Genomic DNA, 56,171 nt, shown 5'->3' on the forward strand with positions numbered 1-56,171 from the left:
CCAGTACTGACAATGCATATTGATAGCGCTCAAAGCGGCGTTTTTGCGCCAAATTGAATAGCGCAAAAGGCGTGTCTAACTGACCTGACTTTAACTCATCGTCCAGCGAATGTTTTTTATCCGCGAACTGTGCCACATCTGATGCCAACAACACATTATGGCTGTAATCCAGCATGTTGAGGTAGCGATCAAATATTTTGGCGGAAAACTGATCGTCCAATGCAAACTGACGATAGTGAGAGCGAGTAAAGCGCGATGTTACGCGCTCACTCACGGTTGCATGCTCTGGTTCCTGGCGCAGTTGAGGAAGTTGGTCAATGCGATAGGTCGTATCGGCTGCGTAACTCGCCCCCGCCAGTAACAAGCCTGCGATTGCTGTTAGTCTGACAAATTTGTTCATGCCTAGGTTGGCCTCCGTATCAGAACTGCAAGTGTTCTGCGCGCACAATCATCGCCAGACCGGAAGATAGCTGCACCCGTACGCCATCTTTAGCGATTTCTAATACGGTTGCGTCCATCGCGCTCTTACCTGCTCTGACTTTGATTTCTTGACCAATTTGCAGTTTAGAGATATCTGTGACCGGCACAGGGCGTGGCTGGTTCTCCTCGGCCTGTGGACGAGGTGGCCGAGCCTGTGGTGGGCGAGGTGACTGACGAGGCTTACGGTTCTCCACAGCAGCACCCGCTTCACGACGCGGCGCAGGTTTTTTACCTGCCGGACGTGGGCGACGTGGCTCTGGGGTTTCACCCGCAGCAATGGCAGCTTCGCGCTTTTTAGCTTGTTGTTCAGCACGTTGTGCCTGAACACGGGCTTTCGCCTCTTCCAGCTGTTTGCGGGCATGTTCGACATGTTGCTCTTCCAGCACCCCACAAGGGTTGCCGTCTAGATCAACACGTTCAGCACCGACTTTGACCCCATAAAGATAACGCCAGCTTGAGGTGTAGAGACGCAGCGCAGAACGCAATTGCGTTTTGCTTAAATTCTCTTCCCCCTGAACACGTTCGACCAGATCTTGAAAAATACCGATCTTCAGTGGACGTGCTTCGCCTTCGGCGGTGAAGCAAAGCGGGAACCGCTCAGCCAAAAAGGCTATGACTTCTTTACTACTGTTCAACTTAGGTTGATTTTCCATGAAATTTCCTGATTACAACGGGTTTGCCAACCAGCGCAGGCATGAACAGGCGTCATTATAATGACGCCATCAGCAATTGCCACGTTATACGTGTATCAACTTGCACTCTGTGTGACATATTTCGCACTGTCACAAAGCTCAAGATGCTCGCAAAGCCGTGCCACAACTGAGGTTAAGCCCAATTCGTCGTCTTCATCAAAGCGATCATAAACAATGCTGTCGATATCTAAAACGCCGATAACTTCACCCTTAACAGTGATTGGCAGCACAATTTCAGCATTACTTGCCGCATCACAAGCAATATGACCTGGGAATGCATGCACATCAGCGACCCGCTGAACGCGATTTTCTGTCACCGCCGTGCCACACACCCCCTTCCCGACAGGAATACGCACACAGGCGATCTTCCCCTGAAAAGGCCCAAGCACTAATTGTTTGCCATCGATCAAGTAAAATCCAGCCCAATTCAAACCATCCAGGCGCTCATAAAGTAAAGCGCTGACGTTAGCCAGGGTAGCAATAAAGTGGTTTTCACCTGCAATCAGGGAACTCATGTCACGTTTTAATTCCGCGTAGAATTCTGCTTTTTTCATTTAATAACCGTTAGAAACCCAAGAATAGCCAGCGGAAATTATTATGCTTGGCTTATATAAAATAATCATTAAATGCCCTTTGCCACAAGGTTATTCAACTGTAACAAAGCAAATGAGTTATCAACATTGATGATTTGGCCCTTTTTGCTCCTTGTTTTGCCCCCTTGCTCTGCTAACATCCGCGCTATTCTTTATAAGCCGGTGTCGGTGTCAGGGTTTTATATATGAAGGTACATGCCATTCAACGGCCACTCTCCACCGCACGGGCTCAGCGCTGCTGTCAGTGTGATGCTCTGTTTACCTTGCCACCACTCAATGGCAGGCAAACCGCCTATTGCCCACGTTGCAGTGCCAAAATTGCCAGTGGCCGCGATTGGTCACTGACCCGCCTGACCGCCATCGCGGTCGCTATGCTATTGCTGATGCCTTTTGCCTTCACCGAACCCCTAATCACCATTCGCCTGCTCGGCACCCGGATTGACGCCAGCTTGCTGGAGGGTATCTGGCAGATGAGCCGTCAGGGTCACCCCATCACCGCCAGCATGGTGGCTTTTTGTATTCTCGGTGCGCCCATTACCCTCACGGTGTCGATTCTTTATCTGCGTATCGGCAGCCGGATTGGCATGAACCTGCGCCCAATATTGCTGATGTTGGAGCGGTTAAAAGAGTGGGTGATGCTGGATATCTACCTGATTGGTATGGTAGTGGCCTGCATTAAGGTCAAAGAGTACGCTGATATCATGCCCGGTGGCGGACTGATAGCCTATCTGGCCCTGACCTTACTGACGATCCTGACTCTCGTACACCTGAATTTGGAGCAGTTATGGGAGCGGTTTTATCCGCAGCAACAGCCCCCTGGCCCGCGGGAAACACTACGTGTCTGCTTGTCATGCCACTACACGGGTCATCCTGATGCCCGTGGGCGCTGCCCGCGTTGCCATACGCCGTTGCGCCACCGCCGCCGTCACAGTATCCAAAAAACCTGGGCGGCGCTCATCGCCTCGATAGTATTACTGTTGCCTGCTAACCTACTCCCTATATCCATCGTTTATGCCAACGGCACTCGCATGGAGGATACTATCTTCTCGGGCGTGGTTTCTCTGGCCTCATCGGGTAACATGCCCATTGCCGCCGTGGTGTTTATCGCCAGCGTGCTGGTGCCCTTTACCAAAGTCATTGTCCTGATAACATTGCTGCTAAGCATTCATTTCAAGACAGAGCACAGCTTGAAAACCCGTATGCGCTTGCTGCGGCTAATTACCTGGATTGGCCGCTGGTCAATGCTAGATCTCTTTGTTATTGCGTTAATGATGTCGCTGATTAATCGTGATCAGCTCCTCTCCTTCACTATGGGGCCAGCAGCTTTCTATTTTGGGACTGCGGTCATTTTGACTATTCTTGCTGTCGAGTGGCTAGATAGCCGATTGATTTGGGATGCACATGCAACAGGAAACGCCGAGTACACCGACTGAGGCACAAATTAAGCATAAGCGCCGGATTTCGCCGTTCTGGTTGCTACCTTTTATTGCCCTGCTGATTGCCGGTTGGCTGGTCTATAACAACTGGCAAGAGCGCGGCACCGAAGTCACCATCGATTTCCAGTCTGCCGCCGGGATTGTGGCGGGGCGCACGCCGATTCGCTATCAGGGGGTGGAGGTTGGGATGGTGCAATCCATCAGTCTTGATGATGACCTGCGCAATATTAAAGTGACTGCCAGTATCAAAAACGATATGGAGGACTCACTGCGGGAGGGCACCCAGTTCTGGCTGGTGACACCGAAAGCCTCTTTAGCCGGGGTTTCGGGCTTAGATGCCCTGGTGGGCGGCAACTATATCGGCATGATGCCAGGAGAAGGTAAACCGCAGAGCCACTTTACCGCACTGGATACCCAACCCAAGTTTCGCCTAAATACTGGCGAGTTAATGATTCACCTTCATGCCCCTGATTTGGGGTCACTGAATAATGGTTCGCTGGTCTACTACCGTAAAATTCCGGTGGGTAAAGTGTACGATTACAACATCGCGCCTGATAATAACGGCGTGGTTATTGATGTGCTGATTGATCGCCGCTTCGCCAAACTGGTCAAAAATGATACCCGCTTCTGGAATGTCTCTGGTTTTAAAGGTGATTTCAGCCTAAGTGGTGCATCGGTGCAGATGGAGAGTCTGGCGGCACTGGTGAATGGCGCCATAGCCTTTGACTCGCCACCAAACAGCCAACATGCTAAACCGGATCAACCGTTCCAGCTTTACCCTGATTTAGCACATAGCCAACGCGGCGTGGCAATCACCCTTGATCTGCCCAACGGCAATAGCTTAAGTGCCGGGCGAACACCGCTGATCTATCAGGGTTTACAAGTGGGCACTCTGACCAAAATGACCCTCCAGCCGGACAGCAAAGTGACCGGTGAGCTGACCATCGATCCCTCTGTGGTGGATTTGATGCGCACGGGTAGCCGCATTGAGATGAATAGCCCGCGCATTACTCTCAGTGATACCAAATTAAGTGAGCTGTTGACCGGCAATACTCTGGAGCTTATCCCCGGTGAAGGCGAGCCACAAAAACACTTTACCGTGTTGCCCAGCAGCAAAAGCCTATTACAGCAACCCAATGTGCTGGAGCTGCAATTAACCGCGCCGCAGAGTTATGGCATTGATGTCGGTCAGCCGATTTCGCTGCATGGCATTAAAATCGGTCAAGTTATAACCCGCGAATTATCCGCCACTGGGGTGAACTTCACGGCGGCAATTGAAGCGAAATACCGCGACCTGGTGCATAAAGACAGTAAATTTGTGGTTAACAGCCGCCTTAATGTGCAGCTCGGTATTGATGGTATTAACATCCAAGGTGCCAGTGCGCAGGAGTGGATTGATGGCGGCATTCTGATACTGCCGGGCGGTAAAGGTGATCCGCTGAATAAGTATCCGCTCTATAGCAGTGTCGCCAAGGCCAGCGAGGGTATTTTGGGTAATAGCCCCGCCACCACGCTAACCTTAACCGCCACCAGTTTGCCAGATGTGCAAACCGGCTCCGTGGTGCTGTATCGCAAATTTCAGGTGGGGGAAATTACCGCTATCAGGCCGAAAACCAATGAGTTCGAGGTGGATGTTTATATTCAGCCAGAGTATCGCAAGCTACTCACCGATAAGAGTATCTTCTGGGCTGAAGGGGGGGCAAAAGTGCAGTTGAACGGCAGTGGTTTAACCGTGCAGGCGGCACCTCTCAGCCGCGCGTTAAAAGGGGCTATCAGCTTCGATAATCTGGAGGGGGTCACGCTGGACAAAGGCGCTAAACGCACCCTCTATAGCAACGAAACCGCCGCACGGGCGGTCGGCAGCCAGATTACATTGCGCACTTTTGATGCCAGTAAATTGGCGCCGGGTATGCCAATCCGCTATCTGGGCATCAATATTGGTCAGGTTGAATCGCTCAAGCTGATCCCCGAGCGCAATGAGGTTCTGGCTAAGGCGGTGCTCTACCCGGAATATGTGCAGAACTTTGCCCGAGGGGGGAGCCGCTTCGCCATTGTGTCGCCGGAGATCTCTGCCGCCGGGGTCAATAATCTCGATACTCTGTTCCAACCTTACATTAATGTCGAACCGGGCAAAGGCGATACGCTACGGATTTTTGAGCTGCAAACTGCCAGCATCACCGACTCTCGTTACCTTGATGGCCTCAGCATTATTCTCGATACCGCAGAAGCTGGCTCTCTACAGGTAGGAACACCGGTGCTATTCCGTGGGCTGGAAGTGGGCACCGTCACTGGCTTCAATTTGGGGGCAATGTCTGATCGCGTGCAAGTTTCGCTGCGCATTAGCCAGAAGTTCCAGCAGTTGGTGCGGCAAAACAGTGTCTTCTGGCTGGCATCCGGTTACAACCTTGAATTCGGCCTGACTGGCGGGGTGGTGAAAAGTGGTACTTTCCAGCAATTTATTCGCGGCGGTATTGCTTTCGCCACCCCACCGACCACCCCACTGGCACCGAAAGCCAGTGTGAACCAGCACTTCTTGCTCAACCCGGCGGAGCCGAAAGATTGGCGCAACTGGGGCACCGCAATCCCGCGCTTTTAAGGATCAATCAGGGCGGTTTGGCAAGAGCTGCCCTGATAATCAATGCCGCACACCTCTTGCACACATTGACGTAACCAGCGATGGGCCGGATCGGCATCCATACGTGGATGCCATAACATTGATACCGTAATGCTAGGTAAGGTTAGCGGCAGCGGGAAACTGAACATCCCACGGCGTAAATTTAGGCTATGGCGTTCGGGAACCGTCGCCACCAAGTCGGAATCTTTCGCCAATGCCAGTGCCGTGGATATACCATCAACCGAGGCCGCCAGCTCTCTTTCAAACCCCAACAGTTGCAACGCGTTATCAATCGCCCCTTTATGGCCCTGACGCCGTGAGATCATAATGTGCCCCTGCGCCACGTAGCGAGCGGTGGTAACCGCCCCGTCGCTCAAAACGTGCCCGGCCCGCACCACCCCAATAAAGCGGTCGTTAAATAGTGCCCGCGTGCGCAATTCAGGGCTGGCCTCCATGCTCACCACCCCCGTTTCCAAATCCACGATGCCATCGCGCAGTAGTGCGCTCTCTTTATTCAGTTTTTGCATAAAACGCAGCTGTACACCGAGTGCTTCCTGGCGTACCCGTGCCAGCAGCGCCGCACCGAAGTTTTCAACAAACCCATCACTGCTGCGCAGTGTAAAAACGCGCGCCAACTGAGTGAGATCCAGTCTCTGTGCCGGGCGTAGCACCGAGGTCGCATCCTGCACCAATTGGTTAACCTGTTCGCGCAGTTCGAGCGCTCTGGGGGTGGGTACTAACGCCCGTCCGGCCCTGACCAACAAGGGATCGCCCATCGTCTTGCGCAATCGTGCCAGCGCCCTACTCATCGCCGAAGGACTCAGCCCTAATCGCTGAGCTGCGCGCACCACACTCCCTTCTGCCAGCAGCACATTCAGGGTGATTAATAAATTCAGATCGGTTTTTTTCATCTATTCACTCTAGCACAATAAGATGGCGTCAGACGCATCAATAACCTGCAATCAGTGCGTCTTCCGCCACATTAGGGAATGGCATAGGCTGTGGATCTGCTCTTTCAGGGGTTAACTTATAAATGAAAAATGATACTAACAGCGTTGATATATCTATTGCCGATAACATAAGAGTCCGCAACGTCATCATCAGCCTGTCGCTGCCAATGCTGCTCTCCTCATTGGCTACCAGCATTGCCAATGTCGGATTACCCACCTTAACACGGGCTTTCAACGCCTCGTTTCAGGAAGCACAATGGGTGGTGTTGGCCTATTTACTGGCCATTACCACCTCAGCCATCACCATTGGTCGCATGGGCGATATCATCGATAAGCGCCTGCTGCTAAAAGCCGGGATTGGATTATTCACCCTCGCCTCGCTGGGCTGCGCACTGGCTCCCACTATTCCGCTGCTAATTGCCGCCCGGGTATTGCAGGGATTGGGGGCCGCCGCCATGATGACACTCACCCTGGCCTTGGTTGGCGAAACCATCAGTAAGGGGAAAACCGGGCGCGCCATGGGGATGCTTGGCACCCTCTCGGCCATCGGGACAGCTCTTGGGCCATCACTCGGTGGCGTGTTAATTGCTGGCTTCGGCTGGCCCGCCATGTTCCTGATAACCATCCCTTTTGGGCTATTGGCGTGGCTGCTGGTATCCCGCTATTTGCCGCTGCCGGTGGCCCCTTTACCGCAAGCCCCAAAGCCCCAATCCGGTTTTGATCCCCTCGGCATGTTGCTACTGGGCCTGACATTAGCGCTCTACGCCCTCTCCATGACCCTGGGCCACGGCACATTCACGGTTCTCAATTTTGCGCTATTCGTGGGGGCGGTAGTGGGTGTCGGACTCTTTGGCTGGGCCGAAAACAGAGCTGCCTATCCATTAATTCAGATCGCGATGTTACGTCATCCCGTGCTACGTGGCGGGCTTATCACCAGCGCGTTAGTCACCACCATCATGATGGCGACCCTAGTGGTGGGGCCATTCTATCTTTCACAAGCCTTAAATCTACCCGCTGAATGGGTCGGGTTAGCCATGTCCGGCGGCCCAGTGGTTGCGGCATTGTGCGGCGTGCCAGCGGGTTATCTGGTGGACCACTTTGGGGCGAAAGCCATGGTCATGGTCGGGCTATCGGCGCTCACCCTTGGGGCCATCGCCTTGACGATAATATCGCCTGCGGCGGGCGTGTGGGGTTATGTCGCACCGGTCTGCCTGATGACCGCGGGCTATGCCATCTTCCAGGCGGCGAATAATACCGTGATGATTAGCACTGTCGGGGCGGATCAGCGGGGCGTAATTTCCGGGATGTTGAACCTGGCCCGCAACCTTGGCTTGATGACTGGCGCATCAGTTATGGGGGCAATTTTCGCCTTTGCCAGCGCATCCCGTGATATTCAGTGGGCAACGGCTGCCGCAATCAGCAATGGTATGCAACTCACTTACGCCGTCGCCGCCCTATTAGGGGCGACAGGAATATGGGTCGCGGCAAAAAAATCAAAAAACAGATCTAATCAATAACCATTAGTGACATAAGAGAAACTTTCACATCCATTGCAATGCTGAATGGATTCAAATTCAGAATTTACGAGGAAAACATCAGTTAAGCTTAAATATAGGAGTGAATAAATTTACTGCGCGCTACCCGTCAAGAACAAAATAAATGATAAAAATAAGATGGATGCTCGATTTTTTGATTAAATTTAGACACTTTCCCAATCTTGCTGCTATTAATTAAATGTCTAGAATTTTTAATGATTAGTGCACATATATCAGTTGCGCCACGTTATTGGCCCAACGCCCTTCTAGAGTATCTGGCTGCAAATTAGATGATTAAGGAAGAAACAATGAAGAAACCCTTACTTATTATAGGTGTGATGCTCTTATTCCAGTCAGTTCCGTCAGTGGTCAGTGCGGGGACAGTCACCGGGACCTTGGGTATAAAATTAGAAATCATTCAGGGCTGTTATATCAATGACGGGACCAGCGGTGGAGGGCTGAGTAACTTAGGCATCGTAGACTTCAGCACTGTGCCAACGCTAAATACTCGCCTGACCAGAGCCTATAGCAGTACCACTTCGGGTGTACTGAATTTATATTGCAGTGCGGGCACCGCCTACAGTATCGGGATTGATAATGGCGCACACGCCTTGAGTACACAGCGCCGCTTAGCTGGCGGGACATCGGAATTTGTCAGCTACAATTTGTATAAGGATAACGCATACAGCGCCGCATGGGGCAGCTCAGGTAGCGCGGCATTGAGTGGCACCGCAACCTCCATCAGTACCGCCATTCCACTCACTATTTACACTGAGATCCCTGCTCAAGCGACCCCCAGTGTCAGCGTCTATACCGACACCGCCAACGTGACTGTCACTTGGTAGTGATGATGGCATTGGGCACCCAGCCGGATAATGTGCTGATCAATAAAGATAAAGCCGCACTGTTATGGCTGATTATCTGTTTGGCATTACTGCCAACTTATCCGGCTTACGCCAAAACCGCCAATATCACGGTGAGCGCCACCCTACTGCCCAGCTGTATTGTCGGCACCGTCGCCGGCGACCCCACCAATCTGGGGGGGACGCTGAATTTTGGCTCAGCCAGCATATTGAATAGCCAAATCGCCGTGACTGGGCAGGTCGGCAGTGGTGCCATCTCGATCCAATGTAGCAAAAGTACCCAATTCACCGTGTTACTCAGTGCCGGACAAAGCGGCAACGTCAACAGCCGTTATCTGACCGGAGGGCCTGCCAGCCAGCATGTGAATTACAACCTGTATACCGACGCTGCCCATAGCCAGATTTGGAATAACACGGTGGGGGTTTCGCAAGTGGCCACCGGGCAAGCTGTCACCCTCATTGTCTATGGGCTGATCCCCATACAGAGCACCCCTGCGGTCGGCATTTACACCGATACCATCCAAGTCACCGTCAATTGGTAGGGAGGAAGAGATATGGCACACCACTGCTTCAACCCTACTCTGATGAAATTCCTCGCGCTCACTCTATTCAGCCTATCAATGGCAAGCAGTTATGGCGAGGTTTTGAGCAAAAACTTCTCGGTAAAAGCCACGATACTACCGGGCTGCATTCTGGGGAGCGGAAATGCCGATAGTAGCAGTTTTGGCACCCTAAACTTTGGCAATATCTCTTCGCTATCCGCCCCGGTGAGTGTGGTCTCCAGCCAGAATGCCGGTTCGATAATCATTCAGTGCAGCGGCACCCCCAGCATCACCCTGGCACTCGACAGCGGCGTCAATACCACTGGCAGCATCTCAACCGGCCGGCGGCTGCTAAATAGCCTCACCGGCGAATACCTTTTTTATCAGATATTTCAGGATAGCGCCCACAGCATCATCTGGGGCAATGGCAGCAACGGCGGCGTGACAAAAGTGGTTACCGTGAACAGCAACAGCTCACCACTCGAAATCATGTTATATGCGCAACTGTTTGCCAGCAGCACACTGCCAACGGCGGGAACCTATAGCGATACCGTTTTAGTCACCGCCACTTATTAGTTTGTTATTTCTTAACTTTTTATTCCTGGCACGATGCCGACAAGGAGTTCACCATGACCCAATTAACATTGCTCTCATCAATGGTCGTACTTGCCACTGCTTTAGCCAGCAACCCGCTGTATGCCGCCTCTTCAGTGCTGATCTGGCCAGTTGATCCGGTGATCGCCAGCAGTGAAAAAGCCACGGCGTTATGGCTGGAGAACAAAGATAGCCAACCCGTCTATTTACAGATCCGCGTCTTAAGCTGGCAGCAAAAGGCGGGCAAGGACGATTACCACAGCCAATCGGCCATTATCGCCAGCCCACCGGTGGCGACGATTTTACCCGGAAAGCGCCAACTGATTCGCCTGATTAAAAACACCCAGGTCCCGGCGGGTCAAGAGCAAGCCTTCCGCATACTGGTAGATGAGATCCCCCGCAAAGATCCCAATGAGGACGCCCCCAGCCCGTCGCTAAATATGGGGCTGAAATTTCAAATGCGCTACTCCATCCCACTATTTATCTATGGCGACGGCTTGAAACCTGAAGATGCCAGCAACCCTGTGACATTTTTCCCGCTCAATCTCAGCCACGCATTCGTCAAACAGCAAGGTGAACAGTGGCTAGCGATTCGCAATCAGGGGCAAACCCATGCTCGAATTTCTCAAGTCAGCATACAAAATAAGAGCATCAATAATGGGTTGATGGGCTATGTGCTACCGGGCAATGAGATGCGTTTTCCTGCGCCGGGAGCCGCCACTGCGGGCCAGTTAACCGCATTGGTGAATAGCAATACCAAACCTATTGTTATTCCACATCAATAGCGGCCCTGAGCAGAGGGCTGCCATTGCTTTATGCACCACTAATGCATTGAAAAATAGGAATAACTGTATATACCTTAGGGTTTGGGATGACTATCAGATTTAGGCTATCGCCATTTTTGACATTGATGTATGGCTCAATGATATTCCCCGCATTAATGCCACCAACGGTAAGGGGGGATGATTTGCCGCCGCCGCCATCTGCCGCAGTGATGCCTGACACCACGCTATATCTTGAGCTAGTGGTGAATGGCCGCAACTTCGGTGAAGCCGTGCCTGTCGTGTATCGCGACGGGCGCTACTATCTGACGCCTGAACAATTGAAAGCCGTGGGCTTCCCCCTTGCCGAATCAAACACCGCTGAAGTGGCTATTGATGGCATGGATAAAGTGAAGGTCAAATATCAGGGTGATAAGCAGCAGCTACTGATTGATATTCCCAGCGGATGGCTACCTCAGCAGCAGGTAAAGGCTAAACTGACCGATGACTATAATTTAGCGAGAAGTAGCCTCGGCTTGCTATTTAACTACGATCTCTACGCCAGTCAGGGAAGCAGCCAGGGTCAAGCCAGCACTCTCTCGGCCTGGACGGAGCAACGCCTATTTAATCAGTTTGGCGTGCTCAGTAATACCGGGGTTTACCGCTCGACTTTGACGGATACCGATGACATCACCGTCGATAAAGGCTATGTCCGCTACGACACCCAGTGGCGCTTTAATGATGAGAGCTATTTGCTCAGCTACACCGCCGGAGATTTGATCACCGGCGCCCTCGCCTGGAGCAGTGCTGTGCGCATTGGCGGGCTGCAACTATCGCGCAATTTTGCTATCCGCCCAGATCTGGTGACTTACCCACTGCCGCAGTTCGCCGGCCAAGCGGCGATTCCCAGCACCGTCGACCTCTATATAGATAACTTTAGGACGCAATCTGCCACCGTTAACCCCGGCCCTTTTGTTATCGATAATGGGCCAAGAATCAATGGTGCCGGCCAGGCCACGATTGTCACCACCGATGCCTTAGGGCGACAAGTCAGCACCTCAATTCCATTCTATGTCGCCAGCGAGCTATTAAAACCCGGCTTATGGGATTTCAGTATTTCCAGTGGCATGTTGCGGCAAAATTACGGTATTCGCTCGAACGACTATGCTGATCCGGTCGCCAGCGCCGTAGTCCGTTATGGTGCCACCACCTGGATGACGTTGGAGGGCAGAACAGATATCGCGAAACAGCTCAATGTCGCGGGCGGCGGCATTGGCTTAGGTGTCGGGAATTACGGTGTGCTCAACGGCTCCTACAGCATCAGTCAGACGGGTAATGATGTGTTTGGCAGTGGTATCGCGCCGACTGAATTTAATACTGATAATGCACCATCCACCACGACAAACCGTTACGGTGGACAGGGTCATCAGCAGTCAGTCGGCTACAGCTATAGCAATTCAACTTTCAGTTTGAATGCCCAGCGCATTATACGCAGCGCCAATTATGGTGACCTGGCAAATTATAAAAGTGAATACCGGCTCAGTCGTCGTACCGATCAAATCACCGGCAGCCTAGGACTGGGGGCCTATGGCTCGATCGGCACTGGCTATTTTGATGTCCGTGACGCCTTAGGGGAGCGAACACGGTTAGTTAACCTGAGCTATAGCACCACTCTATTCGGCAATACCAGTTTCTATCTCTCGGTAAACCGTGAACTGGGCAGCCAAGGCTATAATGCACAGATGGTCTTTAGCTTGCCACTCGGTGAGTGGGGAGCCGGTAGCATCAGTAGTGTCCGTGATACCAATAACAGCTGGAGCCAAAGGGTCAACTACAGCCGCGCTACCCCCACAGACGGCGGGGTTGGCTGGAATATGGCCTATGCCAATGGTTCGGGTGCAAACAGCAGCTATCAACAAGCGGACTTGATCTGGCGAGCTCGCGCGATGGAGAGCCGAATTGGGGTGTATGGCGGTGAAGGTGATTATCGAGCCTGGGGTGAGGTTAGCGGTTCGCTGGTCATGATGAACCATGGCATCTATGCCAGTAATACCATTAATGACGCATTCGCCCTAGTATCAACCCATGGCTTTGGGCAAATTCCGGTGAGTTATGAAAACCAGCGCATCGGGATAACCAATGACAAAGGCTACTTATTAATTCCGAATGTCACCTCTTATTATCAGGCCAAATTCCAGATTGACCCAATGAGCCTACCCGCAGACGTCTCTATGCCAGAAGTTGAACGTCGTTTGGCGATTAGCGAACGTAGTGGCTATTTAATCGACTTCCCCATGCAACAAATCACTGCCGCGACACTGCATATTACCGATGCATCGGGTGCAGATTTACCGAAAGGCAGCCCGGTATATACCACGGATGTTAAACCCGTCAGTTATGTCGGCTGGGAGGGAATTACCTATATCGAGCAGGTTAATTCACAAAACAGATTGAAAATAACTCGCGCTGATAACGGAGCGAATTGCTATGTGCAATTCACCTTGAAAGCCAATACGGGAATACAGGATATCGGCACAGTGACGTGTAAATAAGCGCAAACAAGGAGACAAAATGATCAATAACAATATCAGAACTGACCACTCCCACTGTGTATCGATCATTATCACATTGCTGATACTGCTGACATCGCTTATCGCCCCTGTTGCGTGGGCGGACTCCTGCACCTTTGCACCGGGGGCCGTTAATTTACCCGACAGCTCTTCTGTTGCCGCCAATACCACAGTAGTCAATGCTCAGGGTAATACCGCCATGGCCTGTGCGGGTCTTGGGGTCAGCTTATTATCCTCTTACTCACTCTCCGCCAAAATAGCCAGTACCAGCAATAATTTGAATCTTAAAAACGCCGCCGGAGATCTTATCCCCTACTCTATTTACCGCACTGGATCTTTTAACCCAGCCCTGGGTATCAATGGCGTATTGGATTATAGCAGCGCAAATCTTCTGGTCGTTGGCCTGACAGGAATTACTGCTAATCTGCCCATCTATATTCGTACCGGAAACAATGGCGCAATCAACGTTAATATCAGTGCCGGTACCTATACCGATGTGATCAATTTGGCCTGGAGTTATAATATTTGTAAAGTCGCGGCGCTAGGGGCTTGTATTGGTGGTTATTGGACCGGCACTGGCACCGGGCCGGATGTATCATCAATCACGGTAACATTGGTGGTTAGCAAAAATTGCGCCATTAACATTGCTAATGATGTTAATTTCGGCGGCTTCGCCTTAGTGGGCCAATTCAACCCCATCAGCCAAACAATTACCCTCACCTGCACCAAAGGGTCAACCTTCAATACCTATGTCATTCCCGGTAATACCGCACAAAATAACTGGCAACGAATGAAGCAGGTGACAACCTCAAGCACGCCTGATTATTTACAATATCAGCTATATCAAGGGGTTTCTGGCACCACCCTGTGGAATGCAAGCTCAATGCAGACGGGAGCCGGCACCGGCACTCAGCAGCAAGTGCCATTTCGTGCCGTGATTAACCCCAATCAAATACAACGCACACCCGGTGACTATCAAGATGACGTTAGCCTGGTACTCATGTATTGATTTGATCACTCAATATACTTATCAATAGATTAGCGTTGAATTCAACTATTTTTCCCTATTTTTATTGATGAAGATAACTGGAAAAATAATTTGTAGATAAGAATATTCCGATTGAGCTGTACTAAATCTGTCCCTGTTATACAATCTGCGGGCTTAAATAGTAGCCGACAGATCTCTACCTAAGGAAAGCCGCGATTAAACAGGAGTGGGCATCATGACTGATTACGATAATCGGGAAAATTCAGCTGACATTAGCCTGTTAAACGAAATGAACAGCTTACGGGACATCATCGAAAATAACTCAGACTGGATCTGGGAAGTTGATGCTGCCGGCCGTTATACGTTTTCGTCAGCGAAATCTATTGAGCTTCTGGGTCGCCTTCCCCATGAAGTCATCGGCAAAACCCCATTCGATTTTATGCCAAAAGAGGAGGCGAGTCGGGTGGGCAAAATATTTGCTGAAATTGCGGCGGCCCGCATCCCTTTTGCCGGTTTACAGAACCGCAATATTCGCGCAGATGGCAGCGAAGTTCTGGTGGAAACCAGTGGTATCCCACTCTTTGACGACAACGGCGAATTCAAAGGTTACCGGGGTATTGATCGTTGTCTGAGCAATTTGCCTTATGACGCCGGTCAACGCTTATTTGAACTGGAATCTATCTATTCCAATGCCCCTGCGGGCCTCTGCTTTATCGATACCACACTGCGCTACCTGACGGTAAATCACTATCTTGCTGAATTATTGGGTAAAAACACGATAGAGGTAAATGGCGGCAAAGTCGCCGACTTCCTGCCCAGTATTGTCCCTATTCTGCAAAGCGCCCTGCTAAAAGCCTATTGCAATGACACCATCCCCGATGCTGAATTTCAGATGCTGGATAAGAAACGGGTATTTTTCATGCGGATCAAGGCCGCCCGCTACCCCAGTGGTCAAGTCAGTGGTCTTTCCGTCGCCATGATCGATATTTCGCCGTTGAAAGAGATGGAAGAAAAACTGCGCAGCAGCAAGCAACATTATCGCAACATGGTAGAACTGAACCCGCAAATTCCCTGGACCGCCTCCCCTGACGGTATGATTACCGATGTCAGCTCTCGCTTTGAGAAGATAACCGGCTTGACCCGCGATGAAGCGCTGGCCGACAAATGGCTGCGAACCATTCATATGGATGACCGTCACCCTACATTGATAAGTTGGGAGCACTCCCTACAAACACAAGATCCCCTGGACGTTGAGATTCGCTTCTGTCATGTGGAGAAAGGCTGGAACTGGATGCGCATTCGCGCAGTACCTAGTGTTGATGATAACGGCAAAGTGCAGTGTTGGTACGGCACGGCAGAAGATATCCATGAACGAAAATTGCTGGAGTTGAAGCTGATTAAGGCCAATCGCCGTCTGGAGATTCAAGCCAGAACAGATTCACTCACCAAATTACCTAATCGCCGAGAGTTCAAAAAAGTGCTGGCCCATGAGTTTATGCGGGCAAGGCGTTCAGACTCCCCATTAGCGATTTTAATGATTGATATCGATTACTTTAAAAACTTCAATGATTACTATGGTCATATCTCCGGTGATGCCTGCCTGCGGTTGGTGGCCAGAACATTACGTAAGTCATTGAAACGCAATACCGATATCGTCGCTCGCTATGGCGGAGAAGAGTTTGCGGCGATTCTGCCTGACACCGATCAGGAGGGGGCCAGTCTGGTTGCCGAGCATATTTTACAATCCATCCGCGCGATGGGCATTAAGCACAGTGACAGCAAATTCAGGAAAGTGACCATTAGCCTCGGGGTGACGGTCTATCAAGCCCACCAACATGCGGGAATTACCGATCAGGCTGACTTGATGCTAACCGCAGATCAAGCGCTCTACTACTCCAAAAAGAATGGCCGTAATCAATTTAATCTGGCCGAACTCCCTTGTTAATGAAATGCTACATTTTTTAACCCGACCCTCTGGCGCTTTTTTTTAGCTCAGCTATTCTCATTAGGGTGACCAATCTGGTCATACCTCATACCACTGAATGGGAAAGGAGTCTTTATGGTAAAAACTGTGGTGAAAATCAGAGATTTCGAAGTGGATGACGCAGTGTTATCTGCACCACTGGAGAAGGGTGAACATACCCTCAGTATCCCCTGTAAATCGGATCCTGATTTGTGTATGCAGCTTGATGGGTGGGATGAGCATACCAGTATTCCTGCAACGCTAGATGGTAAAGACCGACAGCTATACAAAAAACATTATGACCAAAACCAGGATGCCTGGGTAATGAAGGTAACTTGATTACTGCAATATGAAGAACCGTCACCCCATAGTTAAAACATATGAGTGGCGGTATCTTCTCTGGTCATTTGATAGTACTGGCAGGCCAATGATTATCAGTAAAAGCAGCTATCAGAACTTTTCCAGCACTTTGAACTGCATACAAATCAGCATCATATCCGGGGAAAACATCTCGTACTCCTCAAAAAAACGCTGCTGTGTCTTACGCCAATAAGTCAGCGTCCCATCGCCCTCACCTTCAGCCAAAGCATGAGCTTCATCCACCTGATCAAAGGTTTTCAATTCAACCTCGGTCAGCTCCACCGCACATACCGGTTCATTACGGCCATTAACGACCACAAACAGATCGCCCGCCTGCGGGACACCATCTTCATCTAATGCCGCGCAGGTCGCTGTTTTACTGCCGTTCAGTACTAACGCCAATAAATCATCTGCAACTTGCTCGGTATCACCGAAAGCCCAACGCTCAGCATCTTCATATTTTTGTGGGATTGTAGCCATAGTTTCATTATTCCTATTCGTAATATCATTGATGCAACGCATATTACACTTTATCGGCATCAACTAACGCTCGCATCAACATAATTTTTCGCTACTATAACTCAGTTGCGGCTGACCAACAGATCCCGCAGCGCCTTGCCAAACAATAATAGTGAAACCAGCTAAGGACTCTATGGTGACCAAACGCTTACAGACAAAACATTGGAAAATGTTTGTGGTACTACTGTGTATCTGCGGTGCACTCATGCTGCTACGGTGGGCATCGATGATCTTTGGCTGATTTCATCGCCATTAATGTTTGTCTTTAGGTAAAAATAGGCAGCCACACTTCGGGCAGACCAGCGCCGTATTTTTCTGTACTTTTTCTGAGCTCTGCTCAGAAGTTGCGTCGCAGTCTGGGCACTTAATTTTGACTTTAGCACTGCTCACCAGCTTTTTAACGCTATCAAAAAATGACATATGATCGCCTCTCTGTTGTACAACCTCGTTAGATTACGTTAACCAACGGCAATAAACCGTGGGGTAGTCAGCGTTTACTTAGATTACCTGTACCGGGCCCGTTTTTTATGACTGGAAGTCGCCGGTTTACGAAATACCACGGAAAGAGACAAGCAGGAGATGGAAAGAGACGGGGAGAACACATTCACCACGCAGCATGGCGGGCATGCTCGACGTAGTGAAGTGGTAGGCAGGTTATTGGAAACCGTTGGGTTGAGATCAGTGATTCCATAATTCTTGGATCAATCCTCTGACCCGAACCTTGGAAGCACCGGCAACCAGGCTGATAATACGGTTAGCGCTCAAAGTAGAAACGTCAGTATTCCATTCATCAAAAGAGTGATCTGCGTAACTATCGTTGAAAACTTTCTTTATCGAGGATTCAGCTTCGGACATCTCACTGAAACTCTTAGCGTTTATTAAGCACTGAGCAATGATTGAGACTTTTTTCATGTTTTATCCTTGATTATCGGTCGCATAGTGTAGCACAATTACGCTCCCTCTGCTCATATGCTGCTTAAATTGTTCTCATTTGAAGCTAACAGTTTGATAAAAAAGCAGATTCAATAGAATTCACTCCTTATTATCTATATCACTGCTGTACTCTTTGATGGCACACTGACACAACTCGACTTGATGTCATATAAACCGCGGCATCAAAGCCGATACGGCTCTATTTCTGCGACAATGCTTGCCACTGCTGCACTGATGGCCGCCGCCACTGGTAACTCGCATACTGACGAAGATACTCAGGCAACGGGTCACCATTCAGGGCCAGACGATTCAGCATCAATGCCAGATCGGTATCTGCAATACACCACTCATTGAATAGATATTTTCGGCCATCCGATAATAAAGGCTCTAACCCTGAAATAAGCTTATTCACTGCTTGTTGACCGCTCTCAGATAAAGGCGGCAACCTTAAACCGCCAAAAACGACCTCTGTCGAGCGCTCAGTTCGGATTGAGATAAAATCACTCCGTAACCATGCTTGTATTTCACGTGATCGAGCACGTTCTTGCCTATCTTGCGGATAAATTCGCGCATAATCTGGCGAAGGGAAACGCTCCTCCAAATATTCTGATATTGCCGAAGATTCAGATAACTGAAAATCGTCAATAACCAGTGTCGGCACCCGGCGTGTTATAGAGAGCCGGGTATAGCCTTCCTGCAAATTCTCCCCAGCGGACAGGTCAATCGCGCTTAATGTAAAAGGGAGCGCTTTTTCTGTCAGTGAGACAAATACTGACATCACATAAGGGCTGAAAAAATTGGCATCAGTGTACAAGGTAATAGTTTGCTGATTCATTGAGACTCCGGCGGGTCATCACTAAGAAGATTTACGTTAATCGGTTTTATGCTAACTGAATAGCAGCTTCCGTAAAAAAATCATCACCAGGAATAGCGCGATATTTTCATTGGAAAGCTGCGTCGTACTCTGGTATCGCAACTTTCCACGACCGAAACCCCATGAATAACGAAGATTAATCCTCAGGTTGCTGATCATCTAAAATCGTCAACAGGATATCAGCATCTGGTGTTGTTATATGCTTCCCTTCAAGGAAACCAGCGAGTTTTGCCGCTGCATTATGTTCATATACTTCATAACCATCAATTCGGTAGCCCGGCACGCCATCCAGACCACGAATATACTCATCACCATCGATATAGAACTCAATGACGCCGTTGGCATCTTCAATCTCATAACGTTTATCAAAAGGAAACTGTTTCATTGTTTATCCTAAAAACCTAATCCATACCTACATAATGCCAATTTATCACTATTTTAGGAAGCAACTGCCGTAGCTGCAATCAAGCCTGATTGATATTTAACCAAATAATAGAGTGCCTATTTCTTCAATATCAAACGAGAAGGCAATCTCTGCGATAAACACGCTATACTCATATAAATCCTATAAATAAGGAGAATATATGCTCATAGGATTTGTTTTACTGGTTAGTACCTGCGGGATGGATGCTTGCGAGGCTCTGCCTGTGACAGATGATATCTATACAACCCGCCACGAATGTATGGCCGTCGCTCTACGCCTCCATGAAAGAAGGCCAGATGTCGTATTAATCTGTGGTGAAGTATACCGCCAAGCGGGCAATGATGAGTCTCATTGATGCATGACAGGTTGCCACAGTCACTCCATTGGGCAAACAGTCAGATTCGCCAGTCGGCTGAAAATTCGTTATTATCCGCTCCCACTCTCCATCCGGGCAGCCTGATGTCTACAATTATTGATACCTTTATTGCCCCGCCGTGCCATGACAAAATAGAGACTCTCTATCAGGACGATCACCTGGTACTTATCAATAAACCCGCCGGGCTGCTCAGCCTCTCGGGAAAAAATCCGCAAAATATCGATTCGGTGCATCATCGGCTGGTACAGATATTCCCCGGCTGCACCCTGGTCCACCGCCTTGATTTCGGTACTTCCGGGCTGATGGTGATTGCGCGCAATAAGGCTATCAATGCCGCCCTGTGCCAACAGTTCAGTCAGCGCACAGTGACCAAGGTATACAGCGCACTGCTTTGCGGACATCTGGACGACAACCAAGGGGTGATAGATGCTGCGATTGCCAAAGACCCGGCGCTATTCCCACTGATGTCGATTTGCTCAATCCACGGCAAGCCCGCTCGTTCCCGCTATCGGGTCGTTGAGCGCTTCTATCACGAGCTGGAAGACCGGACGTTACTGCCGTTGACGCGAGTACAACTAACCCCGGAGACCGGGCGCACCCATCAACTACGCATCCACTGCCAGCAGTTGGGCCACCCTATTTGGGGCTGCGACCTGTATGGCGGCCGCCTGCTGCCAGGCACTGAGCGGACGCCACGGCTAATGCTGCACGCCAGTGAGTTGCATTTTGTTCATCCCATCAGCGAAGAGTGGATCAAAGCCCGTAATACCTGCCCGTTCTAAAAAGGTTAATTACCACATCAAATCATCGGGTACTTTAAAATCGGCATACGGATCTTCCCCATCTTGCTCTTCCTGACTAAGCGCACTATTTAATACAATACTGTTCGCATCTCGCTGCGCAATTTTATCGGCCACGCTCGCGGGGATAATAGCGTATTGACTCTCGCCACTGTTATCAACAACCAAGCGAGCAATGGCGAGTCGCCCACTAATCAACTGAGCTTGAGTAAGCTTATCCACAACTATTTTTTTAATTAAATTATTATCTGTGAAGTTAAAACCAATATCGCCTTTTGAAATGCTGATTCTATTCATTTCAATCAACTGCTTCACCTGAGCTTTATATTCTTTAGATAAAGCAGCTTGTTTTTGTTGTTCGCTTAGCTGTTTATCACGCTCAAGTTGCGCTTTTTTATTTTCTTCCACAGTCTCTCTTGCCTCACGAGCTTGCACTCGTGATTTTTTAGCCGTTCTTTGGACTTTGGCCATTTTTTTGCTGGTCACTAATCCCGCTTTTAGCATCTGCTCTTGTAAGGTGAGTTTTGTCATCTTCGTTTCTAACCCAGTTGAAAAATTTGTGGGATTATACCTGTAATTTTTAAGACTATACCAGATTGCAGGACCTGATCACTGTGTGGCTTGAGTTTGGAGGGGTCGTTCAGGGGCACTCCAGCGAGAAAGGAACAGATTTTCGTTTTGATGAGCGTCCACCTAACCCGCTCCCCATTAATTAACTTAACATGATGTTAGCAACGCCCGCTAAGAGCGAGGAGCGGGAGTTTGTAATTGTTCTCACAACGGGTTAAGGCATTATTAACATCACGATGTATTAATTAACGGGGTTAAGGTCATTTTTCCCTCATGAGTGAGGGGCAGACGGATCAGCAAAGAAGAGGACGGATTAGAGATGAGATAAATCTTCCAGAGACAAATCGCGCCTTAATGGATTGTGATACTGTTATTATTACGTGGAAGGAGACAGATTACCTTCATGTATGCAAATATCCCTTGTAAATTTTTATGATGGTACTGTGGCTATGTTTTCTGTTCCCTTTCCTGTTATTACTTTGTTTGCGCTATTGGTTTTAATAGTAATGGCGCTATTTCCTGAAAAAAATCGCCACAGCGGTACACTGCGTTTTCTTATCGCCTGCACAGTCCTTCTTTCTGTAAGCACTCTGCGCTGGGAATACCAGTCAGCCATGCTTAGGAACATTCAATCCGTCTTGGCAATACTTCTGCCCCCTCTCGCATGGCACAGTTTCATCTCAATGACTGAAACCAGTAAGCAGCGTCGCTGGGTATTGCTGCTTTTACCCCCAACCATTGCCTTATTGCTCAGGATGGTTTGGCCGGCGGCGACTGATTTCATCCTATTTATCATTTTTACAGGATACGGATGTGGCCTCTTTCGTATTGCATGGCAGGGGGAGCGTAACTTCACGCTGAACCGACTGACGGAGTCAACACAGACGGTAAAGATGGCTTTTTTCGCAGGCTGTTTTCTGTGTATATCTGCACTGACAGATCTTGCGGTTACATTGGACTTCAGCATCACCGGTGGAAAACAGGCTCCAGGTATGATTGTCATTTTCCAAATGACACTGCTTCCTCTCATCGCCGCGGCTATTGTCAGTGCGGGAAGGACAGCTATATCAGGAAATGATAAGCGGGAAGAAACGTCCCCCGAAAGTATTTTGGTACCCGCGGGAGAGTTTGAGGAGATTTATAGTAGACTCGAAAAACACGTTCGTGAAACAAAAATTTATCTTAATCCCGACCTAACACTGAGTATTCTGGCCAGAAAAACAGGTATACCAGCACGACATCTTTCAAGTGCAGTCAATTCTGTAAGTCAGTGCAATGTATCGCAGTGGATCAATGGCTTCAGGATTGAATGGGCAAAGGAACTGCTGTTAAGCACCCTGTTGCCCGTGACGGATATCATGCTGGAGTCTGGATTCACTACTAAATCAAATTTTAATCGTGAATTTCTGCGAGTTTCTGGTGTGTCACCTACCTTGTTCCGACAGAAGATGCAGCGTAATCAAGCGTAGAATTCAGGAATGCACTGATCTTACCAACCAGATTTTGATGAATATTCGATCTCTTGGCATTGAGGCCATCTTGGCAAACAACATCGTCACCAGGTGATTCTTCGTTTAGGATATTTTCAGCGCCGGGTTTACAAAGCTGCATGAAACTGAAATGTGTCGCGCCTTCAACGATCTCATATTGCCTCCTGTTTGGATTTATTTCGGAAGCGAGGTATCCAGACTCCTGTCCTGCGGGTAATTCTGCTAATCTGTCCGCCTGCGCAGCTAAAATCAGGACGGGAATATTAATAGCATTCAGGCTTTTAGGGGTAAAACCAGGTGCTAATCCTAGATCAAGAGAGACGACAGCCCGGATCCTTGCATCCCTGTTATTTGCGGATATTTTTTCCAGGGAAAGCGTTTCATTGATGCCAAGTTTTTCTGTTAACCGGCAATCGCCCCGTTTGGGATGGTTTTGACAATCGTGGATAAACAGGGAGGGCTTAAATCGCGCACCCGCTAGCGACATTACTGTCCATCCGCCAAGAGAATGCCCTAAAGCAGCAATACGTCCCTTGTCCGTTGCCCCGAAAAGTGCGGGAGAATCTATGACGAAATCAATAACCCGAGAAATATCGTGCGGACGTCGCCACAACTTTTTAGCATCTATCGGATTCTGATCAAAAGTAGTAGTGCCTGGATGATCCGGGGCGGCAACAATATATCCCTCTGCAGCCATCGCCGCAGCAATCCAGGACAGATTCCGCCAGTTTCCGTTATATCCGTGTGAAATAACCAAGAGAGGATGTACTCCAGGTAATGGTGGTGCATCGGGGTTCACCATAACGCCAACGAAAGCGGGATTACTTCCTATATTAACTGTTCTTCCCTCAGAAGAAGCTGGATACCACACAGTCAAATTTAGAGTTTCGGACTTTGGGTCGGATAGCGTTATCTGACGAAAGCCCGGAGATGCCTGCACTTGTATGCAGTAAAGGAATACAGACAATAAACAAAAAGCTCGTATGCACATCATAAATAATCCTGTAGCGATGAATTGTGCAACTTGTATATATCAGATTCGGTATCCAGGCGTCCTGGAACACGATTGAGGTCGTGAATTGGGTTTTTTCCGTCATTTTTCATGTACATCTCTGACATCAGGGTGCCTGAGTATTACTCCTATTGCGAATGACATGCTTACATATGGTGGCGGTGATAATGTCCGCTTTTGGCACCCAGTTGCCGTAGGTAAGGAATAAAGAGCAGCTTCGAGCGAAGAACGGACTTACTGACCATAAAGTATGTAGAGGCCACCATGCCACTATGAAAGTATGATTAAAATCAAATTGTGTCTGCCCAGATGGCCAGACCATAGGTACAAAATTATCTTTATAAAACCATCCTGCTAAGCAAAATACAGGCATTAATATGATTGAAGAAAAGTCAAATACAGCCGATAACGCATCTGTCTACTAATTATTGTATTTAACATGGGCAACGAACTTACACACAATAAAGGACGATATGAAATTAAATAAAACCGTCATCGTAGCTGTAATCTCTCTGGGGCTTACAGGGTGCGCTAATGTATTACCTCTTGATTACAAAGACTACACAGGAAGCGATGCTGCGACCTTGTATGTACTTAACCGTGAGGGAAATGTAGGCACCATCTATCTAGGTTCTTACACCTTCAACAGCAAAGATAATTGCTACGATATGTCTGATCGCTATGAACTTGACTCAAATATCTTTCAAGCTAAAGGTAATGTAGTGGTTAGTAAGATAAAACCCAATGTCCTATACTCTGTTTCACAGATCAAAAATGAAGGAGGGGGATATATTCGAAACTCTCATTCATCACTAATTCCGGAAGCAGGGAAGTACTATTATATAGCCTCGGGCAGCAAAGCCATTCAAGTCCCCGCAAACTTCACCCCGAACGCATCAGTAAACTCCGATGACGTAATCAAAAATCATGCTAAGAACCCAGTTAAGTATTGGAATGTAAAAAATATTTGCACCCGTCCATTCTGGAAAATTGGTTGATTCATAGAGTTATGACTCCCAGATGAGACTACTTTTGCGTTGGCAATTCAAGCCATCTATACCGTGGCCAGGATGAAAACAACACAGGGGTCAGAAGAGCCAAATGAGAAAATTTCATTTTTTATTCTTTCGCATCAAGCTGAAGACTGTTGCGCACCACCTTATCCAGAAATGATGCAGGTGCGAATCTGAGAATAAAATTCAATTTACCAGCCAGCGTTCCCGCCGTGTAGCGCACCTTCGGGCGTAAAGTCTGAGCAGCTTTAACCACCACGTCAGCCACGACCTCCGGACTTTCCGCTTCGGCCATTGCTTTGCTAACCACTTTCTCCAGCTTAGCCCGGATAAGGTCATATTCTTTAAGCCTGGTATCCGGCTCTAAATTATTGTTTTCAAACTGTGTTTTCATGTAGGCGGGTTCGATGACGGAAACTCTGATGCCCTGCGTACGCAGTTCATGATCCAGTGCTCCCGTATACCCTTCGACCGCATGCTTACTGGCAGCATAAAGTGCCACATACGGCAACGGAACGATCCCCAGTATCGAACCGATGTTAATGATGCGCCCACTGCCCTGACGGCGCATATGAGGGACAACTGCCCGCGTCAATCTGACTATGCCCAGAAAGTTTGTGTCGAAAATGCGCCTGGCCTGCTCGATAGAACTCTCTTCTGCAGCCGCCGGAGCAACCCCAAAGCCCGCATTATTCACCAGAATATCGATCCGCCCCTCTAGGCGCAGCAACTCATTAATGGCGGCCTCTACAGAGGCGTCGTCCGTCACATCAAGGGTTAATAATGGAAACGGATGTGTCCCCGCCAGAGATCCACGGCGGCTTGTGCCATATACCGTATAGCCCGCCGCTAAAAGTTTATGAGCAGACGCTTCGCCGATACCTGAGGAAGCGCCGGTAACCAGTGCTACACGTTTTTTTGTCATGCTGAATAAGACCTTCATGATTTGTTTGAGGTTTCACATCGCTGATGAGACGACATGCTGTAAGGAATTTATGTCGGATTGCCTCTCTGCAGAACCGCGGAAGATGGTTTTGCAGAGTGCACCTCATTAACTAAAGCGCTTTATATCGCTCTGCGGCTTCAGCTTGTTTGATGTCCGAAAGCAGAGCCTGACGCGCTGTATCCAGGGCATCCCAGCGGTCAGCATTATGTAAAGGTGGGATGGTGACGAGTTCACGGCGATCAAAACCAACCAGCGCTGCGTCAACTAATTCACCCACTGCCATCATTTTGGACGAGTTACTGATGTCGATACCCGCACGATCCCAAATTTCCGTGTAAGTACCGGCAGGGAGCACCGCCTGGATATAAATGCCCTTAGGCGACAGCTCCAGATCCATTCCCTGAGACAAGAAAAGGACAAAAGCTTTGGTTGCGCCGTAAACCGTCATTGCAAATTCCGGGGCGAGTCCGACGATGGAACTGATATTGACGATCGAACCATCTCCGGCCTTTACAAATCGTGGTGCCACGGCGCTGGCAAGTCTCGTCAGGGCGGTAACGTTAAGCGCGATAAGACGTTCTATCGACTCAGGCGTCTGCTCTGTAAAACTGCCGGACTGCGCGATACCCGCGTTATTGGTAAGAATGCCTATCCGCGCGTCTTCACGCAGGCGAGCTTCGACCGTCGTTAAATCCGCCGCTTGCGTGAGGTCAGCAGGAAGAACATCGACAAAAATACCATTTTCCTGTCGCAGACGATCTGCAAGTGTCTCTAACTTTGTTTTGTCGCGGGCGACCAGAACAAGGTCGTGTCCCCGGCGGGCGAACCGTTCAGCGTAAACAGCACCAATACCCGTTGATGCGCCTGTAATGAGAACTGAAGCTTTGCTCATAAGTTGATCTTCTTTATTAATGTGTAAACAGAATCCGCAATGTGCGATGCAGCTAGAACCGTGACATTCACCGATCTACTTGCTGACCGCGGTAAGCGACGGGTTATAGGGTTGAAATAGTGGTCGGTGCGTCATGTTTATTCGCCTGCTAATTGGTTGGCTAAGGTGCCAATGTAATGATGATGATCATAATCTATAAAGTCAACCGCTTTGATTATGGTCATCATCAATGTATACTTAGCCCTATATTTTGAGAGGGGCAGGAAAGCATGAAAGTGTCAAAAGAGCAGGTTCGGGAAAACCGAATGCGCATTGTTAAAACGGCCTCAGAACTTTTTCGTGAGCGCGGTTACGATGGCGTGGGAGTTGCGGAGCTCATGTCAGCGGCAGGTTTAACTCACGGAGGTTTCTACAAGCACTTTGGTTCCAAGGCTGATTTGATGTCAGAGGCGATGAGCTGCGGTTTTTCACAATCCGCAGAAAGTACTAAGGGTGTGGACCGGGAAAAATTTGTTGAATACTACCTCTCCCGCCAGCATCGCGACTCTATGGGAAAGGGGTGCGTGATGTCGGCACTCGGCACCGATACAGCACGTCTGTCTGAATCCATTAAGGCAACATTTGAGGCCGGAATTGAAACTCAGTTGGCCCTGTTAGCGAATGATAATGCAGCGAAAAGCGGGACACGTGCCGACCTAATTGACACCCTTGCACATCTTGTCGGCGCCCTGGTGCTGTCCCGCGCCTGCCCAGATAACTCCGCGCTGGCAGATGAGATTTTGGATGTTTGCCGCTCTCGTATTCTCAGTCAGGAAGTCCTTGAGGATTGAACTTCCCAGGCATCAGGGATTCATTAAATTATTTCACAAATTTTTATGTCACGTCTTAATAGCATGCTTTATAGGGCAGTATTCCGCCTTCATACCATTTATCAAACCCACGAATTTGACTCTTATGTGGCCCCATCAATCAAGAAAATCTGAGAAATCGATTTGCCCCACTTCAATAAGTCCAAGGTAAGATCTGTGATGTCCGCTGCTGGCCAAAGCAGACAGGCTGAAAAGCTGTCTTTATCTTGCTAAAAAGATCATTGAGGATCGCTTTAAGTGCTACCGCAAGGACCTGCCGCGCCCGGTTCCGCCGGGCTTGTCGAAGACAAAGAATGCAGAACAAAACCAGCCTTTTCCGGGTTCCGGTATTAGCGTTTGTTTTCAACATGTTCTAGCAGAAGATGGATAATCTCATCCTCCAAAGCAGGAGGAATTTCATGACCCATTCCCGCGATCAGCTCCAGCCTGGCGCCCGGAATAGTCACGCTGATATCGACCCCCGCCTCGGGTGGAAACAGCGGATCGGCAGTACCGTGGATCACAAGCGTTGGGACAGTGATGCTTCCTGTGTCACCACGAATATCCCCGGTATCGATTTAACGTGCCCTGCGCATTAGTAGCACTCGCCAGCAACTTTTTATCGGTGTGCTTATTGCTAATGAGGTAGATGCCCGCTGTTGTATGATCCTCTTTATAGCTCCGCTTGAGGGTCTTTTTGTCTGTTTTTTCAATCATTTTTTTCATTATCCTGGCTAAAAGCTAACTGCAGTGCGTACATGCGAATATCCTGCGGCCAGGTTGCGATGCAGGTGATAAAGCCTTGCTCATCATCGGCAAACAGGGCGCGCAGGCTTGCTTCATAATCCGTAAAGTCACCGGCGATCTCTTGTAAAAAGTTATAAGCCCGCTCATGGCGATTTCGCCTAATGTCATCCTTATTATGGGTTTTCATGGCTTGTTCGATAAGGCGGCGTATCGCGGCGGAAGCTCCGCTAGGCTGCGTTGCAAGCCAATCCCAATGGCGTGGTAGCAATGTAACTTCTTTTGGTAAAACGCCCAGCTTGGGTCTGCCACGAGATTTCACTACCGGAGTTTCTCTCAGTTCCGGGTATGCGTTCAGGGCGGTGATTTCGTCACCGTTGATGTCAATATCAAGGCGTTTTCCGTTCTGATCGTTAAAAATAAAAACGGGCTCATTACCTCTGTTCATGGCCTTTATCTGATGCAGAAGCTCACTCAGATTGCCATGGGCAATCCGGCGTTGTTGCTGAAAAGCGGTAAGACTATATGCAGGCATAGTACGATCTTTTTATCCGGGTAAAAATGGCATGATACACTGCTTTTAGATGTTTTTGAATTTTATCCGGGTAAAAAAAATAAGTGCTACCTATGCGCCGTTACATCATCGTACAGCGAGTTCAGTCCGCCAGAAAAGATGCGTTAACGTTAGCCACTATTTTTCCCAGATTATGCAATGAGTTAACAAAGTCAGACGTTACTTGCCGACTCGCTCACCAAAGCATTTGTTAAAGCATTGAAGGCAACGGATCTGGTTTATGACGTATCCCCCCCCCAGTTTTCACGAGATCCGCAGCCTGGCATCGCGGCTGTATGAAGCGGAATACGGCAAAGAATTTGCGCAGAAATTACTCGGTCACAAATCGATGAAAATGACTAATGTGTACCTGGATTCTCGCAAAAATGAGTGGGTAGAAATTTAGGCCGAGTATAGGATTTCGTGGAAATTTCGTGTATTTTCGTGGGTTGTAAAAAAACACTAATAAAATCAACAAATTAAAAAAAGACCGAATACGATTCCTATTTCAGAAAAAATTAAATAATTCCATTTAAAATCAAACAAATAAACTAAAAAACCTCAATAAAATACCTTCGTTTACCTTATTATTTCATCCTTTAAATTCATATAGTTATCAATAAATTCGGAACCATTCGGTAATAATTCGTATCGAAAAGATGATCGGGCATCAATAGTTATCATTTGATGAATGTTCTGCTTCTGATATGGCGCAGGTTGAGACCCCCCCCCCATTTTGCAAGTCCGGTTGATACGAAAATTACTAGCTACACACATGAATAGGGCGGGCATTTAAACCCAGCTTGTGTTTATGCTTTAACTCAATATGCATCACTACCCCAACAAATACGGACATCACTTGAAACGTTCGCTGACTATTCCTTTACAAAATGTTAGTATTTATCAAACGAAGAGTAATAGAGTATTTATGGATGAAATATAGAACAGATATTGATGGGCTTAGAGGGTTAGCGGTTATAATGGTCCTTCTGTTCCATACTGGATTTAGTGTATCTGGCGGATTTATAGGCGTTGATGTTTTTTTTGTTATCTCTGGTTTTTTAATAACTGGGATACTTTTGAATGCGGCGGAAAAGAAAAAGTTAAATGTTATAGAGTTTTATAAAAGGAGGATAATAAGATTATACCCTGCGCTATGCTTAACAATAATCCTAACCCTTACTGCTGGGTTTCTGATTTTTGACCCAGAACCATTATCCGAGTTAGCAAAATCAGCTTTATTTGCTGTTACTTCTATTTCAAATATATATTTCAAATCGAATGGTGGATACTTTGGTCTGAGTTCAGACCTAAAGCCTCTGTTGCATACATGGTCTCTTGGTGTAGAACAGCAGTTTTATCTTGTATGGCCCTTCGTCATTTTGACTGGTGCGCATTTTGGCAGGAAGGTCCTGTTTATTTCATTACTAATTATAACATTAGCATCCTTAGCCCTATCTCAGTATTATGTATCAATGAGTTCGCCTCGTGGCTATTTTTATATGCCAATGCGCATGTTTGAGCTTTCTCTTGGTGGCTTGCTTGTTTTTTCAAAGTCAAAAAATAACAGTGTGACCGCTAGTAACATTCTTTGTGCAGTTGGAATATTACTTATAATTTATAGCGCCATACAGTTCAGTGAACTCACACCTTTCCCTGGCATTAATGCGTTAATACCATGCGCTGGAGCTATGTTGTGCCTTTATTACGGCAATTCAAAATATTCAGGGAAAGTATTAAATAATAGGATTATGGTTTTTGTCGGAACAATATCATACTCACTATATCTGGTTCACTGGCCAGTGATAGTTTTTTATAAGTACTTAATATTCATAAGACCAAATACTTACGACAAAATTGCCATGATCGCAATATCATTCCTTATTGCTATCCCAATGTACTATTTTTGTGAAAGTGTTTGTCAAAAAATAAATCAAACAAAATCAAATGCAATACCTACTTTGATTCTTACCTTAATGTCTGTTTTTGCCATATCTATAAGTAGCAAATATATATATTCAAATTCTGGCCTACCTTGGCGAATCAATGAAAATTACAGAGAGATGGTTTATAATTCACCTAAATTCCATGAGAAATATTACGGTGGTGCTGGATACTTAATGGACCAGACTATTGGTAATTCAAATAGGAAGATAGTGGTAGCTGGCGACAGCTATGCACAACAACTATTGCATGGCATGGAAAAGTATATATCCGATGATGTTGAGATATTAGGCCAGTTCGCACATGGATGCATATTTGGTGAGGGAATTACAAGAATGCTTGATGGTAAGCCTAGGCAGGTTTGTATTGACTCTTATCAAAAAATGATCTCACTTCTTGATGGTAATAACTATCCGTTGATTATTTCTTTTTCTTGGGATTCATATTCTGATATGACCACAAGAAATAACGGAGATAAAATAAAATTCAAAAATGATGATGAATATTATTCATTCATGTATAAAAATCTTGAGGGTATAAAAAAACGCATTGGTGACAATCGGAAAATGATAATAGTTGGAAATCCTCCGTTAAACAACAATCACCCTAGTTATTCTATGTCTGGTTGCTTATTTAGACCTGAATACATAAAAACATCATGCATGTCCATGTCTGAATTTAAGCTATCTGACTCAAAACCGAATAAAGTAAATGAGTATTTACTAAGGTTTGCAAACAACAACCAAAATACTTATTTTATTAACCCTTCAGATGCCTTGTGCAATGATGGGAGTTGCAATGATATTATTGATAATAAAATTATATATTCAGACGGAGTACATCTATCTATATTTGGCTCTGACATTTTAATTAATAAATTTAAAGATAAGATAATGTCATTTCTAGATTAATTATCGTGTGCTGCCATGAGCAATAAAACCAAATCATGACAGCACATCATTTATTTTCCTGAGATGTCAGGTTTAATGTTTTTCGACAGGTGTTCTCCTATCTCTTATTCAGTTGCTTCTCTAGCTTAATATAATCAAATTGAATAATTTAGTATTAATCTGGCATGATCGGCCATTCAATATCTGGCGCTTTTGATATATCGATGCGGTTCAGTAAAACGCGGTAAGTTTTCCACGCTGTAAGCAGTGCTGATTCATCATCTGATGCCATGCTGGTATCTACCGCATCTTGCAGTGGTGCAATCTTCACCGCCGCTGTATTTAGTAATCGGGTTTTCTTTTCTTCCGCTTCCTGCGTTGCCGCGGCCTTTTGCAAGACTTTATCCGTTACCCACTTTGCGCCGCTCCACTTATCGTAATGGGTCTGCGGAGCCAGTAACGTCAATGTGTCCGGCAACTCGCCAATAAAGCTGATTTCTTCTGGTTGACCGGTTTCAGTGCTGTATGCAGTCTTGCCGCGCAAGTCGTCAACTATTTCCCATGCATTGCCAGTATCGTTTCGACGCACGGCCTTATCTGGTTCTGTGGGTAATACAGGCGAGTCAGCATAACCGCTAGCGGGCAAGCTAACGCCCAACGGTAGGTACTCATTATTGACGCCGATAAACTCTCGCGATTGGGTGTCTGCACTATAAACGGCAATCCAGCCAGCACGAATAGCGAGGCCATTTGCTCCAATCTGCGCGGCTGGGATATCTAGTGAATATTTAGTCATTATATGGCTCTCACAATGTAGTTGAATGCGATGTTTCTCATACGTGTTTCTGCTGCTGTGCGTGCAACACGAGAAGCATCGAAGGTAATACCACCAATATTTCCAGCGAGGGTAGACTGCTGCCCTAGTGCGTCATTTACCTCCATCGCGCCAAATGCGCCGGTTGCCGTAACCCCCGCAACTTGTTTACTGCCACCCATAAAAAAGTTGCCCGTGATGTTTTGCAATGCGTCAAGCTGCTGTGACAGCAATACTCGTCCCGCGTCTACCCCTCGTCCGTCGTCCCAGCCTCTAATGGCATTCCCGCGCATGTCGGGGAGTACACCAGATGGATAGACCAGTGCTAATTTCGGGTATGTGGCTGTGCTAAATGTGGAGCCGTTGCACTTTAACCAGCCAGTCGGCGCAGCGGATAATGGGTATGGAAGAGGTATTCCAATCGGAATTAAGCTTCCGTCACCCAAACCAAGGTTTACGAGAGCCTCCGCAACAGTAGCCCCGCCCGTCCCGCCGCCCGATATGGGCACCGGATTAGCAGAGTTCCAATCTTGATTAAAAGTAAATACCCTTGAACCTGCTGCCCCTACACACAATAGCTTATAAACTTTAAAGTTAGCCGCTGAACCAGTGTCTGGAGTCAACTCTAATCCCATTCTTGGGCCATTTATTGTAGAAATATAAATCACTCGAATACTAACGCGAGTGCCTGCGTTATAAGTCACTCCTTCAGGGGGGGTTACCCAAGTGTCATACCTTGTGACGTAATTAGCTCCCGATATGAACGCAAAGTTCTGCCAGTCAAAGTTCGCGATATCAGGCTGCATTGGCAATCCAATACCCATGGTGGTCAGGGTGAGATTCTTGAGTGTTGCAGCCACCGCCGCAGGGCCAGCCGCCGCGATTTCAGCAAGGTTATTAGCAGTCTGCAAATATGCACCTGGTTCCTCTTTCCGCCACACACCAATATCTAATGAGCCAGTGGGTTCTACGCCGGTGTTTTCTGATAATGCAATATAGCTATTGCCACCGTGGCTCACTCTCGCCCCTGCCTGGTAGGGGGCATCGGTAAACCAAATTAGCTGCCCAAGGTTTTGCAATTCCTGTAAGGCTAAATCTACCCGGTTATGCCACCAGTTTTCCCATTTGGCTTCTGGAGGATCTTCTGATGCACCCCCTGCCCAACCACGAGCAATCAGACCATCGCCGGGGCGTTCAAATTGTGCAGGCACACTGGCCCACGGCTGATTAAAGCTGTCATTTCTTGCCATATATTGGCTCCAATTAGATATAAGCGCCCATGCCGTATGGCTGCGCGTCGAAGGTGCCTTTATAGGCAAAGGGATGATGGTTAACGCGGATTAAGCTGGCTTTGACGCCTTGCGGTCGGGGGATTAAATCAAATAGCTGAATGAGCACTAAGACATTGGCAGGGATCGGTTTATCGACCCAGATAGTTTTCATGGTCATATCCTGCCCATCAATGATGGCGGAATTAACATCCAGAATGTAATCAACGGCGGTTTTGATTTCATCCAAGGTGGCGTTGGTGTTGTTTTTCTGGATCTTGGCTTTGATTAATACGCGATAGAGATAATCCGATACCGGAACTTTGCCGATTTGTTCATGCGGCGCTTTATACGGCGCGACATTATAGGGCTGTGCGCCGCCGGTACCGTTATAAGCAAATATCGATAAGTAATCGCTGCGGATGAGTGGCCGCTCAGTAAATCCGGCAATGCGGCCACAGATATCCAGTTGATCGCCCTCGGCATTATCAATATCCAACAGGTTATTGATTTTAGTGATCTGCTCTTCCAGTGCAGATTGGCTGATGTCCGGTAAAATACTGATCCATTCAAGCAGCTTCGGCGCGTTTTTATATTGCAGGTAAATCCGTGACAGCGCTTTTTTGCGGTGGTTATACATAAACCACCTCGATATTCTCAGTACTGAACACGCCGAGCTGATTAAAGGCTATTCTCACTGCACTCTCATTGATCTGTTCAACAGCAGTACCAACGGTAATCGCATTCACAAAACCATTACCGGCCACCAGATAATTGACTGGGGTAAATAAACGGCCCGCACCAATACTTTCACCAATTTTAAAGCCCAATTTAGAAAAGCCATTGGTCTGATCAAAACCGATAATGCTGTAATCGACAATCGCCTGTTTTATCTCTTCGTCAATAAATTCGCTATTACTGGCGATCTCAACCCGTACATAAACCGGTATTAGTTGGGGGCGAAAAAAGGTTACGGTGATCGGGTTACCTTTTGGGGTAACAGTATCCAACGAGATTTTATTAGGGAAAGTGTTATAACGGTTTAACCCACAGCCGGGGCTTTTATTGATGGCAATACTGTTAATAACATCCTCGATGCTGCCACCATCAACAAATATCGCCATTGAGTGACCGAGCACCCCATTCTCGTCGGCTTGATCCTCAAAATTTTCATAAATCCGCACTCGTTTAACATCATCAATATTGACCAGCGCCGCATAAATATTATCAATCTGATTGGAGCCAGGTAATGCCACTGATTCATTGCGCCGGATGCGAAATGCATTATTGGTTTCTATATCCAACCCCATTGACGCTGCAGTGTTATTTGTCACCGCCGTAATGCCGCCGATCGATGTGGCAATAATGGTCAGATTATGACTATTGGCCCCCTGCGCCCCTGCCAGCGTACAAGTGACATTCACCGTCGCATTCCCTGCCGCGTCAGTAATAACATCACCATCGGTCGCCCATAAGGTATTAGTCGCCCTATTTCTGATTAATGTTCCGGCATTGATCGGAGTAAAAGCGATACCGCTAAAATTAACGGTGGCAGTTGAATAGGTCGTACTTTTGCGTTTGATTCCAGCGAACGCAGCAATGCGGTCTAATTGTTGGTCAATCGCTGAGTTGGGATCGGCTGCGTGATAAGCATTAATTACCGCTTCATCCAAATTAGCTAATGCCTCACACCAGACCGCTATTGCCAGACCATCTGGCGATTCCGGGTTAATATTCCAGCCATCATCAATAGCAAGATAACGCTGACGCATAGTATCCAGATATTCACTCAGCGTGGTGCCGCTAGCCCCGTCACGATTAATGGTTGCCATTAGATAAGATCCTCAGTGAACAGGAAATCAAATGCGTCGTTATTAATATCAATCACCGCGGCAAATATCGTTATTTTGCGATTCTTCATATCGAGATCCATTTCAAAGCGGTTAATGGTCAGCACGCCTTTGGCCGCCAATAAGCGCTGTTTAATATTGGCTTCAGCAATATCGCGTGAGGTTTTGCCCAATATGCTTTGGAACCACGGCGTTCCCTCGGTGGCATCAAGAAAATACTCGCCAAGAAATAACCGTAGGCAGCAGATCATGGCTTGCCGGGTTTCTTCTTTGCCGCTAGCAAACTGGCTGCCGTGGGTAACAATGTCGCCATTTTGGAAATTGCGGATCACAGTGCCTCCGGAAACAAAAAGCCCCGGCATAAGCCTGGGCGATAATAGGTAGGATTCAATCAGGGTAATGAGCTATTGCGGCCCATCAGTGCGATCATTGCCGTGTTGCACGCCGCCATGGTCGTGATCGCCAACTTCCAGCTCGCCAATCGCCAAACCACCTTGAGTGACCTCAGTACGGCCATTAAGGGTGGTTTGCCCATTATTGGTAAATTCAGGGCCGCTATAACTCATGCCAGATTCGGTAAGCGCCAATGTGGTACCGCCAGCCGCCAAAGTCATTCCACTATCAGTGAGGTGAATACGCACCCCGCCACTTTTGTTACTTAAACCAATACCCTCGGTCGGCAAGCCCGCAATCGCGGTTTGTTGTGAGCGGTAACCGGGAGCAAAGAAAGCATCGGACGGATTAAACATCCGTGCATCCAGTGGTGCTACCGGCCCACCCTGACTAAGCCAATTGTCGATAGAACGCTGGCTAAAATGAATATAGCCCTCGGTACCCGTAGGTAATTCATGAAAAACCGTCCATTCGGCACTGCCAGAAAATTGCACTGGCACATGTTCGATAACGGGCAGTGTCTTAAATTGGCCGTCACCGATATGACGTTGAATGCCGCACTCCACCACTGCGCGTTGCAGATCGGCGTTATAGCTAATGACTTTGCCGGGCATGCCGATCATCAAGTCACGCACCATATCGCGCTTGAGCAGCATCATGGTGCTATACAGCGGATTGCTCTCAATCATCATTACCTCAGGGCATTCGCCATTGACTGATCAGCGTAGTTTTCCACGTGTCACCCCATAGAGTGCCTTCGTGGTAGGTACGCAGCACATTAAACTGGCCGGTTTGCTGTTGAATATTCGCCAAATTATTGAGGTCAGTGTTATACATGCCGCTGAAATTGATCGTCCAAAAGCTCGACGTGACATTAATCACATCAGCCGGCTGAATTTGATGATTCATTTTAACGTCAATTTCCATGGTGCTGAGATACCAACGCGGGACGCTTTCCATACCATTTTTAGCGGTGATCTCATGGGTCGCCCATTTTCTGGCGGCTCCCTCTCTGGCTAATAGCACCCTTGATGGCGTGATCATCCAGTAATATTTCCAGTCATCTTTTACGCTATCGAGAATATCGCGACACAAGCGGCCACCAGAATTATAGGAAGTGGCAAAACGCGGTAAGTCGGAAAAGTCACCAATCACTTCAACATCAAGCCCAAAAGCCGCGGCGACATCTTTGAGCATTTCAATGGCTGGCGTATTCGCGCCCCAGGTTTTAAATATCGTGGTATTCCATGCCAGCCCAATCGTGCGGCAATATAACCGCAGGCAGGTATTTACCCCCTCTTTGACCACTTCGACATTGTGAATACGTCCGCTGAATATCGTGCCGATGTTGTCGCCATAACCAGCTTTTAATACCAGGTTGCCATAACGTTTTTCTTTATCGTCATAGCGCTGGATCAAGGCGCGGGTGCGCGCTGAAATGCCGTATAGGGTGATTCTGGCAGTAGCATCGACATTCTGCGGGGTATTATCGACAGCAAAACGGATCTCTAATGGCGGCTGATAGGTAAGTTCATCACCACTCACCGGGGTAATGGTCAGTAAGTAATTGCGGCCAAAATAGCTACTCATTAGCGGGGTACCATGTCAGGCGATTATTAATACCAAGATTGGCAATAGTCGGGGTCTCCCCGGCTAATATCAGCACGCCAATATCGGTATTAAGTCCCGCCAATAAATTAACGCCAATATGCAAAGCACGCCCCAAAACTACCGGCTCGCCCTGTTCATAAATATCGACGCAGAAATAATTAAAACGGGTGAGCCAGTGCAAACGAAAAACCAGATAGTGATTATTTAATTGCACCCGGAAACGCTGCACCGCGTAACCATTATTTAATGGGATAACTTTCATTACGTGGCCTCGACAAAAACTTCACCAAATGAGTATTCACGTTGTCCCTGAGTGGCGGCACTATCGCCATAGGGTAAGTTGTCATTGGTTTCAGCAACGGTGTCGTAAATAATATTGAGCTGCAACAGTTCAACCACAATCTCTAACCCGCCTTCATTCTCTTTTTTCAATTGGGTACGGGTATTGGTGATCAGGCAGTTTTTATAGGCGGCCCCACGGCTGGCCACTAATTCGAACGGCGTATGTGAGCGCTGCAATTCACGCAATTGTTCGAGTAAATTTTGCGATCGGGTTGAGCGAGATTGTGATCCTAAGCTGCCGGAATACAAACTGGTGCCAACCGAAGCAGCCACCCCAGCCAGCGCCGCCGCCCGACCAGAAAGCAAACTGGCCGCCATACCAGTAGTGATACTGGCACCGGCCCCCAACAGCCCGGCAATACTGCTATCTTGCTGGGCCAGTAGTTCACGAAACCAGTTATCCGACACACCGATAATCATGGTTAGCGCCAGCGCGCGGGTAACCGCGTTATCGTGTGCGGTATTCGCATCTTCCAATGGGAACTCACTCACATCAGTGCGCAACTCGCTCGACTCTTCCAGTAATGCATCAAAATAGAGGTTGCCTATCTTTGGTCGGTTACGGGTAAATAATCCGGTAATAGCCATCAGTAGTGCTCCGTATGCATCATGTCACGTGCTTGCTGGGCCAGTTGGGTTGTAGCCTGTAGCACTCCGTCACGGATGGATTCACTATCACCGCCCACGCTACCCACATGGATAATATTGTGTTGTTCCAGCCTGACATCGCCACGGGGCGCGGATGCAGCAACTGATGGCATGGGGGTAGTTTGGCGGTCGCTATAGCCTTGAATCTCTTCCCATGAACGTTTTGGCTGAGCGTAATTTGATGAAGGTAGTGAGGCCCACACACCGCCCAATCCGCTAGTCGCATCAGCAAAATTTCCGTTCGTCACATTTTCTAACTGACCGGCACGTTGAATAAGAAACAGCGCGGCGAGATCCTGACTACGTGGTGAAAAGTCGGTCAGATTAAGCGCTTTGGCGGCATTATCCCAAGAGCCGCTGGTGAACTGATAGCGCCCGGCAGCTGAGGTTTTATTTTTAGTGCCGTCCGTTTGGGTGAAATCTTTTAATTGCCGTGGGTGGTCACTGTTGTCATAGAATTGGTCGCCGCCAAACATCGTGTTATAGCCAGAATTGGCATAACTGGCAGTTCCCTCGGCTTTGGATAACACATCCAGGTACTGGCGAACATTGGGATCGTCTACAAGATCATTTAATGAGTTCTGCTGGTTTCTTGCATTGTTATTCTGATTCAGTAGTTTTAATCGCTCAAGCTCTGATAATTCAGCGCTATTTCCCTGAATCCCTCCATATTGTTTCCCTTCCCGCATTGCCTGAACTCGATCGTAAACCTCAACACCGGATGCAGTTGTTATATATGCACCCGCCATTCCTAGTGTTTTAGATAATAATCCACCACCACCTCCTCCTCCGCCACCTACTGGAGGTTTACCACCTCCTGGCAATATGCCGCCGACAAATTTTAATGCGCCAGCGGTACCGGCCAGACCGGCAGCAGTCAGAATCGCTTTTGAGACTTCGGGATTTTCTTTAATAAACTGATTAATACTTTCTAATAACGCATTGATAATTGGCAGTAAGTCACCACCCATTGAACGGGCCAGATTGTCAAAGTTAGTCGCCAGATCCGCCATCTCTTTATTAAACTCATTGGCTGAGTCAATAAGTTTGGGATCGAGCGGTTTATATAACTCTGCAAAATTTTTCAGTGAGGCATTAAGCCCCTTGCTGCCGCCTTCCAGTAAGCGGGTGAAGGGATCATTATCACCGCTGCCAATTCCACTGCGCAGATTTCGCCGCTGGTCATTATCCATTTTGCCGTAAGCATCTATAAGATACTTGAGCGAGTCCATACCGGTTTTATTGGCAAACTCTGTCGGGTTAAAGGCGCCATTCCAATAGGCTTTATCGCCTAACTCCCCTTGCCTGGCCCGTTGTTGCAGGTCAGGGATTTTTTGCACAATCTGATTAGCCGCATCCGGGCTGAGGCCAAGACTACGCATCGCGTAACGTAAGCCGTCAATCTGCTTGACGGTAAAATTGGTAATCTTACTCAGCCTGTCCATTTCTAATACTGAAGCAGATAAATCAGCAGTCAGGGCTTTTAAGCCAACACCGGTACCGGCTGCAGCGGCCAGTTGCAATATGCCGTCTTTAATTCCTTTAACGGCATCATTGGCGGTTTGAAAGCTCTTTGCATCTGTTTCCAGGCCAAGGGAAACCAATAGAGAATCAATTGTCTCTGACATGGAAACCTCATATTTTAGGTGTAAAAAAACCCGCACAATGGCGGGTCTAGTATGTACTTAAAATGTACTACTTTGGCAGTTAAAAACTGATCAATAATATTTAGATAAAATACTAGGCATGATTTTTTGTCTTTTTCATCATGTTTTCATCTACTGTAGGAATGAACTTATTATGCGTTTCAATTAGATATCTAGTAGCACTTTCTCTATTTGCCTCATAATTAAGTTGTTTTTGGAAGAAGTTCAATCTTGCCCTTGCCATATTAATAAGCTCAGACCAAGTATATATCCATACAGTAATGTTGCCTTTGTCATGTATAAGACCTCGCGCGCGACCATCCTGAGTTGCTTCTTCTACTGCAAATGCATCGAATTCATTTGATACTGCAATGAATGTCCAGCTTGTATTTGCTTTATCAAAGCGAGGATCTGTAGCAACAGTAAACGCATAACTTTTTATTTGTGCAATTACTGAAGAATCAATCTTTTTAGAAGAACGTTTTAGTTCTACCACAAGATGGTCAAGTTTCCCTTCACTTGGTTTTCGAGCCTTATTTAACATCAGGTCAACTCTTCCCGAAGAACCATCAGGCCTAAGTACTTTAGAATCATCACTACATCTGGTACCAAGTAGATCCAAATGTTTATTCAACACCTCATTTAAATTCTCTTCACTTCCTGTTAAATGAAAGTCTTCCCGGAATATCCATGCTTCTTTCTCAAGAATTTTATGAAGTTGATCTCTCTCTAAGAGTTTGTCTTTAGTTTCAGTATCAAAAAGTAGCTGTTCTAACCCCTTAATAAAATCTAAACGATTCGCGACTGCTTTAGATGCACTAATGATTGTAGATAGTGTGGTTTTTTCCAGTAGAGAAGCCAATTCATCTTGTTCTTGTTTTTTTAAGCCTAGAACTTCACTAATAATTTTTTGAACCGAATCAGGATTATCTTTAATTGCTTGTTTTAGCAGCTTAAATGTGAATTGTTTTGTCTTTTTGTCTGCTTTTTCAAATTTACTCAGATAGCTTTGTACATTAACAGCTAATATGTCGAATACTTTTCTTTCCGCATCTTCTACAGGATTAAATTGTAACTCATCATTATATGGGTAAATGTCTTCTCTTTTCCACTCTTCAACAATTCTACTTTTATCAATGAGAGTTTTTTGTAGGAAATGTTCTCTTGCTTTATCAATTATAATTTCAACAACATGCCTTGTGTTAATATCTAACTCAGTTGTTTCCAAAACACCGCCATCATTAAGTTCACTAAAATATGAGGACGATGCATAAATAGAAAAATCACAGTTAGGTGCTTTGACTCTTTGAGCTAATTTATATTCACCAAGAGAAAATCCATTTTCATCACAGAAATTAATGACTCTCTCAGCTTTTTTATGCCACTCTATTATAGATATCTTTAATTCCACCTTCTTTCCATTATCTAAAGAGACATCACCAAGATTATATTCTGTAATGTTTTTTTGTGCTAATGAAGGTGATATATCAATGTTATTGATAAATAATTTTTTCTTCGGATACTTTGTTAAAAAGAAACAGAATATTTTTGCCAAGTTTTCTTTTACATCAGGATTTAATAATACTGATGCTTCAGGAATGGGGTTTAAAATTGTAACTATCGTTCCTGATTGTCCTTTTGCGATAATAGGGACTGAAGGTAAAACCTGAGCTATAGAGTTAACATCCCCTTTAATAACATACTCAATAACATTAGAGTTGTTGTTAAACTTCGTTTGCCACTCGACTCGCTCACCAATTGCGTACGCTTTAAATCTCCCCCTCCCTTTCTCTCCATGCAAAATTTTATTACCGAGCTTTTTGGCCTGTTTCTTCCATGATCCCCCTAACCCACCAAAAAAATCTTTTAGCTTCGCTGGATCAATACCTGTACCAGCATCATGTACCTCAATACTTTCTAGAGCACCTAAGCCATTTTCTCTAGTGAATACTTTAACAATATCAGACGACGCATCAAAACCATTCCAGACAATCTCTGCTAATGCATTATAAGGGTTATCTTTAGATACCACTTGTAAGAAATCTGTTTTTGCTTCCACAGTTATGATGCTCATTATTATCCCTATGCATGCATAAATTTTTGTATAGCAACATAATATACGCATGCTCAAAGAATGGTTATCTGGAAATTTGAACAGTTACATTACAATACTGTATTTAAATGGGTCTTCCCCTGTTGTGGTGGCTGAGGGCATTATAGTGGCAGTCTTGATTTTCTGAGGAGCCTGCCATGGACGAAAAGTCCCTCTATGCACACATTCTCAACCTGTCCGCGCCGTGGCAGGTCAAATCAGTTTCTCTCGATGAAAATGCCGGTTCTGTGACAGTTACTGTCGGCATCGCTGAACATACTCAGTTAACCTGTCCGACCTGTGGTAAATCCTGCCCTATACATGACCATCGACACCGTAAATGGCGTCACCTCGATACTTGCCAGTTCACCACGCTGGTTGAAGCTGATGTCCCACGCATTGACTGCCCTGAACACGGTTGCCAGACACTGCCCGTCCCCTGGGCTGGACCCGGTAGCAGGTACACGTTGTTGTTCGAGTTTTTTGTCCTCTCATGGCTGAAAATCAGCACGGTAGATGCCGTCAGAAAGCAGCTTAAGCTGAGCTGGAATGCCGTAGACGGTATCATGGTGCGTGCCGTTAAACGGGGCCTGTCCCGGATAAAAAGGCCTTTATCGGCCCGCCACCTCTGCGTGGACGAAGTGGCCTTCAAAAAAGGCCATAAGTACGTCACCGTTATCTCTGACCGGCAAGGCCGGGCTCTGAAACTGACAGATGACCGCGGCGTTGAGAGCCTTGCTAGCTATCTGCGTAGCCTGAGCGATCACCAGTTGGATGAGATAAAAACGTTGTCGATGGACATGAACATGGCCTATATCAGCGCAGCCCGGATCCATCTTCCCAATGCCGTGGATAAAATCGCCTTCGACCACTTCCATGTGGCAAAAACGCTCTGCGGCGTTGTTGATAAAACACGAATGACGGAAATGAAACGCATCTCGTCGTTAGACAGGAAAGGGGCTCATCGCTCGCGTTATCTGTGGTTTTACGGTAAACAAAATCGACACGGAGGCAGGGCGGAACGGTTGGAAGTAGCACGTCTGGTATTACCCGAAACTAGCCAGTGTTGGGTAATGAAAGAACTTGCCCGCGACCTTTGGCACAGGCGTTATGACAGGCATAGCCGCAGGCTGTGGCAAGAATGGATGTTAATGGCAAAGAATAGCGGGATCCCTCTCATGGCAAGCGTTGCCCGCATGGTGGCAAAGCGTCTTTACGGGATCCTAAATGCAATGAAACACCGAGTATCGAACGGTAATGCGGAGTCTCTAAACAGCAAAATACGCCTGCTCAGGATCAAGTCACGAGGCTTTAGGAATAAAGAACGGTTCAAACTGGGTGTGCTGTTCCACTACGGAAAGCTGAACATGGCGTTCTGAGTCTCCCACCATGATCGGGGAAGACCCATTTAAATACAGTATATGCATGTGGGTTTACCTGCAAATAGATTCCATCTATCAAATAACCACACAAAAGGTAGATACCTTTAACCTATTGAGTAATTAACTATTCCTGCTTTTATTCGCAGCCTCCATAATCTCATCCAACACATCATGCATCAGTTGCACATCATCAATGGTGTAAGTGCCATCCAGCATATCTGACCACCTTGCCAGCGGCGGGCAGTGTTGCCCGGCACCGGCGCAAGGTCGCCATAAAAACCAGTCTACGCGGGAGGGTGCTGCGGATTGTTTTCCGCGTTTCTTCCCTCCTCTTTTTTGAGTTGCCAAAAAGGGCCGATGTTTTCCCGCAGTACCAGTCCCAGCAATACTAGATAATTATGGGCTTCATCTTGAAACAGGTTTTCCCCCACTGGGACGTTATCGGATTGGCGAACGATACTACCGCACTTAAAACACAGTTCTTTCAAGCGGTTTAAGCTCATTGTATCGACAGAAGCTAAACTGGCTGCCATACCCATTGCGGTGACATTGGGATTGATCGCCGGTAACAAACCAGACTTAGCGGCGATTTGCAGCATTTCGACCTGATCTCTGGCCGGTGATGTTGCCCCGCGAAAAAGGGTGTCACCGATCACGACTTCAATTTGACGCCCCATAATTAGGTTTCCTCTGAGTCAGCAAATTCAAAAATAAATTGTTCATCCGACACACCACTTTTCCCCGCGCGGGTGGCTGAGCCTCGGTTAGTCATGATACCGTCGAATCCAGCAAAGCGTTCATCGGTACCGGTTTGCGAAAAGGTAAAGGTGGCATCAATACCGGATTTCTCCACCGTTAATAACTGGCGTGCCTGCACCGAGCCGGGGATCAGGTTGATGGTCAATCGCTTGGCGCGGGTTTTATTGTCCAGCCGTACTGACGTGCCACCGATACCGCGTTTCAGCGCGGCACGAGGTTCTAAATCTTCAATGGTGATCGGTGGGTCGGTATCACCAAAATCATCAATCGGGATACCAAAGACGGTGAGGTTAGAGCCATCAGCGCCGTATCTGTGCATGGTCATAAGGGATTACTCCACGGTGGCATTGATTTCAGCGATATGACCGGCACGGCCTAAAATCACTAACAGGGTGGTTAACGGGTAAACGCGCTTTTTGCGTTGGTCTGAGGTCAGCGCAAGGACATCCTCAGGACGCGAACGAATGACAAAACCAAAATCAGCCACTTTCGTCACGCCATCGTCAGGATCAACATAAGAGCCGGTACCCAGCACCCCGTTATTGAAAAAGCGTTTGCAGGTAGTGGCAACCGTAGACAGCAATCCGTCATAGTCACGTGGTGTCAGTGCACGTTTGGTGCCGACATTAGCAATGTAGTTGTAGCCATCCACCTGAATATGGTTTTTCAACACATCCAAATTGACAACATCATCAATAAATTCGCCATAGGAAGACATCGATTTACTGTTGATCACCCGGCTGTTATCAATTTGCCCGGCCAGTTCAATTTTGGTGAAAAATACCGCGTTCTTGGCTTTTAAGGCATTGTAGGCACTGGTGGCCATATCATCGCCCATCACACCCGGTAACACCTGATACTCGCCGGTAATAGCAGTGTTTAACCCTGTTGGTCTGAATTTATGGAACGCCGCGGCCAATTGCACCATGGCATAGGCTTGGGTCGGGTCAGTAGTGACGGACTCAGCGGTTTTATAACCCGCAAACACATGGCGGTTACCTTTACTTTTGAGCAGTGACACCACATCCTCCACCTTGTTCTGGTCAGCAATATCGTTAGCGCTAAATGTCCACCAGACCGGATGACTATTGGCATCAGACCAATCGGCCAACTGGAGAATAATGTCATTGCTGGTTAAGTCGCTTGTTTTAAAGAAGTAGTGATAACGCCAAATGCGGTCAGTGGCGCTATTGACAGTTTCCAACAGCGAATTTTCAACATTCTTCATCCAGACGGTGATTTGTGGCGGTTTGGGAATTTGCGCAAAGTAGCGAGTCGCAATATGATAAATCGGGCTGTCAGTCTGGAAATCAGCACCGAGTTCTGGCAGCGATGCATAGTCGCGGAATGAGTCTGCATCAAACTTTGCCGCTTCTGCTAAGTCTGACGGATCAGCAAAGGTCAGCGCACTGGAAAAATCACCGTAGCCCAACCCTGCCGCCGTCAGAATAAGATTGACGGGGATAATATTATCAACCGGATAAGCCATAAGAGCAGTCTCTTTCTCTAATTTGAATGTCAAACCCTGCGGCACGTAATAGCGCGTAGGATGCGGTTTTCTCAATGAATAAATGGATGTCAGCCTGATAGCGCGGCTGAAGTCCGGCTTGTAACAGTCCGGTGAGATTTCGGAAATTGCTGGAGAAACGCCAGGCGATTTTGTGACGGAACAGATAATCACTGACGGGCATCAGAAAATTGGCATTGGCTAAATGCATAGCGGCAGTTGCCGCACCGCTATTGAGCAAATTCACCGACAGCAAAAACTCCATTGAGGTACAGGCTGTTTCTTGCAAATCTTGCCACTCCTCCCCCAGCGCCGGATCAGTTTCAGCAATCGCTGGGATAAATTCTCGCTTGCGCCGTGTTTGCCCATAGGCCCGAACAGGCACTGGGTTATAGGTGGCATATAAGCTATTACCTATCGGTGGGTTACGGCCTTGATCGGCTAATACAACACGGTCGAGGGGGACTGCAGCGGCGAGTGAAATAAGTTCCTGAAATACCGGATACATCTCTTCAATGGTTTCCATCAGCCCGCACCTCGATAACGTTCAACCAATGCACGGCAAAAGTTACGCCAAGGCCGGTTATCACAGGAAACAACTCGCCATTGTCGCATTGCCAGCCCATCACTGAATTCCAGCAAGTCGCTAAATTTCCCCTCGTCATCAGGCCAGAGATAATGCACACCATCGTTAATGTGCACCACTCGCAGATCCTGCGGGTTAGCCGTGCCGCCCATGCCGATCAACATTTGAATATCTTTCCATTTTGCTGATTGGACATTCACCTTCTGCAATTCGGTGACCTGCGGTTCTCCCTGCTGCCAAATACCTCCGAGGCCGCTATAGTCACCGGCAACCGGTCGAATTAACCGAATGCCGCCCTCGATAGGCGAATTAAAGGTGGCATCAATATGTCCGTGCATATCCAAGCCATTACCGAACATGATTAATCCTCCACGATATGAGTCAGTGCGCCTTTTAAATCACCATGCCTGATAAGCGGTGTTGCCGAGCCTTTAGCTGCTACAGTGGCATCAGCATTTTTGGGTTGAATACCGGCTTCGATCGCCTCCTGGCAATAACCCACCGCACGCGCACCAATCTGATCCAGCATTTGGAATGCCGTGATTTCGCCACGAGTGACCTGCGCCGTCAGCACACGAAAGGCTTTTTTGATGTTGTCCTGATTTTGTCGCAGTGGAACCCGCAGAAATGAGCGCTCTGGAATACGCCCGTCAGCGGAACCAAATTCCTGTACCGCACCAATCACCACAATAGGCGCACCATCTTCATACACTCCCGCCCCCTCAGGTAGCCCCACCAGCACTCGACGTTTTGCTGTGACTCGGTCATGGATCTGGCGCAATTTCTGCGCCAGTTTATTCCCACCCCGTACTTCGGCCCGCAGTTTCATACCATCATGCCTCCGGTACCGGCCCTGCGACGTAAACGCAAAAAATCCACGCCGTAGGTGGTCAGTGGTAAATCACCATTGATATTGAGATCATCAGCGGTCACCGTAGGAACGGCAAAAGAAGTCGATTCATCACCCACTGATTTTGATGAGATGGCATAAGCCGCCCCAACATCACCACTGATAGCCCTTTTGCGCATTACCAGCCGGTGGGCAGCAAAGGCAAACAGGCCACGTTTTTTGATTGATGCCGGACGGGCATGATATTTCAGCCAACGTTGGCCGGTTTCCGAGTCGCCCTCCTCCAATGCCTGAATAACTTCCCGCTCAGGCCACAAGGTGATATCGCTGAATTCCGGATAATACTCACGAAAATCAGCCACAATTTGTGCCGTAATATCCACATCGCCCCCTAAAGCAAAAACCCGTCACGCGGACGGGTCATCAATGTTATCGGTATCATCCGCTGAGGTTTCCGGCTCGGTAGTATCGCTCTGTACCAACTCGGCTTTTTTGCTATCAATCGCCTTTTGCAAGGTTGGTGCTTTGGCTGCCGAGGGGGCTTTTTTACCGAATAAGTTTTCATATTCATCGCGCACAGCGGTGATATCCAGCTCACTATCATCAATATGCCTATTAAGCGGCGCATCGAATTGTTCGGCGCGCATCATGCCTGCCTGAGTAAATAAGTGGCGAGTAAAGTTGCCATTCACCGCCGCTGAATGTCCAACAGCAATAGTGATGCGCTGGCCGGTTTCCTCATCGGTCACCGTCAGCGGTGATGTGTGCAAGTTAGTGAGTTCAAACATGATTAAACCCCATCGACATAGTGAGCGGCTTTAGGAATACGCCATTCCGTGCCACCGGTACGTAAAATGGCTGGCACTTTGAAATTAACGTTGTCTGGTGTAGCTGGATCTAAGAAACGTAACGGCATCACGTCATGGCCTTTCACCACCCGCATATCTTTTTTGTACACCATCAGACGATCTTTACCCGCCGCCCCAGCACCAGCCAGCAAGATATCATCGTCAAAATCCATATCTTTGAAGTTGGTCCGCAGGAATTCCAACAATGTGACGTTTGAGGCGTTATGGGTCGAGAGCAAGGTACGCATCAGTAATTGATGTTGTTCCGAGGGCAAAATGAAACCATTTGGTCGGTGAACCGTGACGGTGTTTTTTAGATATACCTGGTTATAGGCGGCACCAAAGAAATCAATGATCGGCTGGGTACCGTTGGTGGGGATATCGGCGACCAATTCGGCCAAGGTCGCCGGAGCCGCCTCAATGCCCACATTGGAGCTGGTATACAGCCCTTCCCCAATGTCATTGTGACCTAATAAGTAAATCTTATTCAGACCTTGCTCAACCACGTCACGTACCGCCTGACCACGTTCAGCATCAAGATTGACGTTATTGAGCATGGCAAAACCGATTTCCTCAATGGAATAGGTGTAACCCAATGCAGCAGTTTTGATCTCATGAAAGCCCTGATTCATGGCGATATCTACCGTCGGCACATCGGTCGAGTTCGGGCCAAATATCTGTAACTCACCACGGGCATCAATCGAGCGGAACGCCACCACTTTTACCCAGTCGGGCGCACTGTTATCCAGCGGCAGCAATGTGCTGTACTTAAACTGCGGATATTCCAGCCGGTAAATTTCAGATTCAATATGGGCGGCCTGTTGCACCAGAAAAGAGAGCGCCGATACTGGGCTGACGTCAAATACACTTCGTTTCATACATGTTTTCCTTTAATTTTACTCGCCGCTATCGGGCGCTGGGGTAGGAACGCCGGTTGACGCTAAAATGCCATCAACGCGAATTTCGCCCACTTCACCGGCCACTACATCATCAACCCAACGGACAAAATCCAACTCAACCCCAGCACTGCCTGCGGTTAACCGCCCCTGATTCACACCTGTCGCCGTAATCACAGTTACGGTGTCACCCGCACTGGCGCCATCAACGCACAAGGCAAACATCGGCCCACGGCGCAGTAACGACGCCACATGATCGACCTCATAACCCACTTCATAATCTGGCGGATTAGTGGGCACGCTGTTGCTGAATACCGCCATCGAACGCACGGTAAAACCGATAATCTGTGCGGCGGTAGTGGTCGGCGTGACAGGTGCACAAGAACGCGCGCCCACCCCACGGATCACTGCCCGACCAAATGACACCATTTTGGTTTCCACTCGACGTGAGACCACTTCACAGACATCCGTGGTTGAAATTTGGCCCTCGTAGGCTTTACCGCGCCATTTGGTGAATTCACTCTGAGCAATCGCCATTATTTATTCTCCGTTTGTTTGCCATAACGTTTGTCCAGCCAGCTTTGGCGCACACTGTCACGAGTCGTCTGTGCATCGCCGGTTTTGACTTTCTTCATATCGCGGCCCAAATTGATGATGGAGTCATTCACCTCGTTTTTATCAACCGGATCATCGTCATCCTCGTTTTCCCGCCGCTCTTCTTCGGCATCAAAATAAGCGGCCAGATAAGCATCCGGCGCTTTATCCCATGAGGGGTATTTGCGGCATTTGATCCCGGCACTATCCAGCGCGGCACGTTTGATTTTTAGCGGGTCTACCGCGTCACAGCTAAATTCTGTACCTGCAATTTTGATAGCAGAGTCACGCGCCGCCACCACATCGGCCAGCCGTTTCGAAATCGCATCCTCAGACGACTTTTCTTTTAATGCCGCGATTTCTTCATCTTTGGCATCGGCTTTGGCTTCGGCCTCCTCTTTTTTCTGTTCAGCTTCATCCTTGGCGGCTTCGGCTTTTTCCTGCCCTTCCTCTGCGTCGCTAACACGTTTTTTTAGCGCATCCATCGATGATTGGATCAGCTGCTGGGTCGCTTCGTCAGCCACCTCTACGCGCACGCCGGAATCCAGCACAACTTTATACATGGGGGTTACTCCCTTGGGTTTACGGTCAAATAACCGCGCCAGGTGCCCGGCTCTGGCCTGATCACACAGTGCGATATGGTTGATGGTGATGGTGTATTGAATAAATTCGTAGGCAGTACCGCAGGGCGCGATACCGGGGGCATAACGGTATTCAGAGGTGTAACCGGCAGACAATTCCTCTTTATTTTGGTTGATAGCATCAATGGCGTACTGATCTTTAATCAGCAGATCGACCACCACATAATCAGGGTCATCAATATCTTGTCGCCCCGGCGAAATGGCATGCCCTGCGGTAACCTGCTTAAAAGTTTGGGCATTCACCAAATCATCAGGGTGATCAATGGTGACGTCTTTATTGTCATAACTGGCTAGACTGACCGGATCAAACACCTCAGCCGGTGGCCGGTACACATTGACGATTTGACCGGGTGGCCTGTCTTTTAATCCCAGTTCGGAGGCGAGATATTGCTGCACACCGACGCGAGCAACCCGCCCGGGGACTTTTAAATAGCCCTCAGGGGTCATTTCTCGTTGGGAATTAATCGGAAAGGACACGCGGTCACGAACGGTGATCCGCATAATATATCCTGTTAGTAATCAAGCCCCTTGATTTGGGGAATGGCATGACAGCGACAGCCGATATGTGCTCTGCCGGGGAATAATCCGCTTTCGCCGTGATAAGTCGCACCCCGCGACCAAAGATAAATACCTGCGCCATAACCCACATCAGTGCGGGAAATTTCAAAGCATTTGATTTTGGCTCGCGGATACTTACCGGCGGGATTACCGGACACACGTACATCTTGCGAGGTAGACCAACGAAAACGGTTAATTCCCGCGCCTACCTGCCGAGTGTGAGTAATATCACTGCGGATTTTGGCGGTTTGGTCGCGGGAAATAAGATGCGCACGCTGATAGCTGGCTCCGGTCACTTGCTGGATATTTCTGACCATGGTGCTGAGCGAGTCACCGCGCATGATGCTATCCATCACTTCCCGCTGAATATCATCGAAATAATCTGAGGACAGTGATTTTATCAACGCGACATTACTTTCGACCGAGGCGTCGAAATAATCCACTAATGACTCATTGACCATTAGTGAGGTCATATCAATACCAATAGCGCGATTAATTTGTTCAACGAATACCGCAGAACTTTCAGATTCTGCCCGACTCGCCACTTGCTGGGCTAGTCGCTCAGCCTGACGGCCCATCACAGAACTATTAAATTTGTCGGCAGCCTGCCTGATTGACTCTTTGATGATATCGACCAGATAACTGTCGGCGGTGTAATTACGGCGTAGAACCGGTGTTAATACTTCATCTATCGACTGCGCCATCAACCGAACCATTTCACGTAACTGAGCACGATAATAACGTTCGGTTTCATCTGTCTGTTTAACTGGCCTGAATTGTGCCCTCCGGCGCGTCGGCTGGTTTTTTATCATCGCCTGGAGTGTTGCCAAGCCGGAATTGATAATCACCTTGCCGTTCGGCTGATTCGTCATCTTCAAGTCGGGTGATGTCATCTTCTTGAATACCATAAACCCCTTGCTCCATCAGCTTACGGGCCACCTGCGACGGCAATACTACTTTTTGCTGAAGGCGAATATCATCGGCCTGCGCATCTGCCAGTCGTTGGGCAGAAATCTCGCTATCGGTCGGTTGCGACAGTGGCGCAAAGGTAAAATCCAACCCATCGGGCATGGTACCCAGCGTCGAACGCACCAGCACCTCATCCAGTTTTTTCAAAAATGGGCGGTATTTCGCTTCCTGATCCCCCTTGATGGTGCTGAAATAATTGTTCTGGTCGCCTTGCCCGGAATCCCCTAATCCTTTGGCTTGCACGCCGAATATGCGTGTCATCGGAATACCGGATGCGCCCGCCGTCCACTCCATTAGTACCGCCAACACTTCTCCCAAGCCGCCGAATGAGATTTGCTTGCGATCAAAGCTCTCTTTGGAATCCAGCAGCGCCAGCCGAAATAGCGATTTCATCATGCCAAAAGTGTTGTAGCGTTTGGCTATGGCTTCATCCATATCGCCAGATGCTAAGTCAGTGGCTAAATTTTCTTTGCTGATGATGTCGATATTGGCTTCCAGAATTAGCGAAGAAATCCCCCCTTTGGCGGCGACGGCATCTTTCACATCCTCAAGACAGCGCCTCAAACGGCTATCATCCCAACCACCGTTAATCATACGTAACCGCATCGGCAAGGCAGCACCGGGCGCACGCACAAAATGGCTGAAATGGATCTTCTGCTGACCGCCGTTTACCAGGTAGTAATCCGGCTGCATAAAGTTCTCAGCCAGTGGGTTAGAAACGTTGTATTGCTGCCCATTGATCAGCATGCGGTCCAGTACCAGCAAGCGCTTAAGTGAGCCTTTTTTAATATTCTTTAATTCCAATTCATGAGACAGGTCTTGGTCGGTCAGCATCAATACCCCCGCCCCGCCATACAATCCGGCCCATTTAAAGGACTCTTGGGTGACCCCTTGAATATTGAACTGGTTTTCAGCATTGCGTAGTGCGGTAGCATCATCTGACGGAAATGAGCGCCATTCGCGAGTGGCATCATCAACCGGAATATCAATAATCGAACGGGCAATCCAGTTTTCGGTATAAGCCGCCTCCAACTCGGCAAAATCTTGCATCGCGCCATACACAAAGCGGCTATACATACGCCGGTCACGGTCGGTACCCATGCCAGTCATCACATTCGACAAACCATCAGCAGTCAGGCGAATGCGGGGTTTACCGCCAAAATCCAGTTTTTCACTCATCGTTAAACCCACTTGTCATAACTGATGCTGCCACCAGCAATTAATTCGATTTCTATCGAATCCATAATTGTGTCGAGGATGTCATCGTTTTTATGGCTGTCATCCGCTGAGAAATCAGCGCATTCCGTCAGTGCAGGCATGATCCAATCAGTCGAGGCGGCCACTGCACCATCCCAGTAATAAACCTGCGGGATTTTTTGGCCGTCGTCGGTCATCAGTGCCGGAAGATAGACACAGCCAGTTTTCATTTGCGGAATGGTATTCAGGCAGCGGATCAGCTTGTTTTGGCCCGAACCGCGGGGAATAGTTAAAATGGGAATACTTTTACGTTTTACCAGTGTAGTAATCAGACCTTGTCCGGCTTGCTTATCCTCAATTCCCATATGGCGTAATGGCGCAGGGCGTTTCGGATTATAGGGTCGCCACTTTTCCCATAAGTCTTGTGCGGTGGTCAGCAAGTCCTCTGGGTCCCACCGCCCACGTACGCTGTCGATAATATAGAGATTGCCATCAACCCCCATCCCCACCAGCGTAAAGACGGTGTAGTCATTGTAATCTTCAATTTTGCCAGAATTGGTATCGACATAAACGGCGCGATGAGTCAGCGGGGGTAAATGGGTGTAGCGTTTAAACCAGTCGGTATCAATTAATCCGCCAGTCAATGCGCGTGGGCGCTGCATATATTGCGACATGAAAGTGTATTCGTCGCTTTCCCACAACCGCAGCAAATCACCGACATATTCGTTTACTGGCCAGTAAGACCAATAACGCACCCCGCCGACCACCACGCTTTCACTATTTTTAACCGAAAACCAACACTGCGAGCGCCACGGTTCCGGCAATGCATCTATATATTCTTCACTGACCAGCGCCGGAATAGTGATGTGGTGAAAATCCACCCCCATCTTGCCGGACAGCATAAATCCGGTGGCGTCGTCGGTATGAAGCCGCTGCTGGATAGAAACGAACGGTGTGGGATGCTCTTTACTCTTATCACCGCGCCGTGAGCGGATGGTGTTCACCAAGATACGGTTAGCGCTGGCCCGTTTGGTGGCCGAAAACATATCTTCGGGTTTATTGTAATCATCCAGCCCAACAAAGCCGGAAAAATCAGGGCCGGGGAACCCCGCACGACCACCGGTTAATTGCCCACCGCTGGAGCGAGAAACCGTCTGCCCTACCATTCGGCCCCGACTATTAACAATTTCCCACTCTTCCGCCTGATTAATACCAAAGCGGCAAGGCCACAGTGATTGATACTCAGGGCTGGCGATAATATCGCGGGTGCGGCGGCTATTGCGTTTTACCAGTGTGTCAGCAAACGACACATTGAGATTTCGAAAGCGCCGTAACTGGCCAGTCTGTACCAACATATTGATATAGGCTGGCAGATGAACCGAAATAAACTCGGTTTTAGTGCCACCTGGCGGCACGTTCACAATCAGGTTGCGCGGTTGCAGTCGGTTATTGACCAAATCATCCAGCTTTGCGGCCATCATTTTATGATGCCAGTTCACCAGTAACCGGTCACTTTGCAGCAGCTCAAACCAAATGCGAGTGAAATTAAGAAAAGATTTTTCCGATCGGGATTTCAGGGCGACACGCGACGGGAAATCCAGATTTTCCCATTCGAGAATATCGCTCATGTGGTGATCCTGCTATCGCGCCATGTTTGGGTGATTTATCGCCATTATTCCCCTTGCACTTTTTGCCTGATAGGGACAAAATGACGTTTGTGATTACATATGTCATTACGTGAGTGAGGTTCAAATATGGGTAACATTAATATTCGCATTGATGATGACTTAAAAGATCGTTCTTATGCGGTACTGGAAAAACTGGGCGTCACCCCCTCTGATTTGCTGCGCCAGACACTGGAATACGTGGCACAAAGTGGCAAACTGCCCTTTAAATCCGTGTTGCTGACCGATGAAGATCAAGCACTGGTCGCCATAGTCAGAGAACGTTTAGCCAATCCACAACCGGTCAGGGTGTCACTGGATGACTTATAATCTTGATTTTGATCGCCGGGCGCTGAAGGAATGGCATAAGCTCGGCGATACTGTACGTCAGCAATTTAAGAAAAAGTTGCTCGAAGTGATTAAAAATCCACGCGTTGAAGCCAATAAACTGCGCGACTTACCTGATTGCTACAAAATAAAACTACGCAGCGCCGGATACCGCCTGATTTATCAGGTGCAAGACGAAAAAATCACGGTTTTTGTGGTTGCCGTGGGTAAACGGGATCGTGAAGAAGCCTACAGTGAAGCTGGCAAGCGCGTTTGATTGTCAGTATTCAATCCAACCCCGGCAATTTACCCTCTAACATCTGCTGCGCTTTCACATAATCTTCTGGCGTGTAATTCACCTGGTTAATGGCACCACCATCAGGGCCACTTATCTCGGTTTTATTTTTCAGCATACCCAAATGCTGGCCCACCATTTTCAATGCCTCATCCTGATTACGGGTAATCACCTCTAAACCAAACTTGCCCTGCTTAACTCCGGCATAAAGGCGGCGTGCCGAAATCGATAAATCCCGCGAATCATGAAAATGCGCCCTGCCTTGCCCCTCACCATTGCAACGTGGGCAATCTGGATTGGGATCGAGCGTACTGTCAAAACCGTAACCGCCATCATCCAATGGCGCAGGTTTTCCGTTATTGGTTCTTTTCTCTGACTCTTCCTGATATTCCTGCTCGTTAATCCACTGGTATTTATTTTCAATCCCCCAGCAGTGACGACAACATAAACGACGAAACTCTGAAATTTCGTTAGCGTTGGCCGTGGCAATATCCCACCACCAATTTAAAACAGCGTCTTGCGTGATGTGCGTCCGTTGTTCTCTGGCTTCCATAGCATCGCGTATGGCTTTGTTTACCGATACATGGCGATACAACCGACGAGCAGCGGCAGCACCAGTTAATCCCTCGCATTTATATCCGGCCCGTTTATAAGCAGCGGTCTTA

The 56,171-nt window shown here is 48.0% G+C and carries 62 protein-coding genes and 1 pseudogene (2 of these 63 running past the window's edge); 22 read left to right on the top strand and 41 right to left on the bottom strand.

Annotation, left to right across the window (positions count from 1 at the left end):
* The 3 genes from prc to FFE93_RS11350 all read right to left on the bottom strand — a co-directional run.
* Nucleotides 1-400 carry the 5' portion of a carboxy terminal-processing peptidase gene (gene prc / locus FFE93_RS11340; protein ID WP_138775135.1) on the bottom strand. 1,667 nt of this gene lie to the left of the window's left edge, so 400 of the gene's 2,067 nt are visible here — the first part of the coding sequence; it begins with the start codon at nt 398-400; its stop codon lies beyond the left edge, outside the window.
* A 19-nt stretch (nt 401-419) separates the two neighbouring features.
* Nucleotides 420-1,133, bottom strand: coding sequence for an RNA chaperone ProQ (proQ, locus tag FFE93_RS11345; RefSeq protein ID WP_005272404.1), 714 nt, complete (start codon nt 1,131-1,133; stop codon nt 420-422).
* Nucleotides 1,134-1,228: 95 nt separating this feature from the next.
* Nucleotides 1,229-1,726 carry a GAF domain-containing protein gene (locus FFE93_RS11350; protein WP_138775136.1) on the bottom strand — a complete coding sequence of 166 codons (498 nt, stop codon included), beginning with the start codon at nt 1,724-1,726 and terminating at the stop codon, nt 1,229-1,231.
* Nucleotides 1,727-1,950: 224 nt separating this feature from the next.
* On the opposite strand from FFE93_RS11350, the gene yebS reads away from it, so the two are divergent.
* A complete protein-coding gene (gene yebS, locus FFE93_RS11355) occupies nt 1,951-3,198 on the top strand; it encodes a membrane integrity lipid transport subunit YebS (RefSeq protein WP_005272409.1) in 1,248 nt (415 codons plus the stop codon).
* Complete coding sequence (locus FFE93_RS11360) at nt 3,167-5,797, top strand: PqiB family protein (protein WP_138775137.1); 2,631 nt, start codon at nt 3,167-3,169, stop codon at nt 5,795-5,797. The genes yebS and FFE93_RS11360 overlap by 32 nt, the downstream gene beginning before the upstream one ends.
* Here FFE93_RS11360 and FFE93_RS11365 read toward each other — a convergent pair.
* Nucleotides 5,794-6,726 carry a LysR family transcriptional regulator gene (locus FFE93_RS11365; protein ID WP_049602852.1) on the bottom strand — a complete coding sequence of 311 codons (933 nt, stop codon included), beginning with the start codon at nt 6,724-6,726 and terminating at the stop codon, nt 5,794-5,796. The two genes, FFE93_RS11360 and FFE93_RS11365, sit on opposite strands and share 4 nt — an antisense overlap.
* A gap of 122 nt (nt 6,727-6,848) precedes the next feature.
* Between FFE93_RS11365 and FFE93_RS11370 the strand changes: the two genes are divergently transcribed.
* The 9 genes from FFE93_RS11370 (at nt 6,849) to FFE93_RS11410 (ending at nt 16,920) form a co-directional block, all read left to right on the top strand.
* Nucleotides 6,849-8,282, top strand: a complete 1,434-nt coding sequence (locus tag FFE93_RS11370) for an MFS transporter (protein ID WP_138775138.1) — start codon at nt 6,849-6,851, stop codon at nt 8,280-8,282.
* Nucleotides 8,283-8,608: 326 nt separating this feature from the next.
* A complete protein-coding gene (locus FFE93_RS11375) occupies nt 8,609-9,145 on the top strand; it encodes a spore coat U domain-containing protein (RefSeq protein WP_032897020.1) in 537 nt (178 codons plus the stop codon).
* 5 nt (nt 9,146-9,150) lie between these two features.
* Nucleotides 9,151-9,705 (top strand): spore coat U domain-containing protein, encoded by a 555-nt coding sequence (locus FFE93_RS11380; RefSeq protein ID WP_032897057.1) that lies wholly within the window; start codon nt 9,151-9,153, stop codon nt 9,703-9,705.
* Nucleotides 9,706-9,717: 12 nt separating this feature from the next.
* Entirely contained in the window at nt 9,718-10,281 is a 564-nt protein-coding gene (locus FFE93_RS11385) for a spore coat U domain-containing protein (RefSeq protein ID WP_032897021.1), read from the top strand.
* Nucleotides 10,282-10,334: 53 nt separating this feature from the next.
* Entirely contained in the window at nt 10,335-11,084 is a 750-nt protein-coding gene (locus FFE93_RS11390; protein WP_049602854.1) for a molecular chaperone, read from the top strand.
* An 86-nt stretch (nt 11,085-11,170) separates the two neighbouring features.
* A complete protein-coding gene (locus FFE93_RS11395; protein ID WP_138775139.1) occupies nt 11,171-13,612 on the top strand; it encodes a fimbria/pilus outer membrane usher protein in 2,442 nt (813 codons plus the stop codon).
* A gap of 19 nt (nt 13,613-13,631) precedes the next feature.
* Nucleotides 13,632-14,639, top strand: coding sequence for a spore coat U domain-containing protein (locus FFE93_RS11400; protein WP_138775140.1), 1,008 nt, complete (start codon nt 13,632-13,634; stop codon nt 14,637-14,639).
* Nucleotides 14,640-14,853: 214 nt separating this feature from the next.
* On the top strand, nt 14,854-16,563 hold the full coding sequence (locus FFE93_RS11405; protein ID WP_032897025.1) for a diguanylate cyclase: 1,710 nt from the start codon (nt 14,854-14,856) through the stop codon (nt 16,561-16,563).
* 114 nt (nt 16,564-16,677) lie between these two features.
* On the top strand, nt 16,678-16,920 hold the full coding sequence (locus tag FFE93_RS11410) for a DUF1480 family protein (protein WP_005272435.1): 243 nt from the start codon (nt 16,678-16,680) through the stop codon (nt 16,918-16,920).
* Between the two features lie 111 nt (nt 16,921-17,031).
* Here FFE93_RS11410 and FFE93_RS11415 read toward each other — a convergent pair whose 3' ends face one another.
* A complete protein-coding gene (locus FFE93_RS11415; protein ID WP_005272437.1) occupies nt 17,032-17,421 on the bottom strand; it encodes an ASCH domain-containing protein in 390 nt (129 codons plus the stop codon).
* A 172-nt stretch (nt 17,422-17,593) separates the two neighbouring features.
* On the opposite strand from FFE93_RS11415, the gene yniD reads away from it, so the two are divergent.
* A complete protein-coding gene (yniD, locus tag FFE93_RS21740) occupies nt 17,594-17,701 on the top strand; it encodes a small membrane protein YniD (RefSeq protein ID WP_086018772.1) in 108 nt (35 codons plus the stop codon).
* An 11-nt stretch (nt 17,702-17,712) separates the two neighbouring features.
* On the opposite strand, the gene FFE93_RS21635 is transcribed toward yniD, so the two are convergent.
* The 4 genes from FFE93_RS21635 to FFE93_RS11430 form a co-directional block, all read right to left on the bottom strand.
* Nucleotides 17,713-17,880: a YnfU family zinc-binding protein gene (locus FFE93_RS21635; protein WP_005272439.1), complete on the bottom strand. Its 168-nt coding sequence runs from the start codon at nt 17,878-17,880 to the stop codon at nt 17,713-17,715.
* Nucleotides 17,881-18,138: 258 nt separating this feature from the next.
* Nucleotides 18,139-18,372 carry a hypothetical protein gene (locus FFE93_RS11420; protein ID WP_005272441.1) on the bottom strand — a complete coding sequence of 78 codons (234 nt, stop codon included), beginning with the start codon at nt 18,370-18,372 and terminating at the stop codon, nt 18,139-18,141.
* A gap of 220 nt (nt 18,373-18,592) precedes the next feature.
* Nucleotides 18,593-19,228 carry a glutathione transferase gene (gene yfcF, locus FFE93_RS11425; RefSeq protein WP_138775141.1) on the bottom strand — a complete coding sequence of 212 codons (636 nt, stop codon included), beginning with the start codon at nt 19,226-19,228 and terminating at the stop codon, nt 18,593-18,595.
* 175 nt (nt 19,229-19,403) lie between these two features.
* On the bottom strand, nt 19,404-19,652 hold the full coding sequence (locus FFE93_RS11430; RefSeq protein WP_005272443.1) for a hypothetical protein: 249 nt from the start codon (nt 19,650-19,652) through the stop codon (nt 19,404-19,406).
* Between the two features lie 199 nt (nt 19,653-19,851).
* Here FFE93_RS11430 and FFE93_RS11435 point away from each other — a divergent pair, with 199 nt between their 5' ends.
* Both FFE93_RS11435 and FFE93_RS11440 read left to right on the top strand, forming a co-directional pair.
* On the top strand, nt 19,852-20,046 hold the full coding sequence (locus tag FFE93_RS11435) for a hypothetical protein (protein ID WP_032897026.1): 195 nt from the start codon (nt 19,852-19,854) through the stop codon (nt 20,044-20,046).
* 104 nt (nt 20,047-20,150) lie between these two features.
* Nucleotides 20,151-20,849 (top strand): RluA family pseudouridine synthase, encoded by a 699-nt coding sequence (locus FFE93_RS11440; protein WP_032897059.1) that lies wholly within the window; start codon nt 20,151-20,153, stop codon nt 20,847-20,849.
* A gap of 9 nt (nt 20,850-20,858) precedes the next feature.
* On the opposite strand, the gene FFE93_RS11445 is transcribed toward FFE93_RS11440, so the two are convergent.
* The gene (locus FFE93_RS11445; protein WP_005272448.1) at nt 20,859-21,398 is read right to left on the bottom strand and encodes a DUF2058 domain-containing protein; all 540 of its coding nucleotides are present in this window, start codon (nt 21,396-21,398) and stop codon (nt 20,859-20,861) included.
* Nucleotides 21,399-21,886: 488 nt separating this feature from the next.
* On the opposite strand from FFE93_RS11445, the gene FFE93_RS11450 reads away from it, so the two are divergent.
* Complete coding sequence (locus tag FFE93_RS11450) at nt 21,887-22,906, top strand: helix-turn-helix domain-containing protein (RefSeq protein ID WP_032897061.1); 1,020 nt, start codon at nt 21,887-21,889, stop codon at nt 22,904-22,906.
* On the opposite strand, the gene FFE93_RS11455 is transcribed toward FFE93_RS11450, so the two are convergent.
* Entirely contained in the window at nt 22,866-23,921 is a 1,056-nt protein-coding gene (locus FFE93_RS11455; RefSeq protein ID WP_005272455.1) for an alpha/beta hydrolase family protein, read from the bottom strand. The genes FFE93_RS11450 and FFE93_RS11455 overlap by 41 nt on opposite strands.
* Nucleotides 23,922-24,412: 491 nt before the next feature.
* On the opposite strand from FFE93_RS11455, the gene FFE93_RS11460 reads away from it, so the two are divergent.
* On the top strand, nt 24,413-24,937 hold the full coding sequence (locus tag FFE93_RS11460; RefSeq protein ID WP_032897027.1) for a hypothetical protein: 525 nt from the start codon (nt 24,413-24,415) through the stop codon (nt 24,935-24,937).
* 121 nt (nt 24,938-25,058) lie between these two features.
* Here FFE93_RS11460 and FFE93_RS11465 read toward each other — a convergent pair whose 3' ends face one another.
* Together FFE93_RS11465 and FFE93_RS11470 are read right to left on the bottom strand one after the other, a co-directional pair.
* The gene (locus FFE93_RS11465; protein ID WP_049602858.1) at nt 25,059-25,877 is read right to left on the bottom strand and encodes an oxidoreductase; all 819 of its coding nucleotides are present in this window, start codon (nt 25,875-25,877) and stop codon (nt 25,059-25,061) included.
* A gap of 130 nt (nt 25,878-26,007) precedes the next feature.
* The gene (locus FFE93_RS11470; protein WP_138775142.1) at nt 26,008-26,790 is read right to left on the bottom strand and encodes an SDR family NAD(P)-dependent oxidoreductase; all 783 of its coding nucleotides are present in this window, start codon (nt 26,788-26,790) and stop codon (nt 26,008-26,010) included.
* Nucleotides 26,791-27,059: 269 nt separating this feature from the next.
* Here FFE93_RS11470 and FFE93_RS11475 point away from each other — a divergent pair, with 269 nt between their 5' ends.
* Complete coding sequence (locus tag FFE93_RS11475) at nt 27,060-27,620, top strand: TetR/AcrR family transcriptional regulator (protein WP_138775143.1); 561 nt, start codon at nt 27,060-27,062, stop codon at nt 27,618-27,620.
* A gap of 570 nt (nt 27,621-28,190) precedes the next feature.
* On the opposite strand, the gene FFE93_RS21520 is transcribed toward FFE93_RS11475, so the two are convergent.
* Entirely contained in the window at nt 28,191-28,355 is a 165-nt protein-coding gene (locus tag FFE93_RS21520; RefSeq protein ID WP_186367647.1) for a hypothetical protein, read from the bottom strand.
* Nucleotides 28,348-28,917, bottom strand: a complete 570-nt coding sequence (locus FFE93_RS11485; protein ID WP_005272469.1) for a DUF2239 family protein — start codon at nt 28,915-28,917, stop codon at nt 28,348-28,350. Before FFE93_RS11485 ends, FFE93_RS21520 begins: the two co-directional genes overlap by 8 nt.
* 259 nt (nt 28,918-29,176) lie before the next feature.
* Here FFE93_RS11485 and FFE93_RS11490 point away from each other — a divergent pair, with 259 nt between their 5' ends.
* Together FFE93_RS11490 and FFE93_RS11495 are read left to right on the top strand one after the other, a co-directional pair.
* Nucleotides 29,177-29,341, top strand: a complete 165-nt coding sequence (locus tag FFE93_RS11490) for a tyrosine-type recombinase/integrase (RefSeq protein WP_233420385.1) — start codon at nt 29,177-29,179, stop codon at nt 29,339-29,341.
* Between the two features lie 526 nt (nt 29,342-29,867).
* Entirely contained in the window at nt 29,868-31,790 is a 1,923-nt protein-coding gene (locus FFE93_RS11495; protein ID WP_186367648.1) for an acyltransferase family protein, read from the top strand.
* A gap of 154 nt (nt 31,791-31,944) precedes the next feature.
* On the opposite strand, the gene FFE93_RS11500 is transcribed toward FFE93_RS11495, so the two are convergent.
* The 11 genes and pseudogenes from FFE93_RS11500 to FFE93_RS11555 all read right to left on the bottom strand — a co-directional run bounded on the left by FFE93_RS11500 (nt 31,945) and on the right by FFE93_RS11555 (nt 42,415).
* Complete coding sequence (locus FFE93_RS11500) at nt 31,945-32,565, bottom strand: tail fiber assembly protein (RefSeq protein ID WP_138775145.1); 621 nt, start codon at nt 32,563-32,565, stop codon at nt 31,945-31,947.
* Nucleotides 32,565-33,044: pseudogene (locus tag FFE93_RS21960) on the bottom strand (phage tail protein); the annotation flags it as partial. The pseudogene FFE93_RS21960 and the gene FFE93_RS11500, both read right to left, overlap by 1 nt.
* An 802-nt stretch (nt 33,045-33,846) precedes the next feature.
* The gene (locus FFE93_RS11515) at nt 33,847-34,491 is read right to left on the bottom strand and encodes a DUF2612 domain-containing protein (RefSeq protein WP_019079691.1); all 645 of its coding nucleotides are present in this window, start codon (nt 34,489-34,491) and stop codon (nt 33,847-33,849) included.
* Nucleotides 34,484-35,683: a baseplate J/gp47 family protein gene (locus tag FFE93_RS11520; RefSeq protein WP_138775146.1), complete on the bottom strand. Its 1,200-nt coding sequence runs from the start codon at nt 35,681-35,683 to the stop codon at nt 34,484-34,486. The genes FFE93_RS11515 and FFE93_RS11520 overlap by 8 nt, the downstream gene beginning before the upstream one ends.
* Nucleotides 35,683-36,033, bottom strand: coding sequence for a hypothetical protein (locus FFE93_RS11525; RefSeq protein ID WP_049603932.1), 351 nt, complete (start codon nt 36,031-36,033; stop codon nt 35,683-35,685). Before FFE93_RS11525 ends, FFE93_RS11520 begins: the two co-directional genes overlap by 1 nt.
* Nucleotides 36,034-36,105: 72 nt before the next feature.
* The gene (locus FFE93_RS11530; protein WP_261368994.1) at nt 36,106-36,786 is read right to left on the bottom strand and encodes a Gp138 family membrane-puncturing spike protein; all 681 of its coding nucleotides are present in this window, start codon (nt 36,784-36,786) and stop codon (nt 36,106-36,108) included.
* A gap of 4 nt (nt 36,787-36,790) precedes the next feature.
* The gene (locus FFE93_RS11535; protein ID WP_050535631.1) at nt 36,791-37,684 is read right to left on the bottom strand and encodes a baseplate hub protein; all 894 of its coding nucleotides are present in this window, start codon (nt 37,682-37,684) and stop codon (nt 36,791-36,793) included.
* Entirely contained in the window at nt 37,677-37,967 is a 291-nt protein-coding gene (locus FFE93_RS11540) for a phage baseplate plug protein (RefSeq protein WP_138775147.1), read from the bottom strand. Before FFE93_RS11540 ends, FFE93_RS11535 begins: the two co-directional genes overlap by 8 nt.
* Nucleotides 37,967-38,635, bottom strand: coding sequence for a phage baseplate protein (locus tag FFE93_RS11545; RefSeq protein WP_019079697.1), 669 nt, complete (start codon nt 38,633-38,635; stop codon nt 37,967-37,969). Before FFE93_RS11545 ends, FFE93_RS11540 begins: the two co-directional genes overlap by 1 nt.
* Nucleotides 38,635-40,323, bottom strand: coding sequence for a glycoside hydrolase family 104 protein (locus FFE93_RS11550; RefSeq protein ID WP_138775148.1), 1,689 nt, complete (start codon nt 40,321-40,323; stop codon nt 38,635-38,637). The genes FFE93_RS11545 and FFE93_RS11550 overlap by 1 nt, the downstream gene beginning before the upstream one ends.
* Nucleotides 40,324-40,435: 112 nt before the next feature.
* Nucleotides 40,436-42,415 carry an ATP-binding protein gene (locus tag FFE93_RS11555; protein WP_186367649.1) on the bottom strand — a complete coding sequence of 660 codons (1,980 nt, stop codon included), beginning with the start codon at nt 42,413-42,415 and terminating at the stop codon, nt 40,436-40,438.
* 176 nt (nt 42,416-42,591) lie between these two features.
* Here FFE93_RS11555 and FFE93_RS11560 point away from each other — a divergent pair, with 176 nt between their 5' ends.
* Entirely contained in the window at nt 42,592-43,812 is a 1,221-nt protein-coding gene (locus FFE93_RS11560; protein ID WP_138775004.1) for an ISL3 family transposase, read from the top strand.
* Nucleotides 43,813-44,099: 287 nt separating this feature from the next.
* Here the strand turns inward: FFE93_RS11560 and FFE93_RS11565 are convergent, their stop codons facing one another.
* Genes FFE93_RS11565 through terL form a run of 14 tightly spaced genes read right to left on the bottom strand, consistent with a single transcriptional unit; the run spans nt 44,100 to nt 54,848 of the window.
* A complete protein-coding gene (locus tag FFE93_RS11565; protein WP_138775151.1) occupies nt 44,100-44,492 on the bottom strand; it encodes a hypothetical protein in 393 nt (130 codons plus the stop codon).
* Nucleotides 44,493-44,494: 2 nt separating this feature from the next.
* A complete protein-coding gene (locus FFE93_RS11570) occupies nt 44,495-44,899 on the bottom strand; it encodes a hypothetical protein (protein ID WP_138775152.1) in 405 nt (134 codons plus the stop codon).
* A gap of 6 nt (nt 44,900-44,905) precedes the next feature.
* A complete protein-coding gene (locus FFE93_RS11575; RefSeq protein WP_138775153.1) occupies nt 44,906-46,063 on the bottom strand; it encodes a DUF3383 family protein in 1,158 nt (385 codons plus the stop codon).
* Nucleotides 46,047-46,607, bottom strand: coding sequence for an LIC_12616 family protein (locus tag FFE93_RS11580; RefSeq protein WP_138775154.1), 561 nt, complete (start codon nt 46,605-46,607; stop codon nt 46,047-46,049). The genes FFE93_RS11575 and FFE93_RS11580 overlap by 17 nt, the downstream gene beginning before the upstream one ends.
* A complete protein-coding gene (locus tag FFE93_RS11585) occupies nt 46,607-47,026 on the bottom strand; it encodes a hypothetical protein (RefSeq protein ID WP_138775155.1) in 420 nt (139 codons plus the stop codon). The genes FFE93_RS11580 and FFE93_RS11585 overlap by 1 nt, the downstream gene beginning before the upstream one ends.
* Nucleotides 47,027-47,028: 2 nt before the next feature.
* Nucleotides 47,029-47,496 carry a hypothetical protein gene (locus tag FFE93_RS11590; RefSeq protein ID WP_138775156.1) on the bottom strand — a complete coding sequence of 156 codons (468 nt, stop codon included), beginning with the start codon at nt 47,494-47,496 and terminating at the stop codon, nt 47,029-47,031.
* Nucleotides 47,493-47,900 carry a DUF4054 domain-containing protein gene (locus tag FFE93_RS11595; RefSeq protein WP_138775157.1) on the bottom strand — a complete coding sequence of 136 codons (408 nt, stop codon included), beginning with the start codon at nt 47,898-47,900 and terminating at the stop codon, nt 47,493-47,495. The genes FFE93_RS11590 and FFE93_RS11595 overlap by 4 nt, the downstream gene beginning before the upstream one ends.
* 24 nt (nt 47,901-47,924) lie before the next feature.
* The gene (locus FFE93_RS11600) at nt 47,925-48,305 is read right to left on the bottom strand and encodes a hypothetical protein (protein ID WP_138775158.1); all 381 of its coding nucleotides are present in this window, start codon (nt 48,303-48,305) and stop codon (nt 47,925-47,927) included.
* 2 nt (nt 48,306-48,307) lie between these two features.
* On the bottom strand, nt 48,308-49,243 hold the full coding sequence (locus FFE93_RS11605; protein ID WP_138775159.1) for a DUF2184 domain-containing protein: 936 nt from the start codon (nt 49,241-49,243) through the stop codon (nt 48,308-48,310).
* A gap of 18 nt (nt 49,244-49,261) precedes the next feature.
* Nucleotides 49,262-49,798: a hypothetical protein gene (locus tag FFE93_RS11610; RefSeq protein WP_138775160.1), complete on the bottom strand. Its 537-nt coding sequence runs from the start codon at nt 49,796-49,798 to the stop codon at nt 49,262-49,264.
* Nucleotides 49,798-50,997, bottom strand: coding sequence for a DUF2213 domain-containing protein (locus FFE93_RS11615; RefSeq protein WP_138775161.1), 1,200 nt, complete (start codon nt 50,995-50,997; stop codon nt 49,798-49,800). The genes FFE93_RS11610 and FFE93_RS11615 overlap by 1 nt, the downstream gene beginning before the upstream one ends.
* Before the next feature lie 11 nt (nt 50,998-51,008).
* A complete protein-coding gene (locus FFE93_RS11620; protein WP_261368995.1) occupies nt 51,009-51,926 on the bottom strand; it encodes a phage minor head protein in 918 nt (305 codons plus the stop codon).
* Nucleotides 51,817-53,202 (bottom strand): DUF1073 domain-containing protein, encoded by a 1,386-nt coding sequence (locus FFE93_RS11625; RefSeq protein WP_138775162.1) that lies wholly within the window; start codon nt 53,200-53,202, stop codon nt 51,817-51,819. The genes FFE93_RS11620 and FFE93_RS11625 overlap by 110 nt, the downstream gene beginning before the upstream one ends.
* Nucleotides 53,203-53,204: 2 nt before the next feature.
* A complete protein-coding gene (gene terL / locus FFE93_RS11630) occupies nt 53,205-54,848 on the bottom strand; it encodes a phage terminase large subunit (RefSeq protein WP_138775163.1) in 1,644 nt (547 codons plus the stop codon).
* Between the two features lie 126 nt (nt 54,849-54,974).
* Between terL and FFE93_RS11635 the strand changes: the two genes are divergently transcribed.
* Entirely contained in the window at nt 54,975-55,214 is a 240-nt protein-coding gene (locus tag FFE93_RS11635; RefSeq protein ID WP_054872663.1) for a type II toxin-antitoxin system RelB/DinJ family antitoxin, read from the top strand.
* The gene (locus tag FFE93_RS11640; RefSeq protein WP_012105238.1) at nt 55,204-55,488 is read left to right on the top strand and encodes a type II toxin-antitoxin system RelE family toxin; all 285 of its coding nucleotides are present in this window, start codon (nt 55,204-55,206) and stop codon (nt 55,486-55,488) included. Before FFE93_RS11635 ends, FFE93_RS11640 begins: the two co-directional genes overlap by 11 nt.
* A gap of 10 nt (nt 55,489-55,498) precedes the next feature.
* Here FFE93_RS11640 and FFE93_RS11645 read toward each other — a convergent pair whose 3' ends face one another.
* Nucleotides 55,499-56,171 carry the 3' portion of a terminase small subunit gene (locus tag FFE93_RS11645; RefSeq protein ID WP_054872664.1) on the bottom strand. It continues 356 nt past the right edge of the window, so 673 of the gene's 1,029 nt are visible here — the last part of the coding sequence; the start codon falls outside the window, past its right edge; it ends in the stop codon at nt 55,499-55,501.

The organism is Yersinia sp. KBS0713 (assembly GCF_005937895.2).
In the GTDB taxonomy this organism is placed as follows: domain Bacteria; phylum Pseudomonadota; class Gammaproteobacteria; order Enterobacterales; family Enterobacteriaceae; genus Yersinia; species Yersinia bercovieri.

Bases quoted from the DNA above. Each gene is read 5' to 3' on its own strand.
- proQ (WP_005272404.1), bottom strand. From the start codon at position 1,133: ATGGAAAATCAACCTAAGTTGAACAGTAGTAAAGAAGTCATAGCCTTT.
- FFE93_RS11350 (WP_138775136.1), bottom strand. From the start codon at position 1,726: ATGAAAAAAGCAGAATTCTACGCGGAATTAAAACGTGACATGAGTTCC.
- yebS (WP_005272409.1), top strand. From the start codon at position 1,951: ATGAAGGTACATGCCATTCAACGGCCACTCTCCACCGCACGGGCTCAG.
- FFE93_RS11360 (WP_138775137.1), top strand. From the start codon at position 3,167: ATGCAACAGGAAACGCCGAGTACACCGACTGAGGCACAAATTAAGCAT.
- FFE93_RS11365 (WP_049602852.1), bottom strand. From the start codon at position 6,726: ATGAAAAAAACCGATCTGAATTTATTAATCACCCTGAATGTGCTGCTG.
- FFE93_RS11370 (WP_138775138.1), top strand. From the start codon at position 6,849: ATGAAAAATGATACTAACAGCGTTGATATATCTATTGCCGATAACATA.
- FFE93_RS11375 (WP_032897020.1), top strand. From the start codon at position 8,609: ATGAAGAAACCCTTACTTATTATAGGTGTGATGCTCTTATTCCAGTCA.
- FFE93_RS11380 (WP_032897057.1), top strand. From the start codon at position 9,151: ATGGCATTGGGCACCCAGCCGGATAATGTGCTGATCAATAAAGATAAA.
- FFE93_RS11385 (WP_032897021.1), top strand. From the start codon at position 9,718: ATGGCACACCACTGCTTCAACCCTACTCTGATGAAATTCCTCGCGCTC.
- FFE93_RS11390 (WP_049602854.1), top strand. From the start codon at position 10,335: ATGACCCAATTAACATTGCTCTCATCAATGGTCGTACTTGCCACTGCT.
- FFE93_RS11395 (WP_138775139.1), top strand. From the start codon at position 11,171: ATGACTATCAGATTTAGGCTATCGCCATTTTTGACATTGATGTATGGC.
- FFE93_RS11400 (WP_138775140.1), top strand. From the start codon at position 13,632: ATGATCAATAACAATATCAGAACTGACCACTCCCACTGTGTATCGATC.
- FFE93_RS11405 (WP_032897025.1), top strand. From the start codon at position 14,854: ATGACTGATTACGATAATCGGGAAAATTCAGCTGACATTAGCCTGTTA.
- FFE93_RS11410 (WP_005272435.1), top strand. From the start codon at position 16,678: ATGGTAAAAACTGTGGTGAAAATCAGAGATTTCGAAGTGGATGACGCA.
- FFE93_RS11415 (WP_005272437.1), bottom strand. From the start codon at position 17,421: ATGGCTACAATCCCACAAAAATATGAAGATGCTGAGCGTTGGGCTTTC.
- yniD (WP_086018772.1), top strand. From the start codon at position 17,594: ATGGTGACCAAACGCTTACAGACAAAACATTGGAAAATGTTTGTGGTA.
- FFE93_RS21635 (WP_005272439.1), bottom strand. From the start codon at position 17,880: ATGTCATTTTTTGATAGCGTTAAAAAGCTGGTGAGCAGTGCTAAAGTC.
- FFE93_RS11420 (WP_005272441.1), bottom strand. From the start codon at position 18,372: ATGAAAAAAGTCTCAATCATTGCTCAGTGCTTAATAAACGCTAAGAGT.
- yfcF (WP_138775141.1), bottom strand. From the start codon at position 19,228: ATGAATCAGCAAACTATTACCTTGTACACTGATGCCAATTTTTTCAGC.
- FFE93_RS11430 (WP_005272443.1), bottom strand. From the start codon at position 19,652: ATGAAACAGTTTCCTTTTGATAAACGTTATGAGATTGAAGATGCCAAC.
- FFE93_RS11435 (WP_032897026.1), top strand. From the start codon at position 19,852: ATGCTCATAGGATTTGTTTTACTGGTTAGTACCTGCGGGATGGATGCT.
- FFE93_RS11440 (WP_032897059.1), top strand. From the start codon at position 20,151: ATGTCTACAATTATTGATACCTTTATTGCCCCGCCGTGCCATGACAAA.
- FFE93_RS11445 (WP_005272448.1), bottom strand. From the start codon at position 21,398: ATGACAAAACTCACCTTACAAGAGCAGATGCTAAAAGCGGGATTAGTG.
- FFE93_RS11450 (WP_032897061.1), top strand. From the start codon at position 21,887: ATGTTTTCTGTTCCCTTTCCTGTTATTACTTTGTTTGCGCTATTGGTT.
- FFE93_RS11455 (WP_005272455.1), bottom strand. From the start codon at position 23,921: ATGATGTGCATACGAGCTTTTTGTTTATTGTCTGTATTCCTTTACTGC.
- FFE93_RS11460 (WP_032897027.1), top strand. From the start codon at position 24,413: ATGAAATTAAATAAAACCGTCATCGTAGCTGTAATCTCTCTGGGGCTT.
- FFE93_RS11465 (WP_049602858.1), bottom strand. From the start codon at position 25,877: ATGACAAAAAAACGTGTAGCACTGGTTACCGGCGCTTCCTCAGGTATC.
- FFE93_RS11470 (WP_138775142.1), bottom strand. From the start codon at position 26,790: ATGAGCAAAGCTTCAGTTCTCATTACAGGCGCATCAACGGGTATTGGT.
- FFE93_RS11475 (WP_138775143.1), top strand. From the start codon at position 27,060: ATGAAAGTGTCAAAAGAGCAGGTTCGGGAAAACCGAATGCGCATTGTT.
- FFE93_RS21520 (WP_186367647.1), bottom strand. From the start codon at position 28,355: ATGATTGAAAAAACAGACAAAAAGACCCTCAAGCGGAGCTATAAAGAG.
- FFE93_RS11485 (WP_005272469.1), bottom strand. From the start codon at position 28,917: ATGCCTGCATATAGTCTTACCGCTTTTCAGCAACAACGCCGGATTGCC.
- FFE93_RS11490 (WP_233420385.1), top strand. From the start codon at position 29,177: ATGACGTATCCCCCCCCCAGTTTTCACGAGATCCGCAGCCTGGCATCG.
- FFE93_RS11495 (WP_186367648.1), top strand. From the start codon at position 29,868: ATGAAATATAGAACAGATATTGATGGGCTTAGAGGGTTAGCGGTTATA.
- FFE93_RS11500 (WP_138775145.1), bottom strand. From the start codon at position 32,565: ATGACTAAATATTCACTAGATATCCCAGCCGCGCAGATTGGAGCAAAT.
- FFE93_RS11515 (WP_019079691.1), bottom strand. From the start codon at position 34,491: ATGTATAACCACCGCAAAAAAGCGCTGTCACGGATTTACCTGCAATAT.
- FFE93_RS11520 (WP_138775146.1), bottom strand. From the start codon at position 35,683: ATGGCAACCATTAATCGTGACGGGGCTAGCGGCACCACGCTGAGTGAA.
- FFE93_RS11530 (WP_261368994.1), bottom strand. From the start codon at position 36,786: ATGATGATTGAGAGCAATCCGCTGTATAGCACCATGATGCTGCTCAAG.
- FFE93_RS11535 (WP_050535631.1), bottom strand. From the start codon at position 37,684: ATGAGTAGCTATTTTGGCCGCAATTACTTACTGACCATTACCCCGGTG.
- FFE93_RS11540 (WP_138775147.1), bottom strand. From the start codon at position 37,967: ATGAAAGTTATCCCATTAAATAATGGTTACGCGGTGCAGCGTTTCCGG.
- FFE93_RS11545 (WP_019079697.1), bottom strand. From the start codon at position 38,635: ATGGCTATTACCGGATTATTTACCCGTAACCGACCAAAGATAGGCAAC.
- FFE93_RS11550 (WP_138775148.1), bottom strand. From the start codon at position 40,323: ATGTCAGAGACAATTGATTCTCTATTGGTTTCCCTTGGCCTGGAAACA.
- FFE93_RS11555 (WP_186367649.1), bottom strand. From the start codon at position 42,415: ATGAGCATCATAACTGTGGAAGCAAAAACAGATTTCTTACAAGTGGTA.
- FFE93_RS11560 (WP_138775004.1), top strand. From the start codon at position 42,592: ATGGACGAAAAGTCCCTCTATGCACACATTCTCAACCTGTCCGCGCCG.
- FFE93_RS11565 (WP_138775151.1), bottom strand. From the start codon at position 44,492: ATGGGGCGTCAAATTGAAGTCGTGATCGGTGACACCCTTTTTCGCGGG.
- FFE93_RS11570 (WP_138775152.1), bottom strand. From the start codon at position 44,899: ATGACCATGCACAGATACGGCGCTGATGGCTCTAACCTCACCGTCTTT.
- FFE93_RS11575 (WP_138775153.1), bottom strand. From the start codon at position 46,063: ATGGCTTATCCGGTTGATAATATTATCCCCGTCAATCTTATTCTGACG.
- FFE93_RS11580 (WP_138775154.1), bottom strand. From the start codon at position 46,607: ATGGAAACCATTGAAGAGATGTATCCGGTATTTCAGGAACTTATTTCA.
- FFE93_RS11585 (WP_138775155.1), bottom strand. From the start codon at position 47,026: ATGTTCGGTAATGGCTTGGATATGCACGGACATATTGATGCCACCTTT.
- FFE93_RS11590 (WP_138775156.1), bottom strand. From the start codon at position 47,496: ATGAAACTGCGGGCCGAAGTACGGGGTGGGAATAAACTGGCGCAGAAA.
- FFE93_RS11600 (WP_138775158.1), bottom strand. From the start codon at position 48,305: ATGTTTGAACTCACTAACTTGCACACATCACCGCTGACGGTGACCGAT.
- FFE93_RS11605 (WP_138775159.1), bottom strand. From the start codon at position 49,243: ATGAAACGAAGTGTATTTGACGTCAGCCCAGTATCGGCGCTCTCTTTT.
- FFE93_RS11610 (WP_138775160.1), bottom strand. From the start codon at position 49,798: ATGGCGATTGCTCAGAGTGAATTCACCAAATGGCGCGGTAAAGCCTAC.
- FFE93_RS11615 (WP_138775161.1), bottom strand. From the start codon at position 50,997: ATGCGGATCACCGTTCGTGACCGCGTGTCCTTTCCGATTAATTCCCAA.
- FFE93_RS11620 (WP_261368995.1), bottom strand. From the start codon at position 51,926: ATGACGAATCAGCCGAACGGCAAGGTGATTATCAATTCCGGCTTGGCA.
- FFE93_RS11625 (WP_138775162.1), bottom strand. From the start codon at position 53,202: ATGAGTGAAAAACTGGATTTTGGCGGTAAACCCCGCATTCGCCTGACT.
- terL (WP_138775163.1), bottom strand. From the start codon at position 54,848: ATGAGCGATATTCTCGAATGGGAAAATCTGGATTTCCCGTCGCGTGTC.
- FFE93_RS11635 (WP_054872663.1), top strand. From the start codon at position 54,975: ATGGGTAACATTAATATTCGCATTGATGATGACTTAAAAGATCGTTCT.
- FFE93_RS11640 (WP_012105238.1), top strand. From the start codon at position 55,204: ATGACTTATAATCTTGATTTTGATCGCCGGGCGCTGAAGGAATGGCAT.